The organism is Streptomyces siamensis (genome assembly GCF_039543605.1).
GTDB lineage: Bacteria > Actinomycetota > Actinomycetes > Streptomycetales > Streptomycetaceae > Streptomyces > Streptomyces siamensis.
Map to the genome: position 1 here is coordinate 1 of NZ_BAABKB010000074.1, position 54,414 is coordinate 54,414.

General features: G+C 70.5%; 45 protein-coding genes. 16 read left to right on the forward strand and 29 right to left on the reverse strand.

Annotated elements, in window-relative coordinates; all coding sequences use genetic code 11:
• Nucleotides 1–165: 165 nt before the first annotated feature.
• Entirely contained in the window at nt 166–735 is a 570-nt protein-coding gene (locus ABEB03_RS44280; protein ID WP_345658800.1) for a DUF6461 domain-containing protein, read from the forward strand.
• A gap of 195 nt (nt 736–930) precedes the next feature.
• Here the strand turns inward: ABEB03_RS44280 and ABEB03_RS44285 are convergent, their stop codons facing one another.
• Together ABEB03_RS44285 and ABEB03_RS44290 are read right to left on the reverse strand one after the other, a co-directional pair.
• On the reverse strand, nt 931–5,295 hold the full coding sequence (locus tag ABEB03_RS44285) for a golvesin C-terminal-like domain-containing protein (protein ID WP_345658801.1): 4,365 nt from the start codon (nt 5,293–5,295) through the stop codon (nt 931–933).
• A 542-nt stretch (nt 5,296–5,837) separates the two neighbouring features.
• The gene (locus tag ABEB03_RS44290) at nt 5,838–6,848 is read right to left on the reverse strand and encodes a LacI family DNA-binding transcriptional regulator (protein ID WP_345658802.1); all 1,011 of its coding nucleotides are present in this window, start codon (nt 6,846–6,848) and stop codon (nt 5,838–5,840) included.
• Nucleotides 6,849–7,162: 314 nt separating this feature from the next.
• Between ABEB03_RS44290 and ABEB03_RS44295 the strand changes: the two genes are divergently transcribed.
• From ABEB03_RS44295 to ABEB03_RS44310, 4 genes are all read left to right on the forward strand, one after another.
• Nucleotides 7,163–8,473 carry an ABC transporter substrate-binding protein gene (locus ABEB03_RS44295; protein WP_345658803.1) on the forward strand — a complete coding sequence of 437 codons (1,311 nt, stop codon included), beginning with the start codon at nt 7,163–7,165 and terminating at the stop codon, nt 8,471–8,473.
• Between the two features lie 90 nt (nt 8,474–8,563).
• The gene (locus ABEB03_RS44300; RefSeq protein ID WP_095936392.1) at nt 8,564–9,559 is read left to right on the forward strand and encodes a carbohydrate ABC transporter permease; all 996 of its coding nucleotides are present in this window, start codon (nt 8,564–8,566) and stop codon (nt 9,557–9,559) included.
• 12 nt (nt 9,560–9,571) lie between these two features.
• A complete protein-coding gene (locus tag ABEB03_RS44305) occupies nt 9,572–10,492 on the forward strand; it encodes a carbohydrate ABC transporter permease (protein ID WP_345658804.1) in 921 nt (306 codons plus the stop codon).
• Nucleotides 10,493–10,608: 116 nt separating this feature from the next.
• The gene (locus ABEB03_RS44310; protein WP_345658805.1) at nt 10,609–12,048 is read left to right on the forward strand and encodes a GH1 family beta-glucosidase; all 1,440 of its coding nucleotides are present in this window, start codon (nt 10,609–10,611) and stop codon (nt 12,046–12,048) included.
• Between the two features lie 197 nt (nt 12,049–12,245).
• On the opposite strand, the gene ABEB03_RS44315 is transcribed toward ABEB03_RS44310, so the two are convergent.
• Nucleotides 12,246–14,552 (reverse strand): transglycosylase domain-containing protein, encoded by a 2,307-nt coding sequence (locus tag ABEB03_RS44315; protein ID WP_345658806.1) that lies wholly within the window; start codon nt 14,550–14,552, stop codon nt 12,246–12,248.
• Nucleotides 14,553–14,801: 249 nt separating this feature from the next.
• On the opposite strand from ABEB03_RS44315, the gene ABEB03_RS44320 reads away from it, so the two are divergent.
• From ABEB03_RS44320 to ABEB03_RS44340, 5 genes are all read left to right on the forward strand, one after another.
• Nucleotides 14,802–15,749, forward strand: coding sequence for an SPFH domain-containing protein (locus ABEB03_RS44320; RefSeq protein ID WP_345658807.1), 948 nt, complete (start codon nt 14,802–14,804; stop codon nt 15,747–15,749).
• Nucleotides 15,695–15,988, forward strand: a complete 294-nt coding sequence (locus tag ABEB03_RS44325; RefSeq protein WP_425589390.1) for a type II toxin-antitoxin system antitoxin — start codon at nt 15,695–15,697, stop codon at nt 15,986–15,988. Before ABEB03_RS44320 ends, ABEB03_RS44325 begins: the two co-directional genes overlap by 55 nt.
• Before the next feature lie 125 nt (nt 15,989–16,113).
• Complete coding sequence (locus ABEB03_RS44330; RefSeq protein WP_095936386.1) at nt 16,114–16,641, forward strand: PadR family transcriptional regulator; 528 nt, start codon at nt 16,114–16,116, stop codon at nt 16,639–16,641.
• Entirely contained in the window at nt 16,638–17,327 is a 690-nt protein-coding gene (locus tag ABEB03_RS44335) for an ABC transporter ATP-binding protein (protein ID WP_345658809.1), read from the forward strand. The genes ABEB03_RS44330 and ABEB03_RS44335 overlap by 4 nt, the downstream gene beginning before the upstream one ends.
• A gap of 122 nt (nt 17,328–17,449) precedes the next feature.
• A complete protein-coding gene (locus ABEB03_RS44340) occupies nt 17,450–19,753 on the forward strand; it encodes an ABC transporter permease (RefSeq protein ID WP_345658843.1) in 2,304 nt (767 codons plus the stop codon).
• Between the two features lie 60 nt (nt 19,754–19,813).
• On the opposite strand, the gene ABEB03_RS44345 is transcribed toward ABEB03_RS44340, so the two are convergent.
• The 4 genes from ABEB03_RS44345 to ABEB03_RS44360 form a co-directional block, all read right to left on the reverse strand.
• A complete protein-coding gene (locus ABEB03_RS44345; RefSeq protein ID WP_345658810.1) occupies nt 19,814–20,242 on the reverse strand; it encodes a hypothetical protein in 429 nt (142 codons plus the stop codon).
• A gap of 4 nt (nt 20,243–20,246) precedes the next feature.
• Nucleotides 20,247–20,627: a roadblock/LC7 domain-containing protein gene (locus tag ABEB03_RS44350; RefSeq protein WP_028804636.1), complete on the reverse strand. Its 381-nt coding sequence runs from the start codon at nt 20,625–20,627 to the stop codon at nt 20,247–20,249.
• 83 nt (nt 20,628–20,710) lie between these two features.
• The gene (locus tag ABEB03_RS44355; RefSeq protein WP_345658811.1) at nt 20,711–22,438 is read right to left on the reverse strand and encodes a hypothetical protein; all 1,728 of its coding nucleotides are present in this window, start codon (nt 22,436–22,438) and stop codon (nt 20,711–20,713) included.
• Nucleotides 22,439–22,624: 186 nt separating this feature from the next.
• The gene (locus ABEB03_RS44360) at nt 22,625–23,599 is read right to left on the reverse strand and encodes a LysR substrate-binding domain-containing protein (protein WP_345658812.1); all 975 of its coding nucleotides are present in this window, start codon (nt 23,597–23,599) and stop codon (nt 22,625–22,627) included.
• 159 nt (nt 23,600–23,758) lie between these two features.
• Here ABEB03_RS44360 and ABEB03_RS44365 point away from each other — a divergent pair, with 159 nt between their 5' ends.
• Nucleotides 23,759–24,313: a peroxiredoxin gene (locus ABEB03_RS44365; RefSeq protein WP_028804634.1), complete on the forward strand. Its 555-nt coding sequence runs from the start codon at nt 23,759–23,761 to the stop codon at nt 24,311–24,313.
• Between the two features lie 6 nt (nt 24,314–24,319).
• Nucleotides 24,320–24,853, forward strand: a complete 534-nt coding sequence (locus ABEB03_RS44370) for an alkyl hydroperoxide reductase (protein ID WP_345658813.1) — start codon at nt 24,320–24,322, stop codon at nt 24,851–24,853.
• 180 nt (nt 24,854–25,033) lie between these two features.
• Here ABEB03_RS44370 and ABEB03_RS44375 read toward each other — a convergent pair whose 3' ends face one another.
• The 4 genes from ABEB03_RS44375 to ABEB03_RS44390 form a co-directional block, all read right to left on the reverse strand.
• Nucleotides 25,034–26,491, reverse strand: a complete 1,458-nt coding sequence (locus tag ABEB03_RS44375; RefSeq protein ID WP_345658814.1) for an AI-2E family transporter — start codon at nt 26,489–26,491, stop codon at nt 25,034–25,036.
• A 144-nt stretch (nt 26,492–26,635) separates the two neighbouring features.
• Nucleotides 26,636–27,364: an aggregation-promoting factor C-terminal-like domain-containing protein gene (locus ABEB03_RS44380; protein ID WP_345658816.1), complete on the reverse strand. Its 729-nt coding sequence runs from the start codon at nt 27,362–27,364 to the stop codon at nt 26,636–26,638.
• Nucleotides 27,365–27,762: 398 nt separating this feature from the next.
• Nucleotides 27,763–29,088, reverse strand: coding sequence for a PhoH family protein (locus ABEB03_RS44385; RefSeq protein ID WP_345658817.1), 1,326 nt, complete (start codon nt 29,086–29,088; stop codon nt 27,763–27,765).
• 330 nt (nt 29,089–29,418) lie between these two features.
• Complete coding sequence (locus tag ABEB03_RS44390) at nt 29,419–30,192, reverse strand: isoprenyl transferase (protein ID WP_345658818.1); 774 nt, start codon at nt 30,190–30,192, stop codon at nt 29,419–29,421.
• A gap of 177 nt (nt 30,193–30,369) precedes the next feature.
• Between ABEB03_RS44390 and mgrA the strand changes: the two genes are divergently transcribed.
• From mgrA to ABEB03_RS44405, 3 genes are all read left to right on the forward strand, one after another.
• Nucleotides 30,370–31,407 carry an L-glyceraldehyde 3-phosphate reductase gene (mgrA, locus tag ABEB03_RS44395; protein WP_345658819.1) on the forward strand — a complete coding sequence of 346 codons (1,038 nt, stop codon included), beginning with the start codon at nt 30,370–30,372 and terminating at the stop codon, nt 31,405–31,407.
• Between the two features lie 388 nt (nt 31,408–31,795).
• Nucleotides 31,796–32,131 carry a DUF192 domain-containing protein gene (locus tag ABEB03_RS44400; RefSeq protein ID WP_345658821.1) on the forward strand — a complete coding sequence of 112 codons (336 nt, stop codon included), beginning with the start codon at nt 31,796–31,798 and terminating at the stop codon, nt 32,129–32,131.
• 458 nt (nt 32,132–32,589) lie between these two features.
• Nucleotides 32,590–33,759, forward strand: a complete 1,170-nt coding sequence (locus tag ABEB03_RS44405; RefSeq protein WP_345658822.1) for a winged helix DNA-binding domain-containing protein — start codon at nt 32,590–32,592, stop codon at nt 33,757–33,759.
• Between the two features lie 3 nt (nt 33,760–33,762).
• Here the strand turns inward: ABEB03_RS44405 and ABEB03_RS44410 are convergent, their stop codons facing one another.
• The 16 genes from ABEB03_RS44410 to ABEB03_RS44485 all read right to left on the reverse strand — a co-directional run bounded on the left by ABEB03_RS44410 (nt 33,763) and on the right by ABEB03_RS44485 (nt 47,810).
• Nucleotides 33,763–34,533 carry a class I SAM-dependent methyltransferase gene (locus ABEB03_RS44410; protein WP_425589391.1) on the reverse strand — a complete coding sequence of 257 codons (771 nt, stop codon included), beginning with the start codon at nt 34,531–34,533 and terminating at the stop codon, nt 33,763–33,765.
• A gap of 273 nt (nt 34,534–34,806) precedes the next feature.
• Nucleotides 34,807–35,679 carry an LLM class flavin-dependent oxidoreductase gene (locus tag ABEB03_RS44415; protein ID WP_345658825.1) on the reverse strand — a complete coding sequence of 291 codons (873 nt, stop codon included), beginning with the start codon at nt 35,677–35,679 and terminating at the stop codon, nt 34,807–34,809.
• A 40-nt stretch (nt 35,680–35,719) separates the two neighbouring features.
• Nucleotides 35,720–36,373: a dihydrofolate reductase family protein gene (locus tag ABEB03_RS44420; RefSeq protein ID WP_345658826.1), complete on the reverse strand. Its 654-nt coding sequence runs from the start codon at nt 36,371–36,373 to the stop codon at nt 35,720–35,722.
• Nucleotides 36,374–36,492: 119 nt separating this feature from the next.
• The gene (locus ABEB03_RS44425; RefSeq protein ID WP_345658827.1) at nt 36,493–37,107 is read right to left on the reverse strand and encodes an OmpA family protein; all 615 of its coding nucleotides are present in this window, start codon (nt 37,105–37,107) and stop codon (nt 36,493–36,495) included.
• A 3-nt stretch (nt 37,108–37,110) separates the two neighbouring features.
• The gene (locus ABEB03_RS44430) at nt 37,111–37,707 is read right to left on the reverse strand and encodes a hypothetical protein (RefSeq protein WP_345658828.1); all 597 of its coding nucleotides are present in this window, start codon (nt 37,705–37,707) and stop codon (nt 37,111–37,113) included.
• 15 nt (nt 37,708–37,722) lie between these two features.
• Complete coding sequence (locus ABEB03_RS44435) at nt 37,723–38,331, reverse strand: pilus assembly protein TadG-related protein (RefSeq protein WP_345658844.1); 609 nt, start codon at nt 38,329–38,331, stop codon at nt 37,723–37,725.
• Nucleotides 38,328–38,561 carry a hypothetical protein gene (locus ABEB03_RS44440; RefSeq protein ID WP_051370979.1) on the reverse strand — a complete coding sequence of 78 codons (234 nt, stop codon included), beginning with the start codon at nt 38,559–38,561 and terminating at the stop codon, nt 38,328–38,330. Before ABEB03_RS44440 ends, ABEB03_RS44435 begins: the two co-directional genes overlap by 4 nt.
• A gap of 117 nt (nt 38,562–38,678) precedes the next feature.
• Nucleotides 38,679–39,410: a response regulator transcription factor gene (locus ABEB03_RS44445; protein ID WP_345658829.1), complete on the reverse strand. Its 732-nt coding sequence runs from the start codon at nt 39,408–39,410 to the stop codon at nt 38,679–38,681.
• Nucleotides 39,403–40,839: a sensor histidine kinase gene (locus ABEB03_RS44450; RefSeq protein WP_345658830.1), complete on the reverse strand. Its 1,437-nt coding sequence runs from the start codon at nt 40,837–40,839 to the stop codon at nt 39,403–39,405. The genes ABEB03_RS44445 and ABEB03_RS44450 overlap by 8 nt, the downstream gene beginning before the upstream one ends.
• Nucleotides 40,839–41,729: a DUF5936 domain-containing protein gene (locus ABEB03_RS44455; protein WP_345658831.1), complete on the reverse strand. Its 891-nt coding sequence runs from the start codon at nt 41,727–41,729 to the stop codon at nt 40,839–40,841. The genes ABEB03_RS44450 and ABEB03_RS44455 overlap by 1 nt, the downstream gene beginning before the upstream one ends.
• A 13-nt stretch (nt 41,730–41,742) precedes the next feature.
• Nucleotides 41,743–42,684: a type II secretion system F family protein gene (locus ABEB03_RS44460; protein ID WP_345658832.1), complete on the reverse strand. Its 942-nt coding sequence runs from the start codon at nt 42,682–42,684 to the stop codon at nt 41,743–41,745.
• 64 nt (nt 42,685–42,748) lie between these two features.
• Entirely contained in the window at nt 42,749–44,089 is a 1,341-nt protein-coding gene (locus ABEB03_RS44465) for a CpaF family protein (protein ID WP_345658833.1), read from the reverse strand.
• Between the two features lie 18 nt (nt 44,090–44,107).
• On the reverse strand, nt 44,108–44,473 hold the full coding sequence (locus ABEB03_RS44470; RefSeq protein WP_345658834.1) for a TadE family protein: 366 nt from the start codon (nt 44,471–44,473) through the stop codon (nt 44,108–44,110).
• On the reverse strand, nt 44,470–46,086 hold the full coding sequence (locus ABEB03_RS44475) for an AAA family ATPase (protein ID WP_345658835.1): 1,617 nt from the start codon (nt 46,084–46,086) through the stop codon (nt 44,470–44,472). The genes ABEB03_RS44470 and ABEB03_RS44475 overlap by 4 nt, the downstream gene beginning before the upstream one ends.
• A 38-nt stretch (nt 46,087–46,124) precedes the next feature.
• The gene (cpaB, locus tag ABEB03_RS44480; RefSeq protein WP_345658836.1) at nt 46,125–46,838 is read right to left on the reverse strand and encodes a Flp pilus assembly protein CpaB; all 714 of its coding nucleotides are present in this window, start codon (nt 46,836–46,838) and stop codon (nt 46,125–46,127) included.
• A 90-nt stretch (nt 46,839–46,928) separates the two neighbouring features.
• On the reverse strand, nt 46,929–47,810 hold the full coding sequence (locus ABEB03_RS44485; RefSeq protein WP_345658837.1) for a hypothetical protein: 882 nt from the start codon (nt 47,808–47,810) through the stop codon (nt 46,929–46,931).
• Nucleotides 47,811–48,225: 415 nt separating this feature from the next.
• Here ABEB03_RS44485 and ABEB03_RS44490 point away from each other — a divergent pair, with 415 nt between their 5' ends.
• Nucleotides 48,226–49,920 carry a chitinase gene (locus tag ABEB03_RS44490; RefSeq protein ID WP_345658839.1) on the forward strand — a complete coding sequence of 565 codons (1,695 nt, stop codon included), beginning with the start codon at nt 48,226–48,228 and terminating at the stop codon, nt 49,918–49,920.
• A gap of 141 nt (nt 49,921–50,061) precedes the next feature.
• Here ABEB03_RS44490 and ABEB03_RS44495 read toward each other — a convergent pair whose 3' ends face one another.
• Nucleotides 50,062–50,409, reverse strand: a complete 348-nt coding sequence (locus tag ABEB03_RS44495) for a hypothetical protein (protein WP_345658841.1) — start codon at nt 50,407–50,409, stop codon at nt 50,062–50,064.
• A gap of 18 nt (nt 50,410–50,427) precedes the next feature.
• On the reverse strand, nt 50,428–54,414 hold a 3,987-nt coding region (locus tag ABEB03_RS44500), incomplete at its 5' end, for an RHS repeat-associated core domain-containing protein (RefSeq protein ID WP_345658842.1).

Here is a 54,414-nt window from a genome sequence, read left to right on the forward strand (position 1 = left end):
CGCCCTCCGCGCACCGCGGAGGGCGGGGCGCCGTCGTCGCAGATCATTTTCAGCCGCCGTCATGGCGAAGGCCACGCTGTCGCCCGCGAAGCCGGATACGGTTCCGGAGCACCGGAAGGGCCGGTTCGGGCGGGCCCGTGTGGCGGCGAGAGGCGGGGACGCAGTGTGGACGGCATCGCATGGATCCGGGAGACCTACGACGCCTACTGCGTCACCTTCGCCAAAGGCCTGAGCGCGGAGGAACTGGTCCGCCGGATGGGCGGGGACCCCGGACGGATCATGCCGTCCCTGTCCGCCGGGGACGCGCTGGAGCTCGCCCGCGACAAGGGCCCGGTCGCCCGGCTGGGCACGAGCAACGGATGGGCCTTCGCCCTGGAACCCGCGAGCGCCGAGGGCACCGACCGGCGCCTCCTGCGGCGCGTCTCCGAGGGCACCGAGGCGGTCATGCTGCTGGACAGCGGGATGCCGCCGTACTGGTTCGTCCACGCCCGCGACGGCGAGATCGCGGCGGACTTCGAACCGGGCGTGGAGGCCGAACAGATCGGCGGCAGCGATCCGTCGTTCCTCGTCCCGGCCATGCAGAGCGCGGGCATGCTGCTGCTGGACGGCACGGCGGACCCGGAGGACTGGGAGCCCGAGCAGCGGATCCTCACCGTGGCGGAACGGGTCTTCGCGCTGGACCTGCCCCGCAGGGCACTCGAGGCCGGGACTCTGCCGGCGGTTCTTCTGTCCTAGACCCTGGACCGCCCCCGGCCGCGCCGGACGCCGGGGCCCGGCGCGTTCCGTCGTGCCGGGCCGTTCGTCCAGCCGGGCCGGCGCAGAGGCCGGAGCCCGGCCGACCGGCATGACGCCGATCGGCCGGGCTCCAGTGGCCGGGGCGGTCGCGGGCACGGCTCGGGCCGTGCCCGCCGGACCTGACGGTCCGCCGCCCTACCGGGTACGGACCACGCAGATCTGCGAGAGATCCGTGCACCCCTCGAAGCCCGGAACGCTCACATAGAACGCGTCCTTGTCGAGCATCCGGTTGTTCGGCACGAAGAACAGGCCGATCCGGTTGGCCGCTCCCGAGTTCTCGTCGCCCGGGATGCTGGCCCGGCCGCAGATCTCGTTCCAGGTGTTCACCCGGGCGTAGCGCGGGTCCTCCAGCAGGGTCCAGCCGGTGCTGAGCGGCTTGGCGTACAGCTGGGTGCAGTCCTTGCCGGTGCTCACCGTCTGCGGGGGCATGCCACCGCTCTGGTAGGTCGCCGCGAACGGGTACTCGTCACAGCTCGACGTGCTGTTCGGCGGCTTCGAGTCGGGGTGGCCGACGAACTTGTCGGGCCCGCTCGTCGGGCAGATCACCTTGCGGTTCGCCTTCTGGCGTGCGGTGTCCGCCAGGTAGTTCAGCGGCGAACTGTGATCGCGGCTGCCGGGGTGGTAGGGCAGCTTCTGCATGAGGATCCAGTAGAACGCCGCCGCCGAGGGGTTCGCCTCGGTGTTGACGACGTACGTCGGGATGTAGTCGGGGAAGACGCATCCCACCGTGCTCTTGCCCTTGGCCTCACGGTCGCAGCGGATGCCCAGCTTTCCGCTCGGCGGCTGGTAGTCGGCCCCGCCGTTCGGGGCGCCGCCCATGGTCGAGGACAGGATCCAGTTCAGGTGCACGGTCTCGTTGCCCGCCGTGCCCGACCAGGTGTGGTCGACCCGGCCCACCGCCTCGTGCTTGTCGAGGCCCGACCACTCCGGCAGGCCCGACCAGGTGATCCCGGCCGACGAGCAGTTGTGCTGGCAGAAGGACTGCACGTTGACCGTGACGGGCGGAACCTTCGGGTCGACCGTCGTCGGCTGGACCGACACCGTCTGCTGGATCGTGGGGCTGTCGAGGTCAAGGTCGATCTCGTGCTTGTACGCGTAGATGTTCTGCGCGATGGGCGTGCCGTTCTCGTACAGCGTGGCCGAGAAGCTGTCCTGGAGGCATGCCCTGGTGCGCGTGTAGAACATGTCGGCGCCGCTCTTGGAACAGAACGCGGTGCCCGCCGCGGCCGCGGTCCCCTGCCGCTGCGCCGTCTTCCCGGCCGGCTTCCCTCGGAACTCCAGACAGACCTCGGAGTTCTTCTTGCCCTTGACGGCACGGCAGTCGAAGGCACGCGGGTGTTCGTCGGCGGCGACTCCCGCGCGGGAGGACTGCACACCGGGCCGCGGGAAGACGTGTCCGGGCAGGGTGGTGACGGGCTCCACCGCGGGCGGCTCGGGAGCGCCGGGGTTCCACTCCGGCAGCCGCATGTCGGTGATCAGGTCGTAGCTGCCCGGGACGAAGGCCACCGCGTCGAAGGCGATGTCCTGGTCCCCGGTGCCGTCCGGGGTGATGGTGTCGAGCCGCACGGCGGCTGCGTTGTCGAAGCGGTACGCGCCGAGCGACACCCAGCGGTTGCCGTCGCCGGGCTGCTTGATCGTGCGGGTCTCGGTCCCGTACGCGGTGTCGATCTCGTACCGCGCGTAGTTGGTCTGCGCTCCGTGGTCGGGCAGGTGGACCATGACCTTCGCCTGGCCCTTGAGCGTGTCCTTCAGCTTCCAGGTGCCGGTGATCTTCAGCCGCTGACCCTTGGCGTCGTCCTGGCGGGTGTGGCCGAAGTAGAAGTGGCCGCCGAAGCCCGCGCCCAGCTGGTGGAGGTCCACCTTGGCGGGATAGACCGTCTCCACTCCGTTGTTGGCGAAGTTGAAGCTGAACGTCCCGGAGTTCGTCCAGGAGTTGGTGCAGCCCGGTCGGACGACCGGGGTGCCCGCCGGCACGTCGTCGACGACGATCGCGTTGCCCGGAAGACCGCTGGTGCTGCACACGGGCGGGTACGCCGTGCCGTCGGCCTCCTCCGGCATGCTGTCGCCGAAGCGGATGAACTCGTATCCGCACGTGTCGGCGCAGTCGCTCTTCCAGGTCACCGGCTTGTTCCACCAGCACTGGAAGTCGCTGCGTCCGCAAGGCCCGCTGCTCGCGGTGTCGTTGGAGGCGCCGTCGGATATCCGGCCCGGATCGCAGCTGTTGGAGGAGTTGCAGAACGCGTCCTCCGGTGCCTTGAGGTGGGCGCGGTTGTACAGGGCGCTGCCCTTGACCGTGACGGCCTCGGAGGTGCCGTTCCAGGTGGAGGGCCGGAAGGCCGGGACCATCACGCCCGGGGACTCCAGGAAGGACGGCGGGTGCGCGGCGAAGCCGAGGACCTTCTCCTGGTAGGGCCAGTTCTGCGGGCGGGCGGCGGCGCTGGCGTCCTCGCCGCCGGCGGCGTTCTCCATGAACGGCAGGCGTCCGGCGTCCCATTCGGGGTTGGCGGGGTTGTTGGCCCAGCCCAGGCCCCAGGGAGTGCCGTTGCCGGCGTTGGGGTGGAAGCCGGAGTTGTACGCCCACAGGGCGAAGTACCAGTTCTCGGGCCGTCCCGTGGTGCCGTGGTTGGCGATCATGCCCGCGGCACGGGTCTCGTTCCACTTGGAGATGAGGGTCTGCAGGCCCGCGGAGATGTTCGCGGTGTAGTCCAGGGCGGCGGCCCGCTGCTTCTGGTAGTCCCAGGCGGCACCGCCGTGGCCGTCCTCGCGTCCGGCCATCCGCATGTGGTCGGTGATCTGCGTGATGCCGTAACCGCAGTCCGCCTTGGCGAAGTTGACGTCCCAGTCGTTGCTGGTGTCGCCGTCGTAGAGGTTGATGCCGTAGTAGTTGCCGATCAGCGGGCTGGCGGTGACGCCCGGCACGGCCGAACGGGCGGCCTGCCACATGTTCGACTCCTGGGTGGTCACGCCGAGCATGACCTGCGCCATGGCGCGACCGCCGCCGTCCAGCGCCGGGTTCAGGAAGAGGGCCTGCGGCATGTAGGCGGGCATGCCGAGGTTCTTCCAGTTCGCCGCACGCGAGATGTGCGTGTTGAGCATGCCCTTGACGGCCTGGTCCACCGCCCACTCCACCTGGCGGGGCTTGGGCTGCATGGCCTGGTTGCGCGGGTCGTTGCGGGGCACGGAGCAGGTGCGCTCCGACTCCACCGGGTCGCTCGGGTCACCGGCGGCGGTCGCGGTCAGCGCTGCCCTCTTGCTGCCTCCGGAACCGGTCAGCAGGCCCGGCGACGCGTCACGGCCCTGGCCCGCGTGGGCCGACACCCGCCGGGCCGGGTCCACGGTGAAGGACGCCGTGCGCCCGGTGGCACGGGTGGTCAGGGACATCTTCACCGTACGGGCCTTGGCGGTCTCGCCGGGCAGCAGCAGCGTGCCCTTGCCGTCGGCCCACGCCGTGTGGGTCAGGACGGCCTCGCCGCGCGAGGAGACGGTGGCGTCCTTCGGCACGGACGCCAACCGCCGCACGGTGGAGGGAAGTCGGTCGGCCGTCGGCCGCGTGGTGCCGGTCATGTACACGGTGCCAGCGCTCCGGGTCAGCCCCGTCTCGGTCGCGAGCCCCTCGGCCAGTACGGCAGCACGCGTGCCGCGCGGGTCCGGGTGCGCCACGGCACCGGCCGTGATCCGCTTCACCTGGGACGTGGCGCCACGCTTGTCGAGGAAGGCCAGCCCGCCGTCGCCGTCGGGTGTGAGCCGGTAGGGGACACCGTCGGTGCGGACGAGGGCCTTGCGCGTGCCGCGGGCGTCGATCTTGACGACCTCCGCGCCGGAGGCCGCGAGGACGGAGTCGTGCGCGGCCGGGACGGCCGAGGTGACCTGCCCTCGCAGTGCGATCGGCTTGCCGACCCTGCCCGTCGACGCGTCCAGCCGGAACAGCCGGGTGCCGGGCAGGTCTTCGCCCCCGGACTGGGTCAGGATCACCGACTCCCCCGGTCCACAGCCAGGGTTGTAGTACGACAGCGACGCCTTGAGCTTCAGCTTCGTCACCCGGCCGGAGGCCAGATCGACGACCGCGGTGAACCCGCCCCTGGCCATCAGCTGGGGTTTGTTGGTGAAAGTGCGGGGCGCGTAGACCACCACTGCACGCTTGCCCGAACCGGTGACGCAGATGTTGCCGATCCAGGCGTCGGCGTCGAATCCCGGCTCGGAAAGCGACGCCGTACTGCGCCAGGTGTAGCCGTCCTTCTTCCGGGCCGTGAGGATGTGGAATCCCTCCGCGTCACCCGATGTGGTCCACGCCAGGTCGCCCGAATTCTTCCAGGCCTTGCCCAGCACCGCGGCCCGCTCTGCCGACGGCACCGCGTCGCGCCGTTTCTCGGCCGTCGTCTTCGTGGCGGGAGCCGCCGGTGCCGGCGGGGCGGCCCAGGCCACGGCCTGAGTCAGTCCCGCGAGCACCGCTCCGGCCGCCACGGCGGCCAGCGGTGCCCTCGTTCGTCTGTGGAATCTCAACGGTTCTCCTTCACAAATGGGCTCCCGCGTCGCGGGAGTTCTGGAAGGGGAAAGGGCGCATGAAACGCAATCCGGGCACGCGTGACAGTCCGCGCACGGTCGGCGGAATTCGTGAATACAGGCCGTAAAGAGGCGCGGGCCACTGGTCAGTGTGGAGCGCGCGTCGCCACTTGGGTTCCCTCCCCGTTACCGGAAAGCATGATCCGCGCGCGCCGCCCGGGTCAACAAAATTCTCATCGAACTCTGAGCTTCCGGAACGTCTGGCCAATAATCGACCGTCGACATATCCGGTAAGTCCCGCCCACACACGAGGGAAAGGCGCCCAGTGAATCATCGGGCGCCTTTTTCACGTGTGGCCGCCCCCTCCTCGGCCCGGTGTCCGAGGCCGATGGCGAACGGTCGACGGGGCTGCCCCGGGACGTGACGCGGACCCGGTCGTTCGCCGGGACAGGGTCATGCCGCCGGTCCGGGTCCGGCAGGGGCGAGGACGATTCCGTCCCCTCGGTCACCGCATGACCGTCGATCCACGCCCGCCCCGCGCCCTAGGCCGACTCGCGCACCACCAATTCCGTCGGCAGCGTCACCTGCTGCCGGGCCGCACCGTGTTGGGTGATCTCGGTGAGGATCCGGACCATCGTGCGGCCCAGCTCCTCCACCGGCTGGCGCACCGTCGTCAGGGGCGGGTGGGCATAGCGGGCGAGCGAGTCCTCGAATCCGACGACGGCGACGTCGCCCGGTACCTGTCGTTGCCGGCGGCGCAGCTCTTCCAGGGCGCCGAGCGCCATGAGGTCGGAGGCGGCGAACACGGCGTCCAGATCAGGGGCGCGTTCAAGAAGCGAATACATCGCCCGGCGGCCGCTCTCCCAGCTGAAGTCGCCGGTCTCGACCAGGACTTCGCTTGCAGGCGCCCCCGCTTCGTGATGGGCGGTGCGCCAGCCCTCGAGCCGGCTGCGGCCGACGTCCATGTCCAGCGGGCCGGCAATCGTGGCGATCTTGGTACGTCCGCTGCTCAGCAGGTGCCGGACGGCCTCCGCCGCCCCGCCGGCGTTGTCGGCGTGCACGTAACTCAGCCGCTCGGCGACGTCGCGGCGGCCGGCCAGCACGGTGGGCAGACCCAGGTCCTCCAGCATCCCGGGCAGCGGATCGTCGGCGTGGACGGAGACCAGCAGGACGCCGTCCACGCGGCGCGCCGCCACCGACTCGGTGAGCTGCTCCCGCTCGGCCTGGTCGCGGACGAGCATCAACTGCAGCTGTGTCCGGCTGTCGGCAAGGGCTTCGCTGACACCTCGGATCAGTGCGGCGAAGAACGGTTCCGAGCCGAGTCGGCTCGCCGATTCCGGGATGACCAGCGCCACCGCGTCGGTGCGGCTGGTCACGAGACCACGGGCGACCGTGTTGGGCACGTAGTTGAGTTCCTTGATCGCCGCCAGGACCCTGGCCCGCGCGTCGGCACTGACCAGCTCCGAGCCGTTGACGACCCGGGACACCGTCGTCCTGCCCACGCCGGCACGGGCGGCGACCGTCTTGATCGTCGGACGGCGATTCCCAGCCATACGCTCCCCTCCCGGCAGCCGCGGCAGTGTGTACCGCGCTGATGACCTGCGCCGATTCTTGCAGACGCCGCTGTCGGCCGGGCCCTGCGCCGTCCAAGAACGAGGAACGCGACCGCCGGGGCAATCTCCCTTCGTCGTGTTCAAGTCATTGACAGATCGGCTCGATGCAGTGAGTCTGCCATGCGTCGGTGGGAACGTGCCCACTTTTTCTTTGGGCAGCGATGGGCACGTTCCCACTCCCCCACCAGAGCCGCAGTAGTCGGCGCAAAACGTGTCGATTCGATGCGCCCGCGCCGCCGCCTAGGAGGAGATCCATGAGCAGTCCCGGTTCGTTCGGCAGAAAGAGGCTGGCGTCAGCAGCCGCGGCCGTATGCGCGTTGGCGCTCGTCGCCGGCTGTGGCAGCAGTGACGGCTCGGTCACGGGCGGTGGCAAGAAGGACGGCAAGACCGTCATCACCATGGGCATGTTCGGGGTGATGGGCTTCAAGGAGTCGGGTCTTCTCGAGAAGTACGAGAAGGAGCACCCGAACGTCGAGATCAAGGCCGAGATAGCCGGCGACGAGCAGACCTACTACACCGCGCTGCAGACCCATCTCGCCGCGGGCAACGGCCTGAAGGACATCCAGGGCATCGAGATCGGCCGGGCCAAGGAGATCACCGAGACGCAGGCCGACAAGTTCGCCGACTTCTCCCGCACGGCGGGCACCGACCACTTCCTGCCCTGGAAGCAGTCCCAGATCACCACCGAGGACGGCAAGGTGCTGGGCCTCGGGACCGACGCCGGCCCGATGGCCGTGTGCTACCGCAAGGACTACTTCGCCGAGGCCGGCCTGCCCACCGACCGCGACGCCGTCGGCAAGCTGTGGGCGGGCGACTGGAAGAAGTACGTCGAGGTCGGCCGCACCTTCAAGAAGGACTTCAAGGGCGGCCGCGTGTCGTACATGGACTCCTCCAGCGGCCTGTTCAACGCCATGGTCTACGGCTACCCGCAGCAGTACTACAACGAGAACGGCGACCTGATCTACGACAAGAACCCGGTCGTCAAGCAGGCCTGGAACCTCGCCGCGGACGCCGCCGACGACGGGCTGAGCGCGAAGCTGCGCCAGTTCCAGCCCGGTTGGGACCCGGGACTGGCCAACGGCACCTTCGCCACCGCGGTCTGCCCGGCGTGGATGCTGAGCCACATCAGCGAGAAGGCCGGTGAGAAGAACAAGGGCAAGTGGGACGTCGCCAGGGCGCCCAAGGGGGCCAACTGGGGCGGCTCCTTCCTCGGCGTGATGGAGAAGAGTCCGGTGAAGGCGGAGGCCCAGAAGCTCGTCGCCTGGCTGACCGCGCCCGAGCAGCAGGCCTACATCTTCAAGAAGCTGGGCAACTTCCCCTCCTCCCGCCAGGCGCTCGAGCAGGACGACGTCAAGAACGTCACCTCCGGGTACTTCAGCGACGCGCCGATCGGCCAGATCTTCGGTGCCGCCGCGCAGGAGATCCCCGACAAGCAGGTCCTCGGCCGCAAGGACGGCACGATCAAGGACACCTTCACCCAGGGCCTGGCCCTGGTCGAGCAGGGTCAGGCGCGGGACAAGGCGTGGAAGACCACCGCTGAGCGCATCGACAAGGCGGTCGGCTGACCCTCGGGCTTCCGACACCCCGGGCGCGCCCGCACCGTGCCGGCGCGCCCGGGGCCCGGCTCAGACATCCGCTCTCAGGAAGGAATTCCGGTGGCCACCTCCACCACCAACGCCCTGGCCGGCGAGGAGCGTTCAGGTCCGCCCACGAAGACCCCCGACGGGGAGACGGGCCGGCGGCGCAGTGCGCTGCTGCACCGGCTCGACCTCAAGGGCGCGCCGTATGCGTTCGTCGCGCCGTTCTTCGTGGTCTTCGCCGCGTTCAGCTTCTACCCGCTCGTCTACACGGCGTGGATCTCCCTGCACCATGTGGAACTGGCCACCCTCGACTCCATGCAGTGGGTGGCGTTCGACAACTACGTCGACCTGTTCAAGGACTCACGGTTCTGGAACGCGCTGCAGAACACCATCACCATCGGCGTCATCTCCACGGTGCCGCAGCTGCTGATGGCGCTCGGCATGGCGCACCTGCTCAACTACCGGATGCGCGCCTCGCTGTTCTTCCGCGTCGCGTCACTGGTGCCCTACGCCACCTCGGTCGGCGCGGCCGCCCTCGTGTTCACCATGCTCTTCGAACGCGACTTCGGCATGATCAACTGGGTGCTCGGCTGGGTCGGCATCGACCCGCTGGACTGGGAGGCCGACAAGTGGCCCGCCCAGGTGGCCATTTCCACCATCGTGATCTGGCGATGGACCGGCTACAACGCGCTGCTGTACCTGGCCGCCATGCAGGCCATCCCGGCCGAGCGGTACGAGGCGGCATCCCTCGACGGCGCCTCGCGGTGGAAGCAGTTCACCCATGTCACCGTTCCCGGGATCCGCTCCACCGTCGTCTTCACCATCGTGCTCTCCACCATCGGCGCCACCCAGCTGTTCGGTGAACCGCTGATCTTCGGCCAGGGGCCCAACGGGGTCACCGGTGGCGCGGACAACCAGTACCAGACGCTGGGTCTGCTGCTGTACGAGGAGGGCTGGAAGAACTACCAGATGGGCCGCGCGGCGACCGTCGCCTGGGCGATGTTCCTGCTGCTCATCCTCGTCTTCGCGGCGCAGCGCCTGATCCGCCGGCTGCGCCCCCGCACGCCCTGACCAGGAGCCGTCATGACCGTCAACTCCCTCCCGGTCCGCACGGACACCCCGGTCCGGACCTCCGCCCCGAAAGCCCCTCGCACCGGCCGTCGGCTGCTGCGCATACGCGCCGGCCGCCAGCACCACGCCGGCCCGCTCGCCTATGTCCTGCTCGCCGTCATGGCGATCGTGTCGGTCTTCCCGCTGTACTGGACGATGGTGGCGGCCTCCACGGACAACACCCGGGTCAGCCAGACGCCTCCGCCGTTCCTGCCCGGCCCCAACCTGTTCAGCAACCTCGCCCGCGCGTGGGACGAGGCGGCGATGGGGAAGGCCATGATCAACAGTCTGATCGTGGCCGGGGTCATCGCGCTGTCCACGGTGCTGTTCGCGACGCTGGCGGGCTTCGCCTTCGCCAAACTGCGGTTCAAGGGACGCAACATCCTGCTCACGCTGGTGATCGGCACCATGATGGTGCCGCCGCAGCTCGGCGTCGTACCGCTCTTCATGATGATGTCGGAGCTCGGCTGGTCGCAGCAGCTGCCCGCCGTCATCTTCCCCACGCTGGTGAGCGCGGTCGGGGTGTTCTTCATGCGGCAGTACCTCTCGGAGGCGCTGCCGGACGAGCTCGTCGAGGCGGGGCGCGTGGACGGCGCGCACTCGCTGCGGATCTTCTGGAGCATCGTGCTTCCGGTCGCGCGGCCCGCGATGGCGGTCCTGTTCATGATCACGTTCGTGCACGCGTGGAACGACTTCTTCTGGCCCTTCGTGGTGCTCGACATGACGAACCCGACCGTCCCCGTCGCCCTCACCCAGCTCAGCGCCGGCTACGTCCGCGACCAGTCACTGATCATGGCGGGTGCGCTGCTGGGCACCCTGCCGCTGCTGGCGATGTTCATCGTCTTCGGCCGCCAGATCGTCAGCGGGATCATGGCCGGCGCCGTCAAGGGCTGACGCCGGCCGGCCTCGGCCGGCCTTCCGCACCGGCCCGGCGCCCGGCCACCGGGCCGCCCTCATCCGAATCTCCGTTTCTTCGCCCCCCCGAGACACACCCCCTTGAGAGGATCTACGTGGTCACCGCAGCACGACATGGCGGATCTGCCCCGGACGCGGCCCGAACCTTCCCCGACGGCTTCCTCTGGGGCTCCGCGACCGCCTCGTACCAGATCGAGGGCGCAACCACCGAAGATGGCCGCACCCCCTCCATCTGGGACGTCTACGCCCGCACCCCCGGCCGCGTCCGCAACGGCGACACCGGCGACATCGCCACGGATCACTACCACCGCTGGCGCGAGGACGTCGCGCTCCTGGCCGACCTCGGCCTCGGCGCCTACCGCTTCTCCCTCGCCTGGCCCCGGATCCAGCCCACCGGCCGCGGCCCCGCCGTCCAGAAGGGCCTGGACTTCTACCGCCGTCTCGTCGACGAGCTGCTGGCCCACGACATCACTCCGGTGGCCACGCTCTACCACTGGGATCTGCCGCAGGAGTTGGAGGACGCGGGAGGCTGGCCCGAGCGCGTCACGGCCGAGCGGTTCGCCGAGTACGCGGCCATCGCCGCGGACGCCCTGGGCGACCGGGTGAAGACGTGGACCACGCTCAACGAGCCCTGGTGCAGCGCCTTCCTCGGCTACGGCTCCGGTGTCCACGCCCCCGGCCGCACCGACCCGGTCGCCGCCCTGCGCGCCGCCCACCACCTCAACCTGGGGCACGGGCTGGCCGTCCAGGCACTGCGCGACGCGCTTCCCGCCGACACCCGGTGCTCGGTCACGCTGAACTTCCACGAGGTGCGCCCGCTCACCGGCGGCGACGCCGACACCGACGCCGCCCGCCGGATCGACGCGCTCGCCAACCGGGTCTTCACCGGCCCGATGCTGCAGGGTGCCTACCCGGAGGACCTCCTCAAGGACACGGCGGCCCTGACCGACTGGTCGTTCGTACGCGACGGCGACCTCCGGCAGATCAACCAGCCGCTGGACTTCCTCGGCATCAACTACTACACGCCCACGCTGGTTTCGGAGGCGGACGGCAGCGGCACGCACAACGCGGACGGACACGGCAGGAGCACGCACAGCCCCTGGCCCGGAGCGGACCTGGTCGCCTTCCACCAGCCCCCCGGCGACACCACCGCCATGGGCTGGGCCGTCGACCCCAGCGGCCTGTACGACCTGCTGCGCCGGGTGGCATCCGATTTCCCCGCCCTGCCGCTGGTCATCACGGAGAACGGGGCGGCCTTCGACGACTACGCCGACCCCTCCGGCAAGGTCAACGACCCCGACCGGATCGCCTACGTGCGCGGCCACCTGGCCGCCGTGCACCAGGCCATCACCGACGGCGCCGACGTCCGCGGCTACTTCCTGTGGTCGCTGCTGGACAACTTCGAGTGGGGGTACGGCTACAGCAAGCGCTTCGGCGCCGTCTACGTCGACTACCCGACGGGCACCCGCATCCCCAAGGCCAGCGCCCGCTGGTACTCCGAGGTGGCCCGCACCGGCGTCCTGCCCGGCGCCTGACCTGACCGGATGGCGGCACCACCCTGCCCGCCCCGCACGGTGCCGCCACCACGGAGCCTGCCCCCGGCCCGCTCTCCACGGGCCGGGGGCAGGCTCGACTCACCGTCCCGGCAAGGAGATCGGCTCTCCGGGCGGCGGTGACCGGGACCTCCCCGGCCGCGGGCACCCGGTGGATCACCGGGTGCCCCTTCCGCGTGCTATTGACTGTTCGGATCGAAGGGATTGTCCGGAAGTCCGTCGGTCGGCGTCCCCGTCGGCGTGGCCGGCCTCGTGGTCGTCGGCTCGGTCGTCGTCGGCTCGTCCGTCGGAGACGGCGGACTGCTGCTCGTCGGCGGCTCGGTCGACGGCTCCTCGGTGGTCGGGGTCGACGAGGGAGTGCTCGACGGCGTCCGTGTGACCGTGGGCCTCTCGGTGGGCTCCACCGCCGCGCCCGACGTGGTGTTCAGGTCGAACTTGGTGACCTTGCCGTCCAGCGCGTCGAAGGTGTACGCCGCCCAGATCTGCGCCGGGAAGCCACCGCCGTTGACGCGGCCGCCCTCGGCGACGAGGCCGGTGGCGCCCTTCATCGACACCTGGCGACCGGTCTTCTTCTCCTCGCCGAACAGGCCCACCGAGGTGACCAGGTCCGGTGTGTAGCCCGTGAACCAGGCCGACTTGTTGTTGTCGGACGTACCGGTCTTGCCCGCGACCTGCTGGCCGCCGCGGGACGGGTTGTCCCGCACGGACGTCCTGGCCGTACCGTCGTCGACCACGCCGGTCAGCACCGAGGTGACGGTGTCGGCCGCCTCCTCGCTGATGACCTGGTCGCCGATCGGGTCGGGGAAGTCGACCGAACGGTCCTTGTGCTCGGCCTTGGCGACGATGGCCGGGGTGACCTTCTTGCCGTGGTTGTCGAGCGTGGCGTAGACGCCGGCCATCTCCAGCGGGCTCGCGCCCATGGAGCCGAGGGTCTGGGCGGGCACCGCCTGGATCTTCTTGGTGTCCATGCCGAGCTTGCCCGCCACCTTCAGGACCTCGTCCATGCCGACGTCGACGCCCATCTGCGCGAAGACGGAGTTGATGGACTTGTTCATCGCGGTCTGCACGGTGACGTCGCCGTAGCTGTGCTCGTCCTCGTTCGGCGGGGCGAAGCCGATGTCGCTGCCGACGACGGGCCGGCGGTTCGTGCCGTCGTAGACCGTGTTCGCCGTGATGGGCCTGTCGCGCTGCGTCTTGGCCTCCTCGTCCAGGGCGGCGGCGAAGATCAGCGGCTTGAAGGTCGAGGCGACCTGGTAGTCCCGGCGCGTGGCGTTGTTGTAGTAGTGCTTGAAGTAGTCCTTGCCGCCGTACATCGCGAGGACCCTGCCGTTCTTCGGGTCGACGGAGACGGCACCGGCCTGGATGTTGTCGTCGACCTTGCGCTTCTTCGGGTCCAGCTTGCTGGTGAGCTGCGCCTTGACGGTCTTCTCCAGCAGGGCCTGCTTCTTCTTGTCGATGTTGAGCGTGATGGTCCAGCCACCGGCCTCCACCATCGCCTGGGCCTGGTCCAGGTCGGAGGCCGTGCCGTCGGTGACGAGCTGCTTGGCCAGCTCGTTCTCTGCGGACTTGACCAGGTAGCCGGTCTGGCCCTCCATGCCGGGGGCGCCCTGGGGGTCCTTCGGCACGGGGAACTTCAGCTTCTGGCGCTCGCCGGAGTCCAGCCAGCCCTGCTCGACCATGTTGTCGAGGGTGTAGTTCCAGCGGGCCGTGACCAGCTTCTTGCCGGTGTCCGTCGCGACGCCCCAGTCGTACTGGCTCGGGGCCTGGAGCAGCGAGGCGAGGTAGGCGCCCTGCGCGACGCTCAGTTCGCTCGCGTCGACGCGGTAGTACGCCTGCGCCGCGGCCTGGATGCCGTACGCGTTGCGGCCGTAGTAGCTGGTGTTGATGTAGCCCGCGAGGATGTCGTCCTTGGACTTCTGGCGGTCCACCTTCAGGGAGATGACCAGTTCCTTCAGCTTGCGCGTGACGGTCTGGTCCTGGTTCAGGTAGTAGTTCTTGACGTACTGCTGGGTGATCGTCGAGCCGCCCTGCTTGCCCTTGCCCGACAGGGTGTTGATCAGACCGCGGGCCGTGCCCTTGAGGTCGACGCCGGAGTCCTTGTAGAAGGACTTGTTCTCGGCGGCGACGAAGGTCCTCTGGACGCTCTTCGGCACCTTGGACAGGTCCACGACCTCACGGTTGACCTTGCCCGTGCGGGCGAGGACGTCGCCGTTGCGGTACTTGTAGATGTTGCTCTGCAGCCGTGCGGCCGCGTTGCCCTTGGGGACGTCGACGACCATGTAGAGCACGATGAAGGCGCCCATGCCGAGCAGGCAGAGGCCGAAGAACGTCCCGGTGATCGTCTTCCAGTTGACGAACCGGCGTATGCCGCTGCGGCGGTTCTTGCCTCCGGCCGGCGCGCCCGCGGCGCCCGCTCCGGACGAGCGCTTGGGCGCCGCGCGGCGGCCCCGTGCCTGCCGCGCTCGTCTCTCTTCCGCTCGTCCCATGGGTCGATCCGCTCCGCTTCACTCTCGTGTGGCACACAGGTTCGTCGCTCAGGTCAGCTCAGAAAGCTAACACCGCGCGCTATGACAAAGGGCCGCCGATCCGGTCTTTTCCGGACGTGACAATCAGCACGCCGGGCGTTCCCTTCCCAACGAAACCGACGAGCGGGAGGGGTGGAAGGTTGCCGAGCGAGTTAAAGTGTTATCACTTTGCTAGACAGAAGCTATGCCGTACCGAACGGGGGACCTCCCATGTCGACACACCGCTCAGCCGCGCACGACTCCGCACCCGAGGGCGTGCCCGAGATGCCCGCGCCGCGGGTCCGGGAATTCGCCGCGCACAGCATCGGCGGCGGCCTGGCCCTGCTGCTCGGACTCGTCGGACTGCTGCTGGGTGCCGGGCTGATCGCGGGCGCGACGGCCGTCACCGCTACGGGCGCCAAGGCGGCGCTGATCATCGTCGGCGTCCTGGTCGGCATCGCCGCGTTCTTCGCGATGTGCGGGCTGAACACCGTCGCGCCGGGCGAGGCCCGTGTGGTGCAGCTCTTCGGGCGCTACCGGGGGACGATCCGCCAGGACGGGCTGCGCTGGGTGAACCCGCTGACGTCCAGGACCAAGATCTCGACCCGGGTCCGCAACCACGAGACCGCGGTCCTCAAGGTCAACGACGCGTACGGCAACCCCATCGAGCTCGCCGCGGTCGTCGTGTGGAACGTGCAGGACACCGCCCAGGCCACCTTCGAGGTGGACGACTTCCTGGAGTTCGTGGCCACCCAGACCGAGGCGGCCGTGCGCCACATCGCGATCGAGTACCCCTACGACGCCCACGACGAGGACGGGCTGTCGCTGCGCGGCAACGCCGAGGAGATCACCGAGAAGCTCGCCGTCGAACTGCACGCGCGCGTGGAGGCGGCCGGAGTGCGGATCATCGAGTCACGCTTCACGCACCTCGCGTACGCTCCCGAGATCGCCTCCGCGATGCTCCAGCGCCAGCAGGCGGGAGCGGTCGTCGCGGCCCGGCGGCAGATCGTGGACGGCGCGGTCGGCATGGTCGAGGCGGCGATCGCCCGGATCACCGAGCGGGACATCGTGGAGCTGGACTCCGAACGGAAGGCGGCGATGGTGTCGAACCTGATGGTGGTGCTGTGCGGGGACCGCGCGGCGCAGCCGGTCCTGAACACCGGGACCCTCTACCAGTGACGGCTCCTTCCGAGGGGGCGTCCCCTCAGCGTCGGCCGCAGCAGCGCAAGCAGGTGCTGCTGCGGCTGGACCCGTTGGTGTACGAGGCGCTCGCACGCTGGGCCGGGGACGAACTGCGGTCCGCCAACGCGCAGATCGAGTTCCTGCTGCGCAAGGCGCTGGCCGAAGCGGGACGCCTGCCCGGCGGGACCGGACCGCTGCCCCGGCGGGGACGGCCGCCGGCGGAACCCGGGGCGTAGGGCGTCGCCCGTCACCGGTGACAGAACCGTGACAATCGCCCCCCACCTGCACCGCGGTACGCGCCGCCATGATCTACACACTGGGCGTATACATGCGGCGTATACACCGTGTGTAGAGTGCTCGCATGTCCATCGGTCACACCCTCCTGGGGCTCCTTGAGTCCGGGCCGCGTCACGGCTACGACCTGAAGCGGGCCTTCGACGAGAAGTTCGGTCACGACCGGCCGCTGCACTACGGCCAGGTCTATTCGACGATGTCCCGGCTGCTGAAGAACGGACTCGTCGAAGTCGACGGGATCGAGCCGGGCGGCGGGCCCGAGCGCAAGCGGTACGCCATCACCGACGCCGGCATCACCGACGTGCAGCAGTGGCTCGCGACGCCGGAGAAGCCCGAGCCCTATCTCCAGTCGACCCTCTACACGAAGGTCGTGCTCGCGCTCCTCACGCACCGCAACGCCGCCGAGATCCTCGACACACAGCGCTCGGAGCACCTGCGCATGATGCGCATCCTGACCGACCGCAAGCGCAAGGGCGACCTCGCGGACCAGCTGATCTGCGACCACGCCCTCTTCCACCTGGAGGCCGACCTGCGGTGGCTGGAGCTCACCGCAGCGCGCCTCGACAAACTCGCCGAGGCGGTGACGACCCGATGACTCCCCCACCCGGTTCTCTGCTCACCGCCTTGGACCTGCGCAAGGCGTACGGTCCGACGACCGCCCTGGACGGCGCCGAGTTCTCCATCCACCCCGGCGAGGTCGTCGCCGTCATGGGCCCGTCCGGCTCCGGCAAGTCCACGCTGCTGCACTGTCTCGCCGGGATCGTGACGCCCGACTCCGGGTCGATCACGTACAACGGCCGCGAGATGGCCACGATGAACGACGCGCAGCGCAGCGCCCTGCGCCGCAGCGACTTCGGCTTCGTCTTCCAGTTCGGCCAGCTCGTACCGGAGCTGACCTGCGTCGAGAACGTCGCCCTGCCGCTCCGGCTGAACGGGACGGGCCGCAAGGAGGCCGAGCGCGCCGCCCTCATGTGGATGGAGCAGCTGGAGGTCGACGACCTCAAGGGCAAGCGCCCCGGTGAGGTCTCCGGCGGTCAGGGACAGCGCGTCGCCGTCGCCCGTTCGCTGGTCACCAACCCGCGCGTGCTGTTCGCGGACGAGCCGACCGGCGCGCTCGACTCCCTGAACGGCGAGCGCGTGATGCAGCTGCTCACCGACGCCGCGCGCTCGACCAACGCCGCCGTGGTGCTCGTGACGCACGAGGCGCGGGTGGCCGCGTACTCGGACCGCGAGATCGTCGTGCGCGACGGCAGGTCCCGGGACATGGAGCGGATCGTATGAGTGTCCGCCCGTCTCCCGGGACCGGCCCGGCAAAGGCCCCGCCCCTCCCCTCGCCCGTCGCCGCGTCCGCCGGGGAGCCGCGTGTCCCGCGCGGCCTGCGGCAGTGGTCCCGTGACCTCGTCATGGGTGCCAGGTTCGCGTTGACCGGTGGTCGCGAGGCCTGGGTGCGCGTGCTGCTCACCGCCGTCGGGGTCGGCCTCGGGGTGGCCCTGCTGCTGCTCACCACGGCCATACCGAGCGCTCTGGCCTCCCGCCACGACCGGGAGCAGAGCCGCAACGACATGACGTTCCGCTCGGACGTCGTGAAGAAGTCGGACCGCACGCTGCTCGTCGCGACCGCCGGTACCACCTTCCACGACAAGGACGTACGCGGACGGGTCCTGCGGCCCGAGGGCCCCGGGGCCCCGCTGCCGCCCGGGCTGAAGGAGTTCCCCGCGGCCGGCGACATGGTCGTCTCGCCCGCCCTGGACCGGCTGCTCAAGTCCCCGGACGCCAAGCTGCTGCGCGAACGCCTGCACTACCGCATCACCGGGACGATCGCCGACAGCGGTCTCGTCGACCCCCACGAACTCGCCTACTACGCGGGCTCCGACAGCCTGAAGACGACCTCGCAGACGGCCGGCCGGATCGAACGCATCGACTCCTTCGGGGCCGACAACAACCCGTCCGAGGCGATGGACCCCGTCCTGCTGCTGCTCGTCCTGATCGTCTTCGTGGTGCTCCTGATGCCGGTCGGCGTCTTCATCGCGGCGGCCGTACGGTTCGGCGGCGAGCGGCGCGACCGCAGGCTCGCGGCGCTCCGGCTGGTCGGCGCGGACGGACGGATGACGCGGCGGATCGCGGCGGGCGAGGCGCTGGCCGGAGCTCTGGTCGGGCTGGTGCTCGGCGCCGGGTTCTTCCTGATCGGACGTCAGCTCGCCGGAATGATGGAGGTCTTCCGGGTCAGCGTGTTCCCCGGTGACCTCAATCCGGCACCCGGCCTGGTGGCACTGGTCGCCGTCGCCGTGCCGGCCGCCGCCGTCGCCGTGACGCTGTTCGCGCTGCGCGGGGTCGTCATCGAGCCGCTGGGCGTGGTCCGTACGGCCCGGCCCTCGCGACGCCGGCTCTGGTGGCGGCTGCTGCTGCCGCTGGGCGGTCTCGCGCTCCTCTACCCGATGATCGGGCAGGGTCGCGAGAACGGGGACTTCAACCAGTACCTCGTCATCGGCGGCGTCATGCTGCTGCTGGTCGGCATCACCGCCCTGCTCCCCTGGGTCGTCGAGGCGGTCGTCTCCCGGCTGAACTCCGGCGGAGTCGCCTGGCAACTGGCGATCCGCAGGCTCCAGTTGAGCAGCGGCACCGCGGCCCGCATGGTCAACGGCATCGCGGTGGCGGTGGCCGGCGCGATCGCCCTGCAGATGCTGTTCGCCGGCGTCGACAGCGACTACACCAAGGTCAGCAAGAACGACCTCACCCGGGCCCAGATGTCCGTGGAGGTGCCCGACGGCGTCCCGGCGAGCGAGGTCGCCCGGCGCCTCTCCGCGACCAAGGGTGTCCGGAACACCGTCGCCCTGGCCAACAGCCAGGTCGGCGACGGCAGGAACGAGCCCGAGCGCCAGTCGTCCGTGACCGTCGGCGACTGTGCTGCCCTGCGCGAGGTCGCCCGGCTGCCCTCCTGCAAGGACGGCGACGTCTTCGCCGTGCCGAACGCCCACTGGGACGAGTACACCGACCAGCTCGACAAGGCCGGCACCAAGCTCTACATCGACCCGTCCTACGGCAGCGACAACAAGGGCAAGGAGATCGCCTGGACGGTGCCGAAGGGGGTCCGGGAGGCGGCCACGCGCAAGGATCCGCAGGGTGACGAGCGCGGAGGCTTCCTGTTCACCCCGGCCGCGCTGCCCGAGAAGGCGGAACCGGCCCTGTACGGAACCGTGTTCCTCGCGCTCGACGAGTCGGTGCCGGACGTACGAGAGCTGGTCCGCAACACCGCGGCGGAGATCGACCCGCTCGCCGATCCCATCACCTGGAGCCAGTCGACCCAGTCGAAGCGGTTCACGTCCATCCGCACCGGCCTGTTCGTCGGCGCGACCTGTGTCCTCGTGCTCATCGGGGCGAGTCTGCTGGTCTCCCAGCTGGAGCAGCTGCGCGAGCGCAAGAAGCTGCTGTCGTCGCTGGTCGCCTTCGGCACCCGGCGCCGCACGCTGAGCCTGTCGGTGCTGTGGCAGACCGCGATCCCCATCACGCTGGGCCTGGCGCTGGCGTCGGTCGTCGGCCTGACGCTCGGCACGGTGCTGCTCAAGATGACCAGCACGCCGGTCGGCGTGGACTGGGCGAGCGTGCTGTCGATGACGGGCATCGGCGCGGCGGTCGTGGTGCTGGTGACGGCGCTCAGCCTGCCGCCGCTCATCCGTCTGATGCGGCCGGACGGGCTGCGCACGGAGTAGCCGGCCGGCGCCGGGCACGGGCGGCCCCTCCCTCTCCGGGGAGGGGCCGCCCGTCGGCGTTCAGAGTCCGTACTCCCGCACCACGCGCCGGGTCTGGGCGAAGAGCATGCCGACGTTCACCGACTTGCGGCAGACGACCACGGCGACCACGTCCTGCTGCTCGCTCATGCGCACGAACAGGTGCGTGAGGTTGTCGCTGTTCACCAGGATCTCCTGGAAGAAATGCTGGTCGCTCTCGATGCCGCGGCGTTCCTTGAACACGTCCTCGATCATCTGCACCGTGCGCCCCTGGAACAGGTCGAGGGTCGCGCCCGCGAGCAGGTCCAGCACCTCGGGCGGGTGGTTGTCGACGGTCTCGTACGACAGCAGCATCCCGGTCGCCATGTCGACGACGCCCGAGGCGACGCAGTCCGGTGCGTCGGTACGCAGTGCCTTCACCAGGCCCATGACCTGGTCGGAGAATCCCGATGTCATCCGCTTGCTCGCCATCCTCTCAAGCTCCTTCGGTCGCGGTCAGGATCGACCCGATGCGTCCGAGTGCCGGCCGGGTCTCCTCGTGCAGTCGCTCGATGTCGATGCCCTCGTCACCGAGCACGACCATCAGCGCCGTGTCACCGACGGCGTAGAAGGCCGCGCAGCCCTGACTGCCGTACGTCACCGTCTGCCGAAACGTGCCCCGGCCCGTCGCCTCGGCGGCGCGCCGGGCGATGCCCAGGCCCGCCGCGGCGATCGCGGCGAGCCCCTCCGGGTCGATGGTGGCTGCGGTGTCCGCCGCGATGAGCATTCCGTCCGCGGCCGCCACGGCCGTGTCGGTGATTCCGGTGACCTGCTCCCGCAGGCCTCTCATTTCCATCGCCAGTGCCTCGTGATTCATGTGCCGAACTCCCTGACAGCTGATCGCATTTGCTTGTTCTCGCGCTGACGAGCGCGCGTCCACTACGCGGTTCTCCGGGAATGTCAGGTACCGGAATCCGGGGTCCAGATCCGGTTGCGCAGACGGAAGAACCCTTTCCAGCTCCCCCCGGCCGTTTCCGGGGCGAGAGTCTCGGTGATGCCGCTCGCCCCTGGCTTGCGCCGGGGCAGCGACGGCGCGTGGGGGGAAGGGGGGCCGCCCGGCGATCCGGGCTCGCCCGCGGTGTGTTCGGCCCCGGCCGACGGCTCGGACACAGCCGGCTCCTCGGGTCCCGGCGCAGTGGTCCCGGACTGCCCGGGCCCGGCCTGCTCGGCGGGGGTGCCCTCGGACTCGGGCCACCCGGTCTCGGGCCAACGGATCTCGGGCCACCCGGCGTCGGCCCACCGGGCGTAGGGCCACTCCGCGTCGGCCGGGTCGGCATCGGCGCGCCCGGCGTCGGCGGGGTCGGCCTCGGCGGACTCGGGAGACGCGGGAGGGGTGCTTCCGCCCGCGGACCGCTCGGTACCGACGGGTTGGGGAAGGGTACGGCCCTCCTGGGACCGCTCGACGTCGACGGACTCGGGAAGGGTGCCGCCGGCCTCGGGACTCTCGGCGTCCGCGGGCTCGGGAAGCGTGCCGCTCTCCTGGGACCGCCCGGCGACGGGCTCGCCTCCGCCGCCGGGCTCGGACCGCTCGGCGCCGACGGACCCGGCACCGGTGCTCGCGGCGTCCGACCGATCGGTGTCGGCGGGGTCCTCACCACCGCGCCCGGCCTCCGGCCGCTCGGTGCCCGTGGGCTCGGCCCCGGTGGCCCCGCCCTCGGCGGGGCCACCCCCGGCGGGATCACCGTCCAAGGGCCCGGCGTCACCGGGATCCGCGCCGCCCGGCTCCGCACCGCCCGGCTCCGCGCCGGCGGGCTCCGCCCGCGTGCCGCCCGCGTCGGCGGGCTCGTCCGCCCCGGTCCGCTCGGCGTAGGTGCGCCCGGGCGACTCCTCCTGCGGCGGGCGGTGGCCCGGCGTGCCGGTGGCCGGCGGAGTCCGGGCGGCTATCGGTCCGGTGACCTGAATGCTGATCGGGGCGACGGCCCCGGAGTCCCCGGCGAGCTCCAGCAGGCCGTCGCCGAGCATGCGGGCCATCGCGACGGTGACTGTGTAGACACCGAGGCCGGTCGCGAAGGCGATGTCACGAGCGGTCCGCCGCCCGTCGGCGTGGGCCAGCAGCTCCCGCTGGAGCTCGGGGAGAAGGGCGTCGGCACCGTCGGCGGCCGGCGTGGGCACGGGCCGTTCGCGCTCCGGCCGCACGGGGCACGGCAGGGCGGCGACGGCGGCCAGTTTCCGTGTCGCCTCCTGGAGCAGCCGTCCGGGCGGTTCCCCCACGGCGACCGGAGCCGACGGCTCGGCGGCGTCGAGCGGGGCACAGCCGTCGACCCGTCCGGCGACGATCGCGAAGGCCGCGTCCTGCGTGGCCATCACACAGACGACCCTGAGCTGCGCGGCCCCCGCGTACCCGTGGGCGATCAGTCCGGCCTGCGGCCAGCGCGTGCCCTCGTTCTCCCGGAGCAGCTCCGCCCACTGCTCGCCGCTGACGCGCCCGGTCCGCAGCAGCCTGGCCTCCGGCCCCGGTGCGCCGGGGCTCTCGACCGCGACGACGAGTCCGTCCCGGAGATGGAAGGCACCCCCGGGCCTGCCGGACACCCGCAGTCTCCCCGTCGCCCGCGAGTCCTGGCACTCGGTGAGGGCGTGCGACAGCAGGTCGAATCCGACCCGGCCAAGGGAATCCCGAATGCCCGACATCACTCCCCTTGGAGATTCCGACACTTCTCGAACTTCGCACAGATGCCTGATGCATCACGCTGAAGTGGAATGTGTATCAGTCCGGGGGCATATCTCAGCGAGAGTCGCACTACCTGACGGAAGTTGAAGTATCCCGTCCCTCAATAGCCTTCATCGGTCGTCCGGTTGACCGACTCTGCACCGCCGTCAGGCGTCCGCGCCCAGCACCCGGACGGGCAGCGGGCACAGCGCTTCGCGCAGTGCCGCCGCGAGTTCCTCGTACTCCGTGCCCCGTGCGGCGCCCGCCCGCATGGCGAGGGCGATACGACGGGTCGGCGCCGGATCGGCGAAGTATCCGGTGAGCAGCTGGTTGCTGCGGGTCGTCTCGACCTTGACGGCGGTGCGCGGCAGCAGCGTCACGCCGAGGCCGCCGGCGACGAGCTGGACGAGCGTGGAGAGTCCGGCGGCGGTGGTGGTGACGGGAGCGTCGGCCCGGCCGGCCTCACGGCAGATGTCGAGGGCCTGGTCGCGCAGGCAGTGACCTTCGTCGAGCAGCAGGAGGTTGAGTTCGCGCAGCGCTTCGCGGGGGATGCCCTCCCGGCCGCCCAGCCAGTGGTCCAGCGGGGTGACCAGGACGAAGTCCTCGTCGAACAGCGGGAGTTCGACCACTCCGGGCACGCCGAGCGGCACGGCGAGCAGCAGCAGGTCGAGCCGGCCGACCGCGAGGCCCTCCAGCAGGCTCGAGGTCTGCTCCTCGTGGACCTGGAGGTCGAGGTCGGGGTAGCGGTCGTGGACGAGCCTGAGGACGGTGGGCAGGAGGTAGGGCGCGACGGTGGGGATGACGCCGAGACGCAGGGCCCCGGTGAACGGCGCCCGCACCGCCTCGGCCTCCTCCAGCAGCGCCCCGACCTCGTCGAGCACGGCCTTCGCCCGTACGGCGAGGCGTTCACCGGCGGGCGAGAGGAGCACCTTGCGCGTCGTACGCTCCAGCAGCGTCACGCCGAGGGTCTCCTCCAGCACCGAGACCGCGCCGGACAGGGCGGGCTGGCTCATGCCGATCGCTGCGGCGGCATCACGGAAGTGCAGGTGCTCGGCCACGGCGGCGAAGGCGCGCAGCTGGGCGAGACTGGGCTGGCGGCGCCCGTTCCCCTTGGGGCCCGTCTTGCCGATGGGGCTCGCCATGCCCGTACCTCTTCACTCGTAGTCACTGATAGCTGTTGCCGATCAACCTGACCGAGTGTAGCTATTTCCGCAATCAATGCAGCCTGTGCCAACATCAGCTTCGTCCAACCCATGGGAAACGCCCTCAAAAGGGGTCTTTCCTCGCTGCAAGGAGAGCGTGTGCTCACTGTCGGTGACAAGTTCCCCGAGTTCGACCTGACTGCCTGTGTCTCGCTGGAGAAGGGCAAGGAGTTCGAGCAGATCAACCACAAGACCTACGAGGGCCAGTGGAAGATCGTCTTTGCGTGGCCCAAGGACTTCACCTTCGTGTGCCCGACCGAGATCGCGGCCTTCGGCAAGCTGAACGACGAGTTCGCCGACCGTGACGCCCAGGTCCTCGGCTTCTCCGGCGACTCCGAGTTCGTGCACCACGCCTGGCGCAAGGACCACGACGACCTGCGCGACCTGCCCTTCCCGATGATGGCCGACTCGAAGCACGAGCTCATGCGTGACCTCGGCATCGAGGGCGAGGACGGCTTCGCCAAGCGTGCCGTGTTCATCGTCGACCAGAACAACGAGATCCAGTTCTCCATGGTGACCGCCGGTTCCGTCGGCCGTAACCCCAAGGAGGTCCTGCGGGTCCTGGACGCCCTGCAGACCGACGAGCTGTGCCCGTGCAACTGGACCAAGGGCGAGAACACCCTCGACCCGGTCGCGCTGCTGGCCGGTGAGTGACCTTTCATGGCCCTCGACGAACTGAAGTCCGCCCTGCCGGACTACGCCAAGGACCTGCGCCTGAACCTGGGCTCGGTCATCGGCAACAGCGACCTTCCGCAGCAGCAGCTGTGGGGCACCGTGCTCGCCTGCGCCATCGCGTCGCGGTCCCCGCGGGTGCTGCGTGAGCTGGAGCCCGAGGCGAAGGCCCAGATGTCGCCGGAGGCGTACACGGCCGCCAAGGCCGCGGCCGCCGTCATGGCGATGAACAACGTCTTCTACCGGACGCGGCACCTGCTCTCCGACCCGGAGTACGGGACGCTGCGGGCCGGGCTGCGGATGAACGTCATCGGCAACCCCGGTGTCGAGAAGGTCGACTTCGAGCTCTGGTCGCTCGCCGTGTCCGCCGTGAACGGCTGCGGGCAGTGCCTCGACTCGCACGAGCAGGTGCTCCGCAAGGCCGGTGTCGACCGGGAGACCATCCAGGAAGCGTTCAAGATCGCTGCGGTGCTTCAGGCCGTCGCCACGACGCTGGACGCCGAGGCGGTCCTCGCCGGCTGATCCTCCGGGTCCTCCCTTTGCCCCGTCCACCGTCCCCGGTGGGCGGGGCGAGGTGTTTTCGCTCCCTCCGCCCCTACCCGTCCCTTGTCCCTGGGGTCTCCGCCCCCAGACCCCCGGATCGACCTGACGGCCTCGTCCTCAACCGCCGGACGGGCTCGACCAGCTCCCCTTTGGGATCCGCTACGGCGTCGAGGAACTCGTGGAGGCCGCGTCCAGCGCGGTGGCGCCCCGCGGCTCCGGGGCATGGCGGCGGGACGCCTCCTGGGCGTACGAACGCAGGTACACCACCACGGTGTTGGTGACCGCGACGAGCGGCACCGCGACCACCGCTCCGCCGATCCCGGCGACCATGCCGCCCGCGGCGACGGACAGCACCACGGCCAGCGGATGCACCCGTACCGCCCGGCCGAGGATGAACGGCTGGAGGATGTGTCCCTCGATCTGCTGCACGGCGAGCACGACGACCAGCGTCATGACCGCGGTGAAGACACCCTGCGTCACCAGGGCCACGACGACCGCCAGCGCACCGGAGATCACCGCGCCCACGAGCGGGATGAACGCGCCGAGGAAGATGAACACGGCGAGCGGCACGGCCATCGGCACGTCGAGGAAGTAGATGCCGAGGCCGATGAAGATGGCGTCGATCAGCGCGACGATCACCGTGCCGCGGACGTACGCCGTCAGGGTGCGCCACGCCCGCGGGCCCGCTCCCGCGACACCGGGCCGGGCGGCGGCCGGGACGAGCTTGAGCGTCCACTGCCAGATGCGCTTGCCGTCGTAGAGGAGGAAGAGGGTCGAGAACATCGTCAGGAGGATGCCGGTGAGGGCCTCGACGATGACGGTCACGCCTTCGAGGCCCGCCGAGGTGATCTGGTCGGTGTTCGCGCCGACCGCCTCGCGCAGGTTCTTCGCGATCTCGTTGATCTGCTTGTCCGTCACGTGGAACGGGCTGTTGAGGAGCCACTTGCGCAACTCGTCGATGCCGTCCTGGATCTGGTCGGAGAGGTTGTCGATGTTCTCCTGGACCTGCCAGACCACGAACCAGCCGACCAGCCCCATGATGACGAAGCCGAGGATCGCGGTGAGCGCGGTGGCCAGTCCGCGCGGCACCCCGACGCGCTTGAGGCGGGCCACGGTCGGCTGGAGCAGCGCGGTGATGAGCAGCGCCGCCACGAAGGCCAGGACCACGAGCTGTACGGCACTGATGACCCGCATCAGCACCCAGACGGTGCCCGCGAGCACGAGCAGCCGCCAGCCGGCCTCGGCCGCGACCCGCACCCCCCACGGCACGGCCAGCGCCGGGTCGGGCCGTCCGGCCGCCACGGGACCGTACGCGATCGGGGCGGGTCCGGAGGGAGCGGTGGTGTCGCCGCCGGTGGGGCCGTGCCCGGCGCCGTCGGCGGGGCGGTGGTCCTCAGGGGCGGTCACCGGGTGGTCGCCGGTCGCGGACCCGGAGGTCCGGGATCCGGGCTGCGCGTCCTCGGGGGCTCTTCTCCCATGCGGGACTTCCGGTCCGTCCTCCGCGGACAGGGAGCCCTGGGACTCCTTCTCCACTTCGGCGCGGCGTTCGTCCAACCGCTCCCCCAGCTCGGACAGTCCGGCGCCCAGCCGGCCGAGCCACCCTGGCACTCGCGACATGATCCGTCCTCTTCCCCCGTTGCGCCCCACCACTCCCCCCTGGAGTCGTCGGCTCCGACCGTACATGGCCGAAGCCCCTCCCCCTAGGACGGGGAGGGGCTTCGCAAGGTTGAGCGGTCGAGCGGCCGACGTGCGGCCCGGTGCTCAGTACCAGTTGTTCGCCTGCCAGAACGACCAGGCCTCACAGGGGCTGCCGTAGCGGCTGTCCATGTAGTTGAGGCCCCACTTGATCTGGGTGGCCGGGTTCGTCTGCCAGTCGGAACCGACCGACGACATCTTGGAGCCGGGCAGTGCCTGGAAGAGGCCGTAGGCGCCGGAGGAGGCGTTGACCGCCTTGTAGTTCCAGCTGGACTCGTGGTCCACGATGTTGCTGAAGCACTGGAACTGGCCGGACGGCACCATCTGGCGTGCCATCGCCTGGATCTGCGCAACGGTGTACGAGCTCTGGACGGAGAAGCTGGAGGCGTCACGCGTCGCGGAGCGGCTGGCCGCTTCCTGCGCCGCCTTGCGCTCCTTGGCTTCCTTCTCCGCCTTCTCCGCCGCCTTCTCCGCTGCCTGCTGCTTCGCGACGGCGTCCTCGGCGGCCTGCTTGCGGGCAGCCTCCTCGGCGTCCTTCTTGGCGCTCGCGTCGGCGGCGATCGCCTGCGCGTCGGCCTGCTGCGTCAGCGATGCGGTCTGCACCTGGGCCTGCTGGCCCGCGGGTATGTCCGCGAGGAGGGTCGAGTCGCTTGCCGTCGCCTCGGCGTCGTTCGAGGGCTGAGCGGTGCTGCCCGAGGCAACTCCGACGACGCTTCCGACAGCGGTGACCGCGGTGGCCGAGGCCACTGCGAATCCCCGGACCGAAATCCGGCTCACACGGTTTCCTTCCAGCATCGCCCGCTTAGGTGACCCTCGCGGACGCAATCGTGCCCCTTGGCGCTGGCCTCCCAACTGCGGGGTCACGGGAGGCACGGGCCCGGTGGGCAACTCCCGCGAGGGGAGTGCCGCGTGGTGCGCGGGCGGCATACGACGGCTCTATGGAGTTCTGAGGTTCCTGTTGTGCCGTACCGCTGGGGGTACAGGTGTGTCGTATGCGGGGCCTGACAGGAGTGAGACTCTGCCGTAACCCGACGCCGCAAGGCAATTCTGTGTTGCGTGTGAAAGCTCACACCTCGTTTGCCCCAGAAGTTTTACGGAAACGAGCACACGCCAAGACGCCGCCCGGCTAGGCTCTTCACCTTTGCCGGACGGCGCCAACTACCGTGTATCCGCCACCCTTTGAACAGGTGGGGTCAGATCTGCCCGTCCTCCAGCATTTCGGTCACAAGGGCGGCAATCTGGGACCTCTCGGACCGATTGAGGGTGACATGCGCGAAGAGCGGATGCCCCTTCAACTTCTCCACGACGGCGACGACTCCGTCGTACCGGCCGACACGCAGATTGTCCCTCTGTGCCACGTCATGGGTGAGAACAACCCGGGAATTCGCCCCGATCCGTGACAGCACGGTCAGCAGGACGTTCCGTTCCAGGGACTGGGCCTCGTCCACGATCACGAAGGCGTCGTGGAGGGAGCGGCCCCGGATGTGGGTGAGCGGCAGGACCTCCAGCATGCCGCGCGCCGTGACCTCTTCGATGACCTCGCGGCTGGTGACCGCGGAGAGCGTGTCGAAGACCGCCTGCGCCCAGGGGCCCATCTTCTCGGACTCGGAGCCGGGCAGATAGCCGAGCTCCTGCCCGCCGACCGCGTACAGCGGGCGGAAGACCATCACCTTCTGGTGCTGGCGCCGCTCCAGGACGGCCTCCAGGCCCGCGCAGAGCGCGAGCGCGGACTTGCCGGTGCCGGCCCGGCCGCCCATGGACACGATCCCCACCTCGGGGTCGAGCAGCAGGTCGAGCGCGATGCGCTGCTCGGCGCTGCGGCCCTTGATGCCGAAGGCCTCCCGGTCGCCGCGTACCAGCCGGACGTTGCCCTCGGAGGTGACACGGCCGAGGGCCTTGCCGCGCTCCGACTGGATCGTCAGGCCCGTGTGGACGGGCAGGTCGGCCGCTTCGGGCACGTACGCGTGGCCCTCTTCGAAGAGGATGTCCACCTGCTCGCCGGACAGGGTCAGTTCGGACATTCCGGTCCAGCCGGACGAGCCCGTGATGGCGAGTTCCGCGCGGTACTCCTCGGCGAGGAGACCGACGGAGGACGCCTTGATCCTGAGCGGCAGGTCCTTCGAGACGACGGTGACGTCGTACCCCTCGGCCTGCAGGTTGCGGGCGACCGCGAGGATGCGGGAGTCGTTGTCCCCCAGGCGGTACCCGCTGGGCAGGACGCTGGGGTCCGAGTGGTTGAGCTCGACGCGTACGGTCCCGCCGAGGTCCCCGATCGGGATGGGGGAGTCGAGGCGGCCGTGCCGTACCCGGAACTCGTCGAGCAGGCGGAGGGCCTGCCGGGCGAAGTAGCCGAGTTCGGGATGGTGCCGCTTGGCCTCCAGCTCCGTGACCACGACGATCGGAAGCACGACCTCGTGCTCGTCGAAGCGGCTCAGGGCGCTCGGGTCGGCCAGCAGGACGCTGGTGTCGAGAACATAGGTGCGCCGGTCTGGCTTGTGGCGCTTTGTGCTGGTCACCACGGAAGGACGTACCCCCTCGGATGAGGTCGGGGAGCGACGAAGGAGATCTGGACCGGTCTCGGGCACCGATGCGCGGGCCGAAAACCGGCCCTCCACTTCGTCCGTACTGACCGCACGGTCGGGCTGGTGCAAAGGGCCTCCCGGGCGGACGGCCCCGTGCCGTCCGCTGAGACACGACACCCGTGGTTCGGGCATCGACCTGGAAGGCTTATGCCCTTTAACGAGCCACGCCATGCCACGGCATATGACGGCGCGTTCGTTAACTCCAGATGACGTGCGTCCCGTCCCGCGGTCCGGGACGTCCTCCACCGGCCGTGGGACCGGCCACGATCAGCCGCCGTACCGCCGGTGACGGGCGGCGTAGTCGCGCAGGGCACGCAGGAAGTCGACCTTGCGGAAGGCCGGCCAGAAGACTTCGCAGAAGTAGTACTCGGAGTGGGCGGTCTGCCAGAGCATGAATCCGGACAGCCGCTGCTCGCCGCTCGTGCGGATCACCAGGTCCGGATCCGGCTGGGCCCCGGTGTAGAGGTGCTTGCCGATGGCGTCGACGTCGACGGCGTCGGCGAGGTCCTCCATCGAGGTGCCCTTGTCGGCGGCGTCGAGGATCATCGAGCGCACGGCGTCGGCGATCTCCTGGCGGCCGCCGTACCCGATGGCGACGTTGACGAGTATCCCGTCGACGTGCGCGGTGGACTCCTCGGCCTCCTTGAGGACGGTCTGCATCTGCGGGGGCAGCAGGTCGAGCGTGCCCACGTGGTGCACGCGCCAGCGGCCGTCGGCGGCGAGAGTGCGGACGACTCCCTCGATGATGCCGAGCAGCGGGACGAGCTCCTCCTGCGGACGGTCGAAGTTGTCCGTGGACAGCAGCCACAGGGTGACGACCTCGACGTCGGTCTCGGAGCACCAGCCGAGGAACTCCTCGATCTTGTCCGCTCCGGCCCGGTGTCCCTGCGCGGTCGTGGAACCCGCCGCCTTGGCCCAGCGCCGGTTGCCGTCCATGATGACGCCGATGTGCTTGGGCACCTGGTCGTGGTCGAGGTGGCCTTCCACCCTGCGTGCATAGAACCTGACCAGCAGACGGCGCAGGTTTTCGCGCAGGTTCACGTGTTGTCAGCCCCTCCGTGTGGAAGTGACAGGTGCGCGGCTCGGCGCAAGCCCTGTCCATATGGCGGTCCCCGTCGGCGAAGCCTACCCCCGGAGCACGCCTGCCCGGGGAGCACCCCCGGGCGCCCGGCCGGGCCGTCACCCGGGGCGCCGTCGGCCTGTCGTAGTTTCGTATGCATGAACGACATGTCTGCATACCGCGCCGCAACGGAGCGGTACGACTCGATGGAATACCGCCGTACGGGGCACAGCGGCCTCAAGCTGCCCGCCGTCTCGCTGGGCCTGTGGCACAACTTCGGCGACGACCGTTCGCTCGGTTCCCAGCGCGCGATCCTGCGCCGCGCGTTCGACCTGGGCGTCACCCACTTCGACCTGGCCAACAACTACGGTCCGCCGCCCGGTTCCGCCGAGCTCAACTTCGGCAAGCTGCTCCGCCAGGACTTCGCGCCGTACCGTGACGAGCTGATCATCTCCACCAAGGCGGGCTACCTCATGCACCCCGGGCCGTACGGCGAGTGGGGTTCGCGCAAGTACCTGCTGTCCTCCCTGGACGCCTCGCTGAAGCGGATGGGCGTGGACTACGTCGACATCTTCTACTCGCACCGCTTCGATCCGGACACCCCGCTGGAGGAGACGATGGGCGCGCTCGCGTCCGCCGTGCAGCAGGGCAAGGCGCTGTACGTGGGCGTGTCGTCGTACACCGCCGAGCAGACCGCCGAAGCGGCCCGCATCCTCACCGGGATGGGCGTCCGCCCGCTCATCCACCAGCCCTCGTACTCGATGATCAACCGCTGGACCGAGGACGACGGCCTGCTCGACACGCTGGAGGACGCCGGCATGGGCTGCATCTCCTTCGTGCCGCTGGCGCAGGGCCTGCTGACGGGCAAGTACCTCAAGGGGATCCCGGAGGGCTCGCGCGCCACGCAGGGCAAGTCGCTGGACCCGAACCTCCTCAGCGACGAGGTGGTCCGCCGGCTGAACGGGCTGAACGACATCGCGGCCCGCCGCGGCCAGTCCCTCGCCCAGCTCGCGCTCGCCTGGGTGCTGCGCGACGAGCGGATGACCTCGGCCCTCATCGGCGCGTCCAGCGTGGCGCAGCTGGAGGAGAACGTGGCGGCGCTGGCCGCCCCGAAGCTGACGGACGAGGAGCTGAAGGAGATCGACACGTTCGCCGTGTCGACGCCGGGGACGAACATCTGGGCCGGTCGGCGCTGAGTCACCGCCGCCGGCGCGTACGGCGGCAGGGGCGCACGGGGGGCGCCCGCCGGGCCGCCGGCCGCGGGCATGAAAAACGGGCCGGTCCGTGGGGGGGAGACGGACCGGCCCGAGGGGGGGTTTCCACCATAACCCTTCGTAAGTGATGCTGCGTGCATCGGCGTGCCACAACTACTCTCCGAAACCGTCCGGCGACGCCACGGTGGGGGCGGAATCTCTGATTCAGGGCCTGATCATGGCCGAATCGCAACTGATTCCAAGGGATTCGCGAAGAATCCGAGAAGATCCGATGGGCACACCCCCGGCCGCACCGACCCGCCGCGACGTAGTCCACGCGGGTGACGGACGCTCCGCCCGTGCGCTTGACGCGGCCGCTAGCTTCGCACCCATGGCCACCTTCACGACGGAGCGGACGACCGGACCGGTGCCGCTCGAACTCGCCCTGTCGGCGCGCGCCCGACGCCGGGGACTGCTCGGTCGCGACGGGATCGAGGGCGCACTGCTGTTGAGTCCGGCGAGCTCGGTGCACACGTTCGGGATGCGGTTCGCGATCGATGTCGCCTATCTGGACCGCGACTCCCGGGTCCTCGCGGTGCGCACGATGCCTCCGGGTCGCGTGGGCCTGCCCCGGCCACGGGCCCGGCACGTCCTGGAGGCGGAGGCCGGGGCGATGCAACGGTGGGGCGTACGGCCCGGGGCACGGGTCACGGTGCGGCACCCCTGACCGCGCGTCAGAAATGCAGGCAGCACCGCGCAGCCCCCTCCTCTGCGCGGTGCCACACGCGCAGCTTTGCTCACGCGAATTACCTTGGTCTGAACTTACGTGAGGCGAACATCCGAAGCGAGCCACCCTCGATAACGATGTGGAAACCCTGTGCCGGTTGTGTGTCGCTGCTCGGAACATCCGACATATGGACGCCCATCTCACGCACCCGACGCCGCATGGGGATGTTTTCGGTCAATCAACTCACCCATGCGCCGATCACCCCATTCCCCCAGCGGCAGCAGCGTGCAGCGCCCACAGGATCATCGGCTTCCACTTGCCCCCACGACGTCCACGGCGGCATCGAGACCGCAGGTGTAGGGGCCCTTGCCCTTCGACACGGTCAACTCCTCGGCGGATTCGCCGCCTTCGACGGAAGCGGACAGAATCTGGCCTCTTTCCCGCCTAGCGTCGTCCGCATGACCTTGAGGATCACATGGGACGAGGCGAGCGCGCGGCGAATGGAGCGGCAGTTCCTGGCCGTTCCCGCGATGGCCGGGACACCGCTCGCGGGGGTGGTCGGCGCGATGCTCGGCGCACACGCGCAGATCCTGTCGGCGGCGGAGATGTCGGTCGGCGTGCGCGCGGACGGGGTGACGCGGGCGGACGTGCGCACGGCGCTGTGGGAGGACCGGTCGCTGGTGAAGACGTTCGGTCCGCGCGGCACCCTGCATCTACTGCCGACCGCTGAACTGCCTGTCTGGACGGCCGCGTTGACCGCGATCCCCACCGGTCCGAGCGTGTTCGCACCCGCCGTCCGGCTGACCGCGGCGCAGGCGGACGAGGTCGTCGCGGCGATCGGCGACGCCCTCGACGGCGCCCGCCTCACCGTCGACGAGCTGAGCGAGGAGGTCGTACGGCGCACCGGACCCTGGGCCGGCGACCTCGTGATGCCCGCCTTCCAGGGGATGTGGCCGCGCTGGCGACAGGTGATGCACCGGGCGGGCCAGCGGGGCGCGCTGTGCCTCGGCCCGAACAGGGGCCGCAAGGCCACCTACACCAGGCCGCCGCACTTCACGCCGCTCGACACGGACGAGACGGCCGCCCGCGCACAGGGGATCGCCCGGCTCGTCCACCGCTATCTGACCGCGTACGGACCCGCGACCCCGGCGCACTTCGCCAAGTGGGCTGCCGCACCGCGCGGTTGGGCCGGCGAGCTGTTCGCCTCGCTGGCCGCGAGCGGGAAGATCGAGGAGGTCGACTTCCTGGGCGGCCCGGCGTGGGTCGTGGCGGGCGACACGGAGTTCCCGCAGGAGCCGGTGCGCGGGGTGCGACTGCTGCCGTACTTCGACGCGTACGGCATCGCGGTCCAGCCGCGCGAGGTGCTGTTCCCCGGGGCGGCGTATCGACGCGCCCTTGCCCGCGGCCAGGCCGGCAACCATCCCGTCCTGCTCGTCGACGGCGTGGTCGCCGGCGTCTGGCACCAGAAGCGCCAGGGCCGGCGCACCACGGTCACGGTCGAGCCGCTGGGGCGGCTGACGGCCGCCGCCGAGCGGGAGCTCGCCGAGCGCGTGGAGCGGATCGGCGAGGTCCTGGAGGCGACGCCGGAACTGGTGGTCGGAACGGTGACCGCGGGACCGCACGCCTGACCCCTACGCCGGCTTGCGGGCCTCGATCAGGAAGCGGGCGCTGTGGGTGACGAACGGGCCCTCCACCTGGATCCGCTCGTGCAGCGAGCGCAGCAGGGGCCGGTACGCGTCGACGGTGAAGCCGGGGACCATCCAGATCACCTTGCGCAGGAAGTGGACGACGGCCCCGATGTCGAAGAACTCGATGCGCAGCCGTTCCGCCCGCAGGTCCACCACGTCGAGCCCGGCGGCCTCGGCGGCGGCCCGGGCACGCTCCGGGTCACGGGCGTTCTTCCGCTCCTCCGGCTGCGGTCCGAGGAAGTACTCGACGATTTCCACGGCGCTCGCGGGGCCGATCTGCTGGGAGAAGTAGGTGCCTCCGGGGCGCAGGACCCGGGCGATCTCCGCCCAGTGCGTGTCCACGGGATGACGGCTGGTGACCAGGTCGAAGGCCTCGGCCGCGAACGGGAGCGGCGCCTCCTCCGGGGAGGCGACGACCACCGCGCCGCGCGGGTGCAGCAGGGCGGTGGCCCGGGCGACGTTCGGCGGCCAGCCCTCGGTCGCCACCATGAGCGGCGGCAACTGCGGTGCGGAGTCGAGGACTTCACCGCCGCCGGTCTGGATGTCCAGCGCCGCCCTCGCGCCGGCCAGTCGCTCCCCCATCGCCTTCGCGTACCCCCACGAGGGCCGCTCCTCCGTGGCCCGGCCCTCGAACCAGGAGAAGTCCCAGCCGTCGACGGAGACGGCTGCGGCCTCGGCGACCAGGTCCTCGAAGGTGCGGCTGCTGTTGTCCATGGCGGGCATCCTCCCAGCGGCCGCATGCCGGAGCGACGCGTTTTCCCCGGCGGCGCTGTCGGTGGCCGCTGCCGCCTTCCGGGCATGACGACGAACCCGGGAACCGTCCAGGAGCCGTACACCGGCGGTGCAAAGACGGCACGGCACGCCGGGCACATGGACGTCGTACGGGAGCTCATCGACGGGGCGACGGGCGACCACCGGCCCTGGTGGGACGGGCCGGGAGCCGACGCCCTGCCCGGGACCGCCCCACCCGCGCCCCGACGGGGGCTCTCAGCGGACGAGGGGGCACACCTCGCGCGCGGCGAAACGGATGAAGCCCTCGGGATCGGGCTCGTCGGCGGTGGGCTGGAGGACCACGGTGTCGGCGCCCGCGTCCGCGAGGCGCCGCACGGCCTCGGCGACGGCCTCCGCGTCCCCGGCGACTCCGCGGTCCGGCACCGGGTTCTCGCCGTCGGCCTCGATCTCGGCGCGCAGCCGGGCGGCGGCACCCGGCCCGGTGGCGGTGAGGAGGTAGACGACCACCGGGTGGTGTCCCGTGCGGCCCGCCGCCCGCCGGCCCTCGTCGATGAGGCCGCGGGCGCGGCGTACGCCTTCGGGGGTGGTGGAGGCGGTGAGGATGGTGCCGTCGGCGGCCTCGCCCGCGAGCCGGAGCGTGCGCGGGCCGGTGGCACCCGTGAACACCTCGGGCACCTCCGCAGGCGGCCAGTCCAGCGCGACGCCGTCCAGCTTCACGTACCGTCCGTCCGTGGTCACCCGCTCGCCCCGCAGCAGGGCGCGCAGGGCCTCGAGGTGCTCGCGCAGCAGGGTCACGGGCGACTCGGCCCGCGCGCCGACCTGCCCCATCCAGTCCTGGACGCCGTGGCCCACGCCCAGCACCGCGCGTCCCGGGAACAGGCGGTGCAGAGTGGCGGCCTCCATCGCGGTGACCGCGACGTTCCGCAGGGGGACGGGCAGCAGGCCCACGCCCACCCGCAGCCGTTCCGTCCAGGCGAGCGCGGCCGAGGCGGCGGAGACGCCGCCTTCGAGGAAGCAGTCCTCCCACAACCACAGTTCTTCGAGGCCTTCGGAGTCCGCCAGTCGCGCGAGCGAGCGGAGCCGCTCGGGAGGCAGTTGGGGCCGGAACACGGCACCGAGTCCAGTCATACGGCCTTCCTACCGAGGGCGGGTGTCGCGGACAACCGCATTACGCCTCGGTGGTGTTGCCGCTGTCACCGGCTCCGGCACCCTTGATCCCGACTTCGGCCCCGGCCTGCGTCCCGCCGACCGTGACGTCCGCATCGGCGCGCTCGTACCGCAGCAGTACGACCCCATTGCCGAAGGGCCGTGACTCGACGAGCCGGAGCCGGGTCATCGAGTCCGTCTCCGAGAAGAGGCGTCTGCCCCGGCCGAGCAGCACCGGGTGCACGTACACCCGGAACTCGTCGACGAGGTCGTGCCGCATGAACTCGGCGGCCAGCTCGGCCCCGCCGAGTCCCAGGTCGCCCAGCGACCGCTGCTTCAGCTCCCGGATGCTCTCGGGCACGACCTGCGGCACGATCGTGGTGTGCCACTCGGCCCGCTCCAGCGTCCGCGAGAACACCACCTTGGGGATGTTCCGCCAGATCCGGGCGAACTCCACCATCGTGGGTGGGCTGTCGGGGTCCTTGTCGGCCGTCGGCCAGAACGCGGCCATCAGCTCGTACGTCACGCGCCCGCTCAGCAGGGCGCCCATGTGCCGGATCTCCTCGTTGAAGTGCGCGTGCAGTTCCTCGTCGACGAGATGCCAGTCGATCTCGCGGTTCGGTCCCTCAAAGAATCCGTCGAGGGACACCGACATCATCAGGATGATCTTTGGCACGGGGTCGTCACCTCACCGAAGGCGGACGTCGGGGTTCTGGGGCGCCTCATTGTCACTCCCCCACGGCCGTCCCGGACCCTACGGCACCACGACGGCGCGGCGCCGCCACCTGCCGCGCCTCAGCCGCCCCGCGGGAACGTCACCTCCACACGGCGGTTCTTCCTGCGGCCCTGCTCCGAGGTGTTGTCGGCGATCGGGTAGTCCTCGCTGTAGCCCCGCACCTCGAACGTGATGTCCGTCGAGCCGAGGTCCCCGGCCAGGACGTCGTGGACGGCTTCGGCACGCTTCTTCGACAGGGTCAGCCCGTGCGCGTAGGAGCCGAGGTTGTCGGTGAAGCCGAAGACCCGCACGGTCGTCGCCTTCTGGGCCTTGATCTCGTCCGCGATCGCCTGGATCCGGGAACGGGCCTCCGGGTTCAGCTTCGAACTGTCCTTGGGGAAGAGCACCTCCGCCTGGAGCGCGAACGACACGTCCTCGTTCGTGTCCTCCCGGCGTTCCTCTCCGCCGAGGTCCTCCACGACGGACTTGATGTCCAGCACCTTCGCAGGCGCGAGCGTGGCGCCGTCGGCGAGCTTCAGCCCGGGGCTGTTGGCGTCCACTTCGGGGGGCGGGGAGGTGGTGACGCTGCCGGGTGGGGCGCTGGGGTCGTCGTCGGCGTACGCCGGGCCGGAGGGGAGGCCCAGAGTGACCAGCACGGCTAGGGTCGTCGCGGTGCCACGGCGGCTGAGGGCCATGGGTCAGCCCTCGGAGATCTCGATGGCGGCGGGGGGCATGGTGCCGACCTGGAAGTCGACCTTGGTGGTGCCTTCCGGGGGAGCGGGGAATTGCGCGTACCACTCGGCTGTGCCGCCCGGGCTGATCTGACCGCTGAACTTCGTGCACAGGCAGCGACCAGAGGTGTCCCTCAGAACGAGGTACTTCTTCTTGCCTTGGGTGTCCACCAGGTTGGCACCTGCCAGAGAGCCACCGTTCTTGCGCAACTCCCGCTCGTCACTGACCCAGTTGGCGCCGAGCCAAGACTTTGCACCATCGTTCCTCACGTTGCCCGACACCGTGACGAAGCCTCCGGCATCACGGACAGCAGAATTGATCGTGACGGAGATGTCGCCGTCCTTCGCCGTCGCCAGGACCTTGTCCGCGGATGGCGTCTGTGACTGCTTCTGACCGCCCCCGTCATCCTTGCCTGACGAGGAAGGCGCAGAGGACTCCGCCTTCGGCTTGCCCTCGTCGTCGCTGCCACCTCCGCCGCAGCCCGTCACCATCAGGAGCAAGCCACTCAGGACCGTCGCCGCGCTCAGTGCGCTGCGGCCCCTCATGGTGTGCCGAAAGTCCATGGGTACGGGTTCCTCTCACTCGGCCAGTCGCACGGAGAACAGCACGGACGCGTCCGGGAGGTCGTCCGGATCGAAGTCCCCGGGATCTATGGTCACGATCTCCCCGTCACAGCTCAGTTCGACGGGTTTCTCGGGATCCGCGTCCGGATCGAAATCGCAACGCGGCTTGACGATGGCGACGGCATGGGCCGTGGCCCGTTTGTTCTCCGTGCCGGGAATGATCGAGTCGCCGACGGTGTAGTTGGTCCGGATGTCGGCCTGATACCCGGGATAGCCGTTCTTCGTGACGGGTTGTACGCCTTGGAGCGTCGAGTCGTTCTCCGCGGCCAGCTGCTGGGCCGCGGCCGCCGCACCCGTGCCGGGGAGGTCCTGGCCGCCGTCCAGCCAGTCCAGCCAGTCGTCGTCCTGACCGATGGCATCCGTCAGGTGGTCGATCAACTCGTCCCGGGCGTCCTGCGCCGCAGCCAACGCCGCAGCGTCCGCCGCGGATTGAGCTCCATTGCGGGCGGACGCTGCCTGGGCGAACGCGAAGAAGGCGAACGCGGCGAAGAGCAGAATCCCCGTCAGCCAGATGTAGATCGGGAGAGTCTGCCCTTGATCGCCGCGAAGGCCTGTGGCCGTCAGCCGCCGCCGATGACCTGATTCACGGCGTCCCCGATCGCGCCCGAGATCAGCCCGTCCAGCCCCAGTTGATCGATCAGCGTGAAGATCCCCGCAATGATGATCATCAGGCCCGCATACTCCACGAACCCTGCCCCGGCGTCCCGCTTCCGGCCGCGCATCCGGTCGGAGACCGTGCTCGCCCAGGTTTCCACGCGAACCGTCGCCCTGAGCTTCCAGTCCTTCGTCACCACGGCCCCTGCCCTCCCACCCGACGCCACAATCACCGACCCGTGCACCGTACGTGAGAGAGCGCCTACTGCGAGTGGGCCCAGGGGCCCAACTTCCCCGGCTCGGGGCGAGGGGCGGCGTCATCGGGTCCACCCCTCGCGCGTCGTGCCCAGCCACTGGGCGATCGCTTCGCTGCGCGAGGAGGCGTGCAGCTTTGCGAAGATGCGGTTGATGTGATTCTTGACGGTCTTCTCGCTGATGAAGCAGGCGGCGGCGATCTGCTGGTTGTTCATGCCGGACGCGATGAGATCCATGACCTCCACCTCCCTTGAACTCAGGCCGAAGTCGGCCTGACCGGGGGCGCGGCGGTGCAGTCCCGCCGCGTGTGCGAGTCGAGCCTTCGACGACTGTGCCACAACTGATTGCAGATGCGAAGGGATTTCGTTCGGTTCGTGCGAAACGCCGGGAGAAACCGCGCCAGTGGGCCGCCCCGCCCGCACATCCCGTACCGCGGTGATGAGTTCGGCGGCGGTGAACTCGCCGTGGACGAGGTAGCCGGAGGCGCCGCGGCGCAGCGCTTCGGCCACCACCTCGGGTTCGCGGCTGTAGGTCAGCATCATCACGGGGGCGAGCCGGGACAGCCGGGGCAGGGCCGTGAGGCCGTCCGTGCCGGGCATGCGGACGTCGAGGAGGACGACGTCCGGGCGGAGGCGCGCGGCGGATTCGAGGGCCTCGTCGCCGTCCGCCGCCGCGGCGACGACCTCGATGTCGGGGTGGCCGCCCAGCAGGGCGGTGAGTCCCGCCCGGACGACCGGGTTGTCGTCGGCCACGAGTACGCGCAGGGGCGGGCCGGAGAGTGCCTGGTCAGGCATGAGCGGCCTCCTGTCGGGGGGTGTGGGGGGCGGCTGCGGGGAGCGGGAGCGTCAGGTGGATCTCGGCGCCTCCCTGCATGGGTCGGCGCAGGAGGAGGCGAGCGCCGAGGGTGGCGGCCCGTTCCGTCATGCCGAGCAGACCGAAGTGGCCGGTTCTCGTCAGGTCGGCGAGGTCGTCGAGGGTCGCCCCGGGAGGAAGGCCGGACCCGTCGTCCCGTATCCGGAGCGCGAACTCGTGTTCGGAGACGTCGAGTTCGACGGTCACGTGGGTGGCGTCGGCGTGGCGGTGCACGTTCTCCAGGGCTTCGAGGGCGATCGCCAGGACGTGCCGGGCGGTGGTGCGGGGCAGGACGGGAGGGCCGCCGCGGTGCCGCAGGTCGGTGGCGAGGTGCGTACGGGCCTGGAAGTCGGCCGTGCGGGTGCGGAGTTCGGTGAGGAGGTCGGTTTCGGGCGGTGCGGTCAGGTCGGTGTGACGGCGCAGGTCGCAGAGCAGGGCCCGGGACTCGCCGGCCGCGAGGCGTGCCGCGTCGGCCACCGTCGCCGCCTGACGCTTGAGCGTGGCGGGGTCGCCGGAGTCCGCGGATCCGGCCAGTGCCTCTGCCGCGAGTGCGAGACCGTGCAGGGTCTTGGCGACCGAGTCGTGCATCTCCCGTGCCAGGCGGGCCCGTTCGGATTCCACGGCTTCCGCGACGGCGAGCCGGGAGGTCGCCTCGGCCAGTGCCTGGCTGGCGGTGCCGAACCGGAACATCAGGTTGCGCAGGGTGACGCCGATGATGCCGGCGCCGATGCAGAAGCCGGCGATGAGGAGAGCGTTGGCCCCCGCTCCGGGACGGTGTTCCCAGGCCCGGAAGACGGTGAGGAGGACGATCAGCTGGAGTCCGGTGAAGACGCCGCTGCCGCGCCAGCCGTACAGCAGGCCCGACAGGAGGGGGGTGCAGACGGTCGCGTACGCGAGTGGTGAGGCGGGCGACGCGGTGAGCAGGAGTACCGCTCCGAAGGTCAGGTCGACGGCCATCAGGGTGGGGTGGGCCAGCAGCCGGGGGCCGAAGCGCTCCCAGTCCCTGAGCATGGCGTACGAGCCCATGACGCCGAGCACGGCGGCGGCGAGGACCGCGTGGCGCGGCAGGCCGTCGGCCGCGTTCGTCATGGCGAAGGGGGCGCCGATGGCGATGGCCGCCAGCCGTACGGCGAAGGCCTGGCGGCACAGCGCCTGGAGTGCGTTGAGCTGGAGGCGGACGCTGCCGGGGGGCGGTGCGTCGTCCGCCAGGTACCCGGCGCCGCCGCCCTTGGGCCAGCCGGGACGGAGCCGGCCGGCGAGGCGGCGGAGGCCGGTGGCCGCGCGGAGGCTCCGTCGCCCGGCGAGGCCCGTACGGGGCCGGGGGCCGTGGGTCGGAGACTGGACGCCCGCACGGGCGCGGAGGCCGTTCATCAGCGGCCCAGGATCGAGCCGAAGTCGGTGCCCGACCCGAGGAACATGCCGGTCGCGATGAGGATCATCGTCGCGGGGAGCATGAAGACGAGGGTCACCATGGTCGCCTTGGGGATGGTCTTGGCGGCGCGGCGCCGGGCGTTCTGGGCGTCGGTGCGGCGCATGTCGGTGGCGAGCTGGATGAGGGTCTCGGCGATCGGGGAGCCGAGTTCCTCGCCCTGCTGGAGGGCGGAGACGAACTGGGAGACCTGTTCGGAGGAGTTGCGTCTGCGCAGTTCGTCGAATGCCTGGCGGCGGCTGACGCCCATGTCCATCTGGCGCAGGGTGATGCGCAGTTCGTCCGCCCACGGGCCCTCGTACTTCTCGGCGACCCGGTCGAGGGCCTGGCGGAAGCCGAGGCCGGCGGAGACCACGACGGCGAGGACGTCGAGGAAGTCGGGGAGGGTGCGGTCGATGACCTCCTTGCGTTCGCGGACGGCCTGCCAGATGAGGGCGTCGGCGGCCAGCAGGCCGAAGGCGAGGGCCAGCGCGGCGAAGAGGAGCTGTCCGTTGGAGAGGAAGACGAAGGCGAGGACGACGCCGAAGATGCCGTAGACGGCGCGGCGGGCCGCGTAGCGGTTGAGGGTCAGGCCGCCGGGGTTGCCCGCCATGTCGATGCGGCGGCGCTTGGCGTCGACGCGGCGGGGGCCCATCAGGCGCAGCACCGCGGGCGCGAAGCGCATGCCGAGGCGGTCGACGGCCGAGTCGGCCTTGGAGACGCGGCTCGCGCCGACCTCCAGGGCGAGGGAGAGGTCGCTGGGGAGTCTGGCCTCGGCGCGGATCATGCGGATGCCCAGGAGGACGCCCGCGACGGCCGCGCCCATCAGGACGGCGAGCAACAGCGGCAGCATGGTGATCCCTCCCTCACACTTCGATCTTGCCGAGGCGGCGGATGACGAAGAAGCCGACGGTGTAGAGGCCGAGGGCGAGCAGGACGAGCCCTTGGCCGAGCGGGGAGCCGGTGACGCGGGCGAGGGCTCCCTCGTTCGACGAGTTGATCAGCACCAGTGAGCCGACGCCGAGGAACGGGACGGTGAAGGCGGTGGCGTTCACCTCGGAGAGCATGGTGCGGACCTCGCGGCGGGTCTCCTTGCGGTCCTCCAGGGTCTGGGTGAGGTTGCGCAGGGAGCTGACGACCGAGCCGCCCGCCTTGTTGGCGAGGACGAGGGTGGTGACGAGGACGATCAGCTCGCGGGAGGGCAGGCGTTCGGAGAGTTCGGCGAGGGCGTCGTCGACGGTCCTGCCCAGCGTCAGCTGGTCGGCGACATGGGCGAGTTCCTCGCCGGCCGGGGCCTCCAGTTCCTCGGCCGCCATGGCGAGGGCGGTGCGCAGGGCGAGTCCGGCGGCGGTCGCGTTCGCCAGCAGGCGTGCCACGTCGGGCAGTTGGTTGATGAAGGCCTCGATGCGTTTCTGTCGCTGCCAGTTGAGGAAGATGGCGGCGCTCCAGACGCCCACGAACGCGGCGATCGGGCCGAAGAAGGGGGCGAGGGTGGCGGCCGCGATCAGCCAGAGGGCGACGACGACGGCGGTGACGTAGGTGAAGAACTCCCCTGCGGTCAGGTCGAGTCCGGTCGCGGACAGGCGCAGGTGGATCGTGCGGCCGAGGCGGGTGCGGCGCAGCCGGCGGTCGATGCCCGCGAAGCGGCGTACCCGGCCCGCCGCGGTGCGCAGCGGGCCGCCGCCGGAGAGCCGGTCGACGAGTGCCTGTCGCTGGGCACGGCCGGAGGCGTACGTGTGGAGGCCCGCGACGGCGAGGGTGCCGCACAGCACGGTCGCGCCGAGGGCGAGGAGGGCGGGGTTGTTCACGACTCGCTCCTCTCGGTCGTGGGCGGCGTCCGGCGGCCTGCCCGGTGCTTCCCGGTCGTGGACGTCATCCGATGGCCTGCCTGGTGTTGAGGACGTCGATGGCCTCGGTGACGCCGAAGGCGGGCGGCAGCGGCTCGTTGGCGACGTACAGCCTCTGCGCGACGACGCGCGGCAGGGGGAGGTGTTCGAAGTGGCCGTGGACGACGCGGTCGGGTCCGGCGGGGCGCGGCACGAAGCGGGTCACCGGTGTGACGCGGAACTGTTCGCGGCCGTGGGAGACGAGCAGGGCGATCTCGGTGATCTTGCGGGAGCCGTCGGCGTGCCGGGTGAGCTGGACGACGACGTCGACGGCGGAGTTGATCTGGTCCTTCAGGGCCTCGAAGGGGATCTGCACCTCGGACATCGAGCCGAGGGTCTGCAGACGCATGAGGGCGTCCTCGGCCGAGTTGGCGTGGACGGTGGCGAGCGATCCGTCGTGGCCCGTGGACATGGCCTGGAGCATGTCGAGGGTCTCGCCGCCGCGGACCTCGCCGACGATGATGCGGTCGGGGCGCATGCGCAGGGAGTTGCGGACCAGGTCGCGAATGGTGATCTGCCCCTTGCCCTCCACGTTCGGGGGGCGGGACTCCAGGCGGATGACGTGCTCCTGCTGGAGCTGGAGCTCGGCCGAGTCCTCGATGGTGATGATGCGCTCGTGCGAGGGGATGAGCCCGGACAGGGCGTTCAGCAGGGTGGTCTTCCCGCTGCCGGTGCCGCCGCTGACGATGACGTTGAAGCGGGCCCGTACGAAGGCCGCGAGCAGCATGAGCATCTGTTCGTCGAGCGAGCCGAGCCCGATGAGTTCGGGGAGGGTGTAGGCGCGCGGGAAGCGGCGGATCGTGAGGGTGGGGCCGGTGAGGGCGAGCGGCGGGATGATGACGTTGACGCGTTCGCCGGTGGGGAGGCGGGCGTCGACCATCGGGTTCGACTCGTCCACGCGCCGGTTGACCGTGGAGACGATGCGTTCGATGGTCTGCATGAGCTGTTCGTCGGAGGCGAAGCGCAGGGGGAGCTGCTCGACGCGGCCGGCGCGCTCCACGAAGATCGAGTCCGGTCCGTTGACCATGATCTCGGTGATCGACGCGTCGGCGAGCAGTGGTTCGAGGACACCGAGTCCGAGGGCCTCGTCCACCACGCGGCGGATCAGCTGGGAGCGTTCCGCGGAGGAGAGCACCGGGCCCTCACGGCTGATGATGTGGCCCAGTACGCGTTCCAGGCGTACCCGGCGCTCGGCCGCCGCGAGGCTCGACATCTCGGCGAGGTCGATCTCCTCGAGGAGCTTGGCGCGGTAGACGGCGACGAGGTGTCCGTCCTCACGCCCTGGTCCCCCCTCGTCGGGGGCGGCGATGCGGGATCGCAGGCTCATGGGTGCGGCTCCTCCCGGTCAGTCGTCGGTGGGCATGGTGGCGTGACGGGTCACGTCCCAGCCGCCGAGGAAGGGGATGACGGAGGGGACGTGGACGGTGACGGTGGCGGTCGTGGTGTCGGCGCCCTTGGCCGGCTGCGGCACGGCGGGGTCCAGCCATCCGCTGACGGCGGCGTTCCCAGCTGCCACTCCGTCCCCGTCGCGCTGCGAGGCGGCCCGGGCCGCGGCGCGCGCTCCCGAACCGGCCTGGTTGACGCCGTAGCCGACGAGGCCGAGCTGGATGGCGGCCATGCCGATGAGGAGCAGGATGGGCAGGAACCCGGTGAACTCCAGGATGGAGACGCCGCGGTCGTCCCAGCGGCGGCGCGCTGCGGGCGGGCTCATCCGTCGTCCCCCTCCAGTGCCGCGCCCGCGCTGCCGCTCACGTGCCAGCCCGCGTCGAAGCCCGGGAAGAACAGCGGCACGTCGACCTCGACGTCGGCCTTCATGACGGGGCCCGCGGGGGTGCAGGCGATGTCGGCGTCCTTCCAGGCCCCGGGCAGATGCTTGCCGCCCGCCGCGCCGCAGGCGCCCGCGTAGTCCCCGTCGACCGCGTAGGCCGCCGTCGCGGCGCGGGCCGCCTCGTCGGCTGCGTTCCCGGCCAGGGAGTACGAGTAGCCGTACAGCACGCACTGCCACAGGATCGTCATGACGACGAGCAGCAGCGGGAACATCCCGGCGAATTCGAGGGTGACCGCGCCCCGGTCGCCGCCCCGGCGCCGCAGTGTCAGCGCGCCGCGGTCCGCGGGCGCCTTGCGGCGCCGGCCTCCTCCCCCGCCTTCCTGCGCGGCGACCAGGCCCAGCTCGCCGGCGAGCGTCCACAGGGCCTGCTTCACGGTGGAGCGGCTGTCGAGGTCCTGGAGCCGGCCGGCGTCGACGACGGACTGGAGTTCCTTGAAGGCGGCGGGGACCGAGGTCCGGGCGACCCTGGTGCCGGTGACGCGTTCGACGAGGGAGGGCTGGATCTCCGTGGCGCGGGTGTGCCGGTTGACGACCGTGGTGGTCTCCTCGGCCTTGCGGATCTGGAGGCGGTCCCACATGCGGACCATGCGCTTGGCGGCCCGGACGGCGACGACGTCGGGGGTGACGAGGAGCAGCGCCTGGTCGGCCATCTCCACGGCCGCCGCGGTGGCGGCGTTCATCTGGGAGCCGCAGTCGACGACCACCACGTCGTGGCGGGAGCGCAGGGTGCCGAGGACCTGGCGGGTGACCCGGTCGGTGACCTCTTCGCCGCGTTCGCCCTCCGCGGGTGCCAGCAGCAGGCCGATGCCGCTGTCGTGGGTGTACACGGCGTCCTGGAGGACGCGGTGGCTGATGTCGCTGATGCCCGCCAGGTCGGCGACCGACCTGCGGAACTGCACGTCCAGGTAGGACGCCACGTCGCCGGACTGGAGGTCCAGGTCGAGCAGGGCGACGGTGCGGCCGGACGCGCGCGCCGCCAGGGCGAGCTGGACGGCCGTGACGGTGGCGCCGACGCCGCCCTTGGCGCCGGTCACCGTGAGGACGGCGCCGCCGGGGCCGGTGTACAGCTCGGGGGTTCCGCTGTGCAGGTGGCGGCGCATGCCGGCGGACCAGGTGGCGGCCGCCTGGACGCGTTCGGCGAGCGCGTCGTAGCCGAGGGGCAGGCCGATGATGCCGCGGGCGCCGGAGTCCATGGCGGCGGTCAGCACGGCGGTGCTGTTGTCGGCGGTGATGAGGACGACGCCGACGGCCGGGAAGCGCATCACCAGGTCGCGGATCAGCTCCAGCGCCGGGACGGGGCCGATGCGTTCGTGGACCAGCACCACTTCGGGCAGCTCGTCGAGGGACTCCGCGGCGAGGCGGGCGAGGGTGTCGAGGAGGGCCGTGGAGTCGGGGACGGGAGGGGCCGGTTCGGCGTCGGCGAGCTGGCTGAGCAGGGTGGTGAGCGCCCGGGCCGAGTCGATGTCGCCGACGGCGGGGAGGATGCGGATGGTCATCGGCGAAGCCCCCCGGGGACGGTCCTCATGCGCGCCTCCTACTTGTCCTCGTTGAGGGTGTACGTGCGGTCGCCGGGCGCGACGAACGCGTCGGAGCCGCCGGCGACCAGGGCGAGACGTACGTGTTCCGCGAACGACTCGGCGTACGCAACGCGTTGGGCGTCGGCCGTGTCGAGCGCGAAGGTGATCGGGACGGCCTGGTTGGCGCTGTTGCGGCGGTCGGAGCTGGACTGGCCGGGGTCGAGGGCGGTGAGCTTGCCGACGTCGATGACGCGGGCGTTCTCGACGATGACCTTGGACTGGTCGGTGCCCTTGTCGTTCTCGGCCTTGAAGGTGGCGTAGATGTTGACCCGCGAGCCGGGATTGATCTTGCCGGCGACCCCGGTCGACGCGTCGATCATGATCGCGATCTCCTGCTGACCCGCGTCGAGCGCGGGCCGGTCCACGATCATGTCGGTCTGGAGCAGCGAGCCCTTCTCCAGCCGGGTCACCGCGATCTTGCCGCGGATCTGGGAGAGGCTGGTGACGGCGGTGGAAGACAGCCAGCGCTCGGGCATGGAGATCTTCTGGAACTGGTCGGCCGTCAGCTCCTTGTAGGGCGCGATGTCGCCCTTGAGTCGGTACGCCGCCACCTCCGGTCCGACCTTGGAGTTCACGTCGCGGATCACCGAGAGCACTCCGGCGAAGGCGCCGAGGGCGCACAGGGCCGAGAGGACCAGCAGGATGACGCCGCGGCGCTGGCGCGAGTTCACTACATCTCACCTCGGTGATGGAGCATGATCCGGACAACCTCGATCTGCGGGGGACGGCGGGGTCGATCGGTCGTGCTGGTACGCGTGCGCCTAGGTGGCACCCCGGGGCAGGGCGCGTACGGAGGATGCTGCCCGGACGGCGGTGGCCGGAAGCTCCTGTGCGGGTGGTGGCGGCAGCGGTGCGGCGCAGAACCCGCAGCGGTCACCGATGAGTTCGAGGCCGCACCAGTGGCACTCGTCGCGTCGGACCGACGACACGAGCTGGTAGAGCACGGAGACGTCATGGAGTCCGGCGGCGAACTCGGTGAGCCGTGACGTGCCCCACCAGCGGGCCGATTCCTGCGGCAGCGGGACGGTCGCGACGCCCTGCACGCGCCAGCCGGGCGCGAGGGTCGCGGTGACCCAGTCGGAGGGCGGCTGGCCGGCGGCGACGTGCATCCGGGTGCCGAACTCGGGCCCGGGGAGCTCCTCCTGGCCGACCCTGACGAGTTCGGGCCGCGGGTTGGCGAGGACCGCGAACTGCGCTCCGGGGACCCAGGACTTGGCGTGCGACTTCAGGGACACCGGGACCCGGTCGAGCTTGGTGACCGAGCCGAGCAGGGCTCCGGCGTAGATGTAGTGCGCGAGCAGGCGGGCCGCGGAGGCGAGCACTCCGGGGCTGAAGTCGCAGACCGAGAGCTGTCTCAACTGCTGTGCCAGCAGGGCGAGTCCGAGCGGCGGCAGGTCGACGGCGAGCAGCGCGACGCGGTCGCTCTCCAGCACGGAGCGGGCGGTGTGCAGCCGCTGGACGACGGAGTCCCCGACGGAGGACGAGTGCAGCGCGATGACGTATCCGTGCTGCTCGACGAGGGCGTGCAGCGCGGTGAGGGAGCTTTCGAGGGTGTCGAGCGGATGGACGACCGCGGGCGGGGTCTGCCGATCGTGCGGCGGAAGCACCAGGTCGGGACTGGTGACGGCTATCGCGGTCGGCACGCTGCACACACCCCGTTCGCTGCGGCGGGGTGGTCAACCACCGCCTCAGATCGCCCCTTTATCGCCATGGAACGTCACAGATGGCCACAGATCGTCACTGTGACGTCCTCTTGCATCAGCACCATATCCACGGCATGCCCCGCTCAACACCGACTTCGCGAGATCAACTCACCGAAGGTGGGGGCGTGATCAACGGAGAGTGATCCGAATATGCCACAACTCCACTCTCCGGCCGACCTGTTGAGGAGTTCACGGACTCCGGAGGTCTTGACAACCGAATTGGTCTGGACCAACTTGTACACCCAACGGTGGCCACCGTTCCGCACCTCCCCGTACGCCTCCCCTTCTTCCCCCCTTCCCTCCCCCATTCCCTCCCCTTCCCCTCACGGAGGTCCCAGTGGACCGCGTATCAGGCATGCCCGGACGCAGACGCGTCTGGGCGGGGCTCCTCTCCGCCGCGCTCGCCGCGTCTGCCCTCACCCTCACCGGCCTGGCCACCGACGCCGCGGCCGCCGACGTCAACAACGCCAAGAACGGCGGCTACGAGTCGGGCCTCGGCAACTGGACGTGCTCCGCGGGCAGCGGCACGACCGTCTCCTCGCCGGTGCACGGCGGCTCGGCGGCCCTGAAGGCCACGCCCGCCGGGCAGGACAACGCCAAGTGCACCCAGACCGTCGCGGTCAAGCCCAACTCGACGTACACGCTGAGCGCGTGGGTCCAGGGCGGCTACACCTACCTCGGCGCGACCGGCACGGGCACCACCGACGTGTCGACGTGGACGCCCGACTCCTCGTCCTGGAAGCAGCTGACGACGACGTTCACCACCGGTTCGTCGACGACCTCGGTGACCGTCTACACGCACGGCTGGTACGGACAGGCCGCGTACTACGCGGACGACCTGTCGGTGTTCGGACCCGACGGAGGCGGTGGCGGCGACCCGGCCCCGACCGTCCCCGCGGCCCCCGGCGGCCTGGCCGTCTCGTCCACGACGTCCTCGTCCGTCTCGCTCGCCTGGAACACGGTCTCGGGCGCCACGGGCTACAACGTCTACCAGGGCGCCACGAAGGTCCAGTCGGTGACGGGCACCTCCGCGACCGTCTCCGGACTCGCCGCCTCCACCTCGTACTCCTTCCAGGTCACCGCCACGAACTCGGCCGGTGAATCGGTCAAGTCGTCGGCCGTCACCGGCACCACGAACGCCTCCTCGGGCGGTGGTGGCGGCACCGTACCGGCGCACGCCGTGACGGGCTACTGGCAGAACTTCAACAACGGCGCCAAGGTCCAGAAGATCTCCGACGTCCAGTCGCAGTACGACATCATCGCCGTGGCCTTCGCCGACGCGACCGGTACGCCGGGCGCGGTGAGCTTCAGCCTCGATTCGGCCGGGCTCGGCGGCTACACCGTCGACCAGTTCAAGGCGGACATCAAGGCCAAGCAGGCCGCGGGCAAGAAGGTCATCATCTCCATCGGCGGCCAGAACGGCACCGTGTCGGTGAGCGACTCCGCGTCCGCGGCGAACTTCGCCAACTCCGTCTACTCCCTGATGCAGACGTACGGCTTCGACGGCGTCGACATCGACCTGGAGAACGGCCTCAACGCGACCTACATGACGCAGGCCCTGCGCTCCCTGTCCTCGAAGGCGGGCTCGTCCCTCGTCATCACGATGGCCCCGCAGACGATCGACATGCAGTCCACGTCGAACTCCTACTTCCAGACGGCCCTGAACATCAAGGACATCCTCACCGTCGTCAACATGCAGTACTACAACAGCGGCTCGATGCTCGGCTGCGACGGCAAGGTGTACTCGCAGGGCTCGGTGGACTTCCTGACGGCCCTCGCCTGCATCCAGCTGGAGGGCGGCCTCTCCCCGTCGCAGGTGGGTCTCGGCCTCCCCGCCTCCACCAGCGGCGCGGGCAGCGGCTACGTCTCCCCGACGATCGTGAACAACGCCCTCGACTGCCTGGCCAAGGGCACCAACTGCGGCTCCTTCAAACCCTCCAGGACGTACCCGGGTCTGCGCGGCGCGATGACCTGGTCGACGAACTGGGACGCGTCGGCGGGCAACGCCTGGTCGAACGCGGTGGGACCGCACGTGCACGCGCTCGGCTGACCCCTCCCCGTCAGCAGGACGAAGGTCCGGCCCCGGCTGCGCCACAGCCGGGGCCGGACCGCGTCCGGGGGCGACGGCCGCGCCGCGGCCCCTACCGCCGTTGCCGGGCCGCGACGGCCCCACGAGCGGCGGCGCCGCGCCTCACGAGAACCGCTGGGGCAGTTCGCCGGAGTCCCACAGCCTGTCCAGGTTCCGGAAGAAGCCGCCGAAGTCCTTCGCCATGGCGGCACGTTCGTCCGTCGACAGCTTCTCCATCGGGTCGGTGAAGTCGAAGGTCCCGAGGTCGGGTCCGGTCCACCCCTTGAAGCGCCGGCAATTGGCGCACCACATGTAGCTGATCAGTGAGGGGCGCACGCGGATGTGGCTGCGGTACACGTAGGTGCGCACCGCGCAGTGGCCGCAGGCGGGACAGACCCGCTCCGACTGGTCCTCGTAGAACTTCGGGCCCGCCACCAGTTCCCTGACCTGGTCCGCGTCGAACTCTCGCATGCCTGCTTCCTCGTTCACTCAGCCGCCTCGGGCGCGGAACCGTTCGAGCATCTGCTGCCCGTACAGCTCCGCCATTTCCTCGTCGCCGGGCGTCGTGATGTACGCCCTGTCGTTGTGGGCGTCCTGCATCCCCCGACGAGCCGCCTGCTGATGGTGGTGCATGGTCTCGTGGAAGACTGTACTGACCGCCTCGTCCATGCTGCGCAGGCCGAGGTCCGAGATCTCGATCACGGGACGTCCGCGCGGCCCCAGCATGGGGAAGCCGGCCGCGGTGTGCGGACTGTTCCCGAAGGCCGGACCCAGGGGCCCGTCGATCTGGGGGACGTGCACGATGTCGTAGTGCTCGACGGACATCCCCCGCCGGCCGAGCGCCATCCGCAACTGTCGGACGCTCACCGCCGGACCGAGCTGTCCGCCCGGCACGCGCTGCGAGGCGCCACGGTAGTGGTTGATGATCGCCGGGCCGCAGGGGGCGAGTCCCAGCGGGTCGCTCCACACGAGCGGGTTGTCCGTGTACGCGTAGTCGTTGGGCGCCGGGTCGAGTCCCAGGGGGTCGGGCGTCAGATAGCGCCCTGTCGCCGAGTCGTAGTAGCGGTGCCGGTTGTAGTCGAGCCCGGTCTCGGGGTCGTTGTACTGGCCCGGGAACCTGACCGGGCAGTCGATGTCGTCGCCGGCCGTGGGCTGTCCGGCGCCCCAGACCGTGGCCCGGCGCCGCCAGGTCACCCGCCCCTGGGCGTCGACCAGTTCGCTCGACGCTCCGGCCAGATCGGTCACGATGGCGCGGAACCGCACGTCGACCTCGTCCTGTGACAGACCTGCCGGTTCGATCCTGTCGACCTGCGCGAGGGGGCGCGGGACCGGCGCGGGCGAGAACTCCCACGTCGTCACGTGCCGGGCGGAGTCGGGCGCCGCTCGGTGTGTCTGTTCGGCGAGGCTGTCGCGGTCCCAGACGAAGACCGTCTCGCTCCGCGTCCGCCCGCTGTCGTCGACGAGCCGCTTGGAGATCCGGCGCCCCAGCGGGTCGTAGGCGTACCGCCAGGTGGTGCCCTCGGGTGTGCCCGCGGTCAGCAGCCGGCCGAGCGTGTCCCAGGTGTAGCTCCACGTCCGGCTCCCCCCGGACAGCAGCCGCACGGTCCTGCGCACGACCCGCCCGTACGCGTCGTACGTGTAGCTGATCCGGCCGGAGCGTCGCAGCCGTGTGCCGGCGGCGACCGCGTCCTCGCCGGGATTGCCCGCCGTGGCCTCGCTCATGTTCCCGGCCGCGTCGTACGCGTACCGCTCCGTCCATCCCGCCGCGTCGACGCCGATGACACGTCCTGCGGGATCGAGTGCGTAGCGGCGGGCCCCGTCCGCCCAGGCATCGACGCCGGTGGGTATCCCGTCGGGCCGGTACGTGTAGCGGCGCCTCTCCTGCACACGCCGGTCCGCGGCGGCGACCAGCGTCTGCTCCGTCAGCCGGAAGTCCTCGTCCCAGCTCTGCGAGAGCACCCGGGACGTGCCGAGGTCACGGCCGGTCTCGCGGCCCGCCGCGTCGTAGGCGAAGCGCAGCGACTGCGGGCCGATGTGCAGAGCCGCGGGACGGTGTCCCGGGTCGTACTCCCAGCGGCTGACGACGCCCTCGGGGGTGGTCCGCCGCGTGCGCCGCCCCAGCTCGTCGTAGCTGCTGGACACGGTGCGTCCGTTGCAGGTCTCCGCGATCAGCTGGCCTGCGGCGTCGTAGGCGAACTCCACCTCCGCGTGCGCGTTGGCCACACGGATCATGCGTCCGGCCGGGGTGTAGGAGAAGACGGCCGTCTCGTCGGCGCTGCGCCGCGTGACGACGTTGCCCGCGGTGTCCCGTTCGTAGTGGACCGTGTGGTCCGGTCCCTCGCTCCGCTCGACGAGCTGTCGTGCCGCGTCGTGGCGGTAGGTGATCCGGCGGCCGTTGAAGTCCTCCTCGGTCACCGTGTTGCCCACCGGGTCGTATCCGTACGACCACACCGCGCCGCCGGCGTTCGCCACGCTCAGCAGCCTGAGTTCGCTGTCGTAGGTGAACGTCAGGACCGAGCCGTCCGGGGTCGTCCGCGTCCTGACGAGGTCGAAGGGGCCGTAGGTCCAGCGTGTGGAGCCGCCCGCCGCGTCACGATGCTCCAGGACGTTGCCCTCGCCGTCGTAGCGCCAGTGCTCCGTGGCCCCGCTCGGCTTCGTGCGCCAGGCCAGCCGCCCCTCGGGGGTCCAGCCGAAGCGCGAGACGCCGCCGACGGGATCGGTGCTCTCGACGATGCGGCCGAAGGCGTCACGGACGCAGGACGACACCGCGCCGGCCGTGTCCGTGACCCGGCGCGGCAGACCGGCCCCGTCGCGCTCGACGCGCCGTACACCGCCCAGGGCGTCGACGGTCTCGACGAGACCGCCGTGATCGTCGTAACGGTGCCGGGTGACGGCACCGCCCGGGTCGGCGGTCGCCACCAGATCGCCGCGCTCCCCGTACGTGTGGAAGGCCTGTGCCCCGTCCGGGTCGGTGGCGTGCACCGGCAGACCGAGACCGTCGTGGGCGAGCGTCGCGGTGGTGCCCTCGGGGTACTCGACCTCGGTGTTCCGGCCGTGCTCGTCGTAGCGGTACCGGGTGGTGCGGCCCAGCGGATCCGTGATCGTCCGCAGCCGGTCGTACCGGTCCCAGGTGCGGGTGGTCGTGTGGCCGAGCGGGTCGGTCTCGGTCAGGAGCTGGAGGGTGTCGCTGAAGGTGTAGAGCGTGGAGTGGCCCAGCGAGTTCCGTACGGTGGTGGTGCGGGCGTTCTCGTCGTACGCGTAGGCGTAGTCGAGGATTCCGTCCGTGCCGCCCGCGTGGACGCATCGCCCCTGCCGGTCGTACGTGTAGCCGTACCAGGTGCCGTTGCGGTCCTCCCAGCGGGTGACACGACGCCGGTCGTCGTAGGAGAACCTCAGGGGAAGCCCCGAGGAGTCGTGAACCTCGGAGAGGTTGCCGCGCTCGTCGTACGCGTAGCGCACCAGGACCGGCTGCCCGGGGGCGCTGAGGAGGTTCATGGCGGTGACTCGGCCCGCCTCGGCCGTCACTCCGACGCGGTAGCCGCCGTGGTGGGTGATCGTCTCGGGTGCGCCGTCGGGGGTGTAGGAGATGCGCAGCGTGTTGTCGTGCCGGTCGGTGACCGCGTCGAGGAGGAGTTCGGCGCCGGTGGAGCCGGGCTGGGCCCGGAAGTGCAGGCTGCGGCCCGTCTGGGGCTGCCGGACGGTCATACGGCCGTCCGGGCCGTCGGTCCACTCCAGCGGCCAGCGGGGGCCTTCGACCGGCAGGACGTCCAGACCGGGCTCGGGCACGGGATAGATCAGCACCATCCCGTCGTCGGCGACGAACCGCACCCCGTCGGCGTCGAGCAGCAGACGCTGATCGAGGGTGGAGATCCAGCTGGGCCCGAACCAGCGGCCCGAGCGGGCACCGGTGCGGTGGTGGCGTTCCACGGCGAGCGGCAGGATTCCCGGCAGGAGCACGTCCCGGGCCGACATGACCATCTGGCCGGTCGCCACGTCGATCGGGTCACCGCGGGTGAAGAGCGTCTTCATCTGCCGCGCGCCCGAACGGGCGCCCTTTGCAAGTCCCTTGAGCCCGAGGGCCATGCCTTTCAGGCCGGTCTTGCCGAAGGCCTTCAGCCCCTTCGCCAGTCCGCCGAGAGTGGTGATCCCCTTGCCGCCGGGTATGCAGTCCAGCGCCGCGAACGCCACGTCCCACAAGGAGGCCTGGCCCTTGCGATATTTGTTGAGCGTGTCCGCGAGGACGACGAGCGCGGCGATCAGGACGATCGCGCCCAGGATCGGCCCGCCGATGATCATCGCGATGATCCCCACCACCGCGACAACCACCTTGCACACCGCGACGATGGTGTCCCAGTTGTCGGAGAACCAGTCCCCGACCTCCTCCCACCACTTCCGGTTGTGGATCCCCGCGTCCGACGCCTCGTCGATCTTCGTCTTCGCCGTACGAGCGGCCTCCTCGCGCATCTTCCGCGCGTC

Bases quoted from the DNA above. Each gene is read 5' to 3' on its own strand.
- ABEB03_RS44320 (WP_345658807.1), top strand. From the start codon at position 14,802: ATGTCGACACACCGCTCAGCCGCGCACGACTCCGCACCCGAGGGCGTG.
- mgrA (WP_345658819.1), top strand. From the start codon at position 30,370: ATGAACGACATGTCTGCATACCGCGCCGCAACGGAGCGGTACGACTCG.
- ABEB03_RS44305 (WP_345658804.1), top strand. From the start codon at position 9,572: ATGACCGTCAACTCCCTCCCGGTCCGCACGGACACCCCGGTCCGGACC.
- ABEB03_RS44430 (WP_345658828.1), bottom strand. From the start codon at position 37,707: ATGGACTTTCGGCACACCATGAGGGGCCGCAGCGCACTGAGCGCGGCG.
- ABEB03_RS44490 (WP_345658839.1), top strand. From the start codon at position 48,226: ATGCCCGGACGCAGACGCGTCTGGGCGGGGCTCCTCTCCGCCGCGCTC.
- ABEB03_RS44415 (WP_345658825.1), bottom strand. From the start codon at position 35,679: ATGACTGGACTCGGTGCCGTGTTCCGGCCCCAACTGCCTCCCGAGCGG.
- ABEB03_RS44315 (WP_345658806.1), bottom strand. From the start codon at position 14,552: ATGGGACGAGCGGAAGAGAGACGAGCGCGGCAGGCACGGGGCCGCCGC.
- ABEB03_RS44355 (WP_345658811.1), bottom strand. From the start codon at position 22,438: ATGTCGGGCATTCGGGATTCCCTTGGCCGGGTCGGATTCGACCTGCTG.
- ABEB03_RS44360 (WP_345658812.1), bottom strand. From the start codon at position 23,599: ATGGCGAGCCCCATCGGCAAGACGGGCCCCAAGGGGAACGGGCGCCGC.
- ABEB03_RS44455 (WP_345658831.1), bottom strand. From the start codon at position 41,729: ATGCTGCCGCTGTTGCTCGCCGTCCTGATGGGCGCGGCCGTCGCGGGC.
- ABEB03_RS44295 (WP_345658803.1), top strand. From the start codon at position 7,163: ATGAGCAGTCCCGGTTCGTTCGGCAGAAAGAGGCTGGCGTCAGCAGCC.
- ABEB03_RS44370 (WP_345658813.1), top strand. From the start codon at position 24,320: ATGGCCCTCGACGAACTGAAGTCCGCCCTGCCGGACTACGCCAAGGAC.
- ABEB03_RS44405 (WP_345658822.1), top strand. From the start codon at position 32,590: ATGACCTTGAGGATCACATGGGACGAGGCGAGCGCGCGGCGAATGGAG.
- ABEB03_RS44350 (WP_028804636.1), bottom strand. From the start codon at position 20,627: ATGAATCACGAGGCACTGGCGATGGAAATGAGAGGCCTGCGGGAGCAG.
- ABEB03_RS44335 (WP_345658809.1), top strand. From the start codon at position 16,638: ATGACTCCCCCACCCGGTTCTCTGCTCACCGCCTTGGACCTGCGCAAG.
- ABEB03_RS44470 (WP_345658834.1), bottom strand. From the start codon at position 44,473: ATGAGCCCGCCCGCAGCGCGCCGCCGCTGGGACGACCGCGGCGTCTCC.
- ABEB03_RS44330 (WP_095936386.1), top strand. From the start codon at position 16,114: ATGTCCATCGGTCACACCCTCCTGGGGCTCCTTGAGTCCGGGCCGCGT.
- ABEB03_RS44380 (WP_345658816.1), bottom strand. From the start codon at position 27,364: ATGCTGGAAGGAAACCGTGTGAGCCGGATTTCGGTCCGGGGATTCGCA.
- ABEB03_RS44290 (WP_345658802.1), bottom strand. From the start codon at position 6,848: ATGGCTGGGAATCGCCGTCCGACGATCAAGACGGTCGCCGCCCGTGCC.
- ABEB03_RS44375 (WP_345658814.1), bottom strand. From the start codon at position 26,491: ATGTCGCGAGTGCCAGGGTGGCTCGGCCGGCTGGGCGCCGGACTGTCC.
- ABEB03_RS44410 (WP_425589391.1), bottom strand. From the start codon at position 34,533: ATGGACAACAGCAGCCGCACCTTCGAGGACCTGGTCGCCGAGGCCGCA.
- ABEB03_RS44475 (WP_345658835.1), bottom strand. From the start codon at position 46,086: ATGACCATCCGCATCCTCCCCGCCGTCGGCGACATCGACTCGGCCCGG.
- ABEB03_RS44340 (WP_345658843.1), top strand. From the start codon at position 17,450: ATGGGTGCCAGGTTCGCGTTGACCGGTGGTCGCGAGGCCTGGGTGCGC.
- ABEB03_RS44425 (WP_345658827.1), bottom strand. From the start codon at position 37,107: ATGGCCCTCAGCCGCCGTGGCACCGCGACGACCCTAGCCGTGCTGGTC.
- ABEB03_RS44495 (WP_345658841.1), bottom strand. From the start codon at position 50,409: ATGCGAGAGTTCGACGCGGACCAGGTCAGGGAACTGGTGGCGGGCCCG.
- ABEB03_RS44400 (WP_345658821.1), top strand. From the start codon at position 31,796: ATGGCCACCTTCACGACGGAGCGGACGACCGGACCGGTGCCGCTCGAA.
- ABEB03_RS44465 (WP_345658833.1), bottom strand. From the start codon at position 44,089: ATGAGCCTGCGATCCCGCATCGCCGCCCCCGACGAGGGGGGACCAGGG.
- ABEB03_RS44450 (WP_345658830.1), bottom strand. From the start codon at position 40,839: ATGAACGGCCTCCGCGCCCGTGCGGGCGTCCAGTCTCCGACCCACGGC.
- ABEB03_RS44445 (WP_345658829.1), bottom strand. From the start codon at position 39,410: ATGCCTGACCAGGCACTCTCCGGCCCGCCCCTGCGCGTACTCGTGGCC.
- ABEB03_RS44345 (WP_345658810.1), bottom strand. From the start codon at position 20,242: ATGGCGAGCAAGCGGATGACATCGGGATTCTCCGACCAGGTCATGGGC.